54 protein-coding genes and 2 riboswitches (2 of these 56 running past the window's edge) are annotated in these 55,838 nt (G+C 71.1%); of the genes, 22 read left to right on the forward strand and 32 right to left on the reverse strand.

The annotated features are described in order from the left end of the window. Positions 1-165, reverse strand: partial view of an anti-sigma factor gene (locus O7605_RS28970; protein ID WP_269742140.1) — the beginning only. Its footprint begins 696 nt before the window's first position; the window shows 165 of its 861 coding nt (coding positions 1-165); its start codon is at positions 163-165; the stop codon falls past the left edge of the window. After that, positions 162-860: an RNA polymerase sigma factor gene (locus O7605_RS28975; protein WP_269742141.1), complete on the reverse strand. Its 699-nt coding sequence runs from the start codon at positions 858-860 to the stop codon at positions 162-164. Before O7605_RS28975 ends, O7605_RS28970 begins: the two co-directional genes overlap by 4 nt. 92 nt (positions 861-952) lie before the next feature. On the opposite strand from O7605_RS28975, the gene O7605_RS28980 reads away from it, so the two are divergent. From O7605_RS28980 to O7605_RS28995, 4 genes are all read left to right on the forward strand, one after another. Then, positions 953-5,323 carry an FtsK/SpoIIIE domain-containing protein gene (locus tag O7605_RS28980; RefSeq protein ID WP_269742142.1) on the forward strand — a complete coding sequence of 1,457 codons (4,371 nt, stop codon included), beginning with the start codon at positions 953-955 and terminating at the stop codon, positions 5,321-5,323. Then, positions 5,320-5,967: a hypothetical protein gene (locus O7605_RS28985; RefSeq protein ID WP_269742143.1), complete on the forward strand. Its 648-nt coding sequence runs from the start codon at positions 5,320-5,322 to the stop codon at positions 5,965-5,967. The genes O7605_RS28980 and O7605_RS28985 overlap by 4 nt, the downstream gene beginning before the upstream one ends. Further along, positions 5,943-7,232 (forward strand): hypothetical protein, encoded by a 1,290-nt coding sequence (locus tag O7605_RS28990; RefSeq protein ID WP_269742144.1) that lies wholly within the window; start codon positions 5,943-5,945, stop codon positions 7,230-7,232. Before O7605_RS28985 ends, O7605_RS28990 begins: the two co-directional genes overlap by 25 nt. A gap of 170 nt (positions 7,233-7,402) precedes the next feature. Continuing rightward, on the forward strand, positions 7,403-8,233 hold the full coding sequence (locus tag O7605_RS28995; RefSeq protein WP_269742145.1) for an SAM-dependent methyltransferase: 831 nt from the start codon (positions 7,403-7,405) through the stop codon (positions 8,231-8,233). Between the two features lie 48 nt (positions 8,234-8,281). Here O7605_RS28995 and O7605_RS29000 read toward each other — a convergent pair whose 3' ends face one another. The 3 genes from O7605_RS29000 to O7605_RS29010 all read right to left on the reverse strand — a co-directional run bounded on the left by O7605_RS29000 (position 8,282) and on the right by O7605_RS29010 (position 13,596). Continuing rightward, positions 8,282-11,914: a CHAT domain-containing tetratricopeptide repeat protein gene (locus O7605_RS29000; protein ID WP_269742146.1), complete on the reverse strand. Its 3,633-nt coding sequence runs from the start codon at positions 11,912-11,914 to the stop codon at positions 8,282-8,284. Between the two features lie 4 nt (positions 11,915-11,918). Then, positions 11,919-13,019, reverse strand: coding sequence for a hypothetical protein (locus O7605_RS29005; protein ID WP_269742147.1), 1,101 nt, complete (start codon positions 13,017-13,019; stop codon positions 11,919-11,921). Between the two features lie 136 nt (positions 13,020-13,155). After that, complete coding sequence (locus O7605_RS29010; RefSeq protein WP_269742148.1) at positions 13,156-13,596, reverse strand: nuclear transport factor 2 family protein; 441 nt, start codon at positions 13,594-13,596, stop codon at positions 13,156-13,158. A gap of 29 nt (positions 13,597-13,625) precedes the next feature. Between O7605_RS29010 and O7605_RS29015 the strand changes: the two genes are divergently transcribed. Next, positions 13,626-14,393, forward strand: a complete 768-nt coding sequence (locus tag O7605_RS29015) for a helix-turn-helix domain-containing protein (protein WP_269742149.1) — start codon at positions 13,626-13,628, stop codon at positions 14,391-14,393. Positions 14,394-14,440: 47 nt separating this feature from the next. Here O7605_RS29015 and O7605_RS29020 read toward each other — a convergent pair whose 3' ends face one another. Together O7605_RS29020 and O7605_RS29025 are read right to left on the reverse strand one after the other, a co-directional pair. After that, complete coding sequence (locus O7605_RS29020; protein ID WP_269742150.1) at positions 14,441-14,797, reverse strand: VOC family protein; 357 nt, start codon at positions 14,795-14,797, stop codon at positions 14,441-14,443. Positions 14,798-14,823: 26 nt separating this feature from the next. Continuing rightward, positions 14,824-15,744, reverse strand: a complete 921-nt coding sequence (locus O7605_RS29025) for an alpha/beta hydrolase (protein WP_269742151.1) — start codon at positions 15,742-15,744, stop codon at positions 14,824-14,826. Between the two features lie 52 nt (positions 15,745-15,796). On the opposite strand from O7605_RS29025, the gene O7605_RS29030 reads away from it, so the two are divergent. After that, on the forward strand, positions 15,797-16,219 hold the full coding sequence (locus O7605_RS29030) for a winged helix-turn-helix transcriptional regulator (protein WP_269742152.1): 423 nt from the start codon (positions 15,797-15,799) through the stop codon (positions 16,217-16,219). A gap of 56 nt (positions 16,220-16,275) precedes the next feature. On the opposite strand, the gene O7605_RS29035 is transcribed toward O7605_RS29030, so the two are convergent. The 4 genes from O7605_RS29035 to O7605_RS29050 all read right to left on the reverse strand — a co-directional run bounded on the left by O7605_RS29035 (position 16,276) and on the right by O7605_RS29050 (position 19,054). Further along, positions 16,276-16,674, reverse strand: a complete 399-nt coding sequence (locus O7605_RS29035; RefSeq protein ID WP_269742153.1) for a VOC family protein — start codon at positions 16,672-16,674, stop codon at positions 16,276-16,278. 181 nt (positions 16,675-16,855) lie between these two features. After that, positions 16,856-17,677, reverse strand: coding sequence for an alpha/beta fold hydrolase (locus tag O7605_RS29040; protein ID WP_269742154.1), 822 nt, complete (start codon positions 17,675-17,677; stop codon positions 16,856-16,858). A 20-nt stretch (positions 17,678-17,697) separates the two neighbouring features. Further along, positions 17,698-18,267: a DJ-1/PfpI family protein gene (locus O7605_RS29045; RefSeq protein WP_269742155.1), complete on the reverse strand. Its 570-nt coding sequence runs from the start codon at positions 18,265-18,267 to the stop codon at positions 17,698-17,700. 82 nt (positions 18,268-18,349) lie between these two features. Beyond that, complete coding sequence (locus O7605_RS29050; protein ID WP_269742156.1) at positions 18,350-19,054, reverse strand: GntR family transcriptional regulator; 705 nt, start codon at positions 19,052-19,054, stop codon at positions 18,350-18,352. A gap of 307 nt (positions 19,055-19,361) precedes the next feature. Between O7605_RS29050 and O7605_RS29055 the strand changes: the two genes are divergently transcribed. The 7 genes from O7605_RS29055 (at position 19,362) to O7605_RS29085 (ending at position 27,876) form a co-directional block, all read left to right on the forward strand. Further along, complete coding sequence (locus O7605_RS29055; protein ID WP_269742157.1) at positions 19,362-20,918, forward strand: sugar ABC transporter substrate-binding protein; 1,557 nt, start codon at positions 19,362-19,364, stop codon at positions 20,916-20,918. 14 nt (positions 20,919-20,932) lie between these two features. Next, entirely contained in the window at positions 20,933-21,865 is a 933-nt protein-coding gene (locus O7605_RS29060) for a carbohydrate ABC transporter permease (RefSeq protein ID WP_269742158.1), read from the forward strand. Beyond that, positions 21,865-22,776 (forward strand): carbohydrate ABC transporter permease, encoded by a 912-nt coding sequence (locus O7605_RS29065; protein ID WP_269742159.1) that lies wholly within the window; start codon positions 21,865-21,867, stop codon positions 22,774-22,776. The genes O7605_RS29060 and O7605_RS29065 overlap by 1 nt, the downstream gene beginning before the upstream one ends. Further along, positions 22,776-23,843: an ABC transporter ATP-binding protein gene (locus O7605_RS29070; protein ID WP_269742160.1), complete on the forward strand. Its 1,068-nt coding sequence runs from the start codon at positions 22,776-22,778 to the stop codon at positions 23,841-23,843. Before O7605_RS29065 ends, O7605_RS29070 begins: the two co-directional genes overlap by 1 nt. Then, on the forward strand, positions 23,843-24,919 hold the full coding sequence (locus O7605_RS29075) for an ABC transporter ATP-binding protein (RefSeq protein ID WP_269742161.1): 1,077 nt from the start codon (positions 23,843-23,845) through the stop codon (positions 24,917-24,919). The genes O7605_RS29070 and O7605_RS29075 overlap by 1 nt, the downstream gene beginning before the upstream one ends. Before the next feature lie 268 nt (positions 24,920-25,187). After that, entirely contained in the window at positions 25,188-26,666 is a 1,479-nt protein-coding gene (locus O7605_RS29080) for an NAD-dependent succinate-semialdehyde dehydrogenase (protein ID WP_269742162.1), read from the forward strand. Then, positions 26,659-27,876, forward strand: coding sequence for an iron-containing alcohol dehydrogenase (locus O7605_RS29085; protein ID WP_269742163.1), 1,218 nt, complete (start codon positions 26,659-26,661; stop codon positions 27,874-27,876). Before O7605_RS29080 ends, O7605_RS29085 begins: the two co-directional genes overlap by 8 nt. A 19-nt stretch (positions 27,877-27,895) precedes the next feature. Here the strand turns inward: O7605_RS29085 and O7605_RS29090 are convergent, their stop codons facing one another. From O7605_RS29090 to O7605_RS29100, 3 genes are read right to left on the reverse strand one after another with little or no spacing between them, the layout of a single operon-like run. After that, positions 27,896-28,714, reverse strand: coding sequence for an ABC transporter ATP-binding protein (locus O7605_RS29090; protein WP_269742164.1), 819 nt, complete (start codon positions 28,712-28,714; stop codon positions 27,896-27,898). Then, positions 28,711-29,574, reverse strand: a complete 864-nt coding sequence (locus tag O7605_RS29095) for an ABC transporter permease (RefSeq protein ID WP_269742165.1) — start codon at positions 29,572-29,574, stop codon at positions 28,711-28,713. The genes O7605_RS29090 and O7605_RS29095 overlap by 4 nt, the downstream gene beginning before the upstream one ends. Continuing rightward, positions 29,571-30,575, reverse strand: a complete 1,005-nt coding sequence (locus O7605_RS29100) for an ABC transporter substrate-binding protein (protein ID WP_269742166.1) — start codon at positions 30,573-30,575, stop codon at positions 29,571-29,573. Before O7605_RS29100 ends, O7605_RS29095 begins: the two co-directional genes overlap by 4 nt. Positions 30,576-30,725: 150 nt before the next feature. On the opposite strand from O7605_RS29100, the gene O7605_RS29105 reads away from it, so the two are divergent. Together O7605_RS29105 and O7605_RS29110 are read left to right on the forward strand one after the other, a co-directional pair. Further along, positions 30,726-31,430, forward strand: coding sequence for a GntR family transcriptional regulator (locus O7605_RS29105; protein WP_269742167.1), 705 nt, complete (start codon positions 30,726-30,728; stop codon positions 31,428-31,430). Positions 31,431-31,640: 210 nt separating this feature from the next. After that, positions 31,641-32,495, forward strand: coding sequence for a DUF6745 domain-containing protein (locus O7605_RS29110; protein ID WP_269742168.1), 855 nt, complete (start codon positions 31,641-31,643; stop codon positions 32,493-32,495). Between the two features lie 226 nt (positions 32,496-32,721). Here O7605_RS29110 and O7605_RS29115 read toward each other — a convergent pair whose 3' ends face one another. Next, positions 32,722-33,603, reverse strand: coding sequence for a sigma-70 family RNA polymerase sigma factor (locus O7605_RS29115; RefSeq protein WP_269742169.1), 882 nt, complete (start codon positions 33,601-33,603; stop codon positions 32,722-32,724). A 69-nt stretch (positions 33,604-33,672) separates the two neighbouring features. Between O7605_RS29115 and O7605_RS29120 the strand changes: the two genes are divergently transcribed. Continuing rightward, entirely contained in the window at positions 33,673-34,440 is a 768-nt protein-coding gene (locus O7605_RS29120) for an SDR family oxidoreductase (protein ID WP_269742170.1), read from the forward strand. 70 nt (positions 34,441-34,510) lie between these two features. Here O7605_RS29120 and O7605_RS29125 read toward each other — a convergent pair whose 3' ends face one another. The 11 genes from O7605_RS29125 to O7605_RS29175 form a co-directional block, all read right to left on the reverse strand. Then, the gene (locus tag O7605_RS29125; RefSeq protein WP_269742171.1) at positions 34,511-35,731 is read right to left on the reverse strand and encodes a CorA family divalent cation transporter; all 1,221 of its coding nucleotides are present in this window, start codon (positions 35,729-35,731) and stop codon (positions 34,511-34,513) included. Continuing rightward, positions 35,728-36,579, reverse strand: a complete 852-nt coding sequence (locus O7605_RS29130) for a glycosyltransferase family 2 protein (protein WP_269742172.1) — start codon at positions 36,577-36,579, stop codon at positions 35,728-35,730. Before O7605_RS29130 ends, O7605_RS29125 begins: the two co-directional genes overlap by 4 nt. A 404-nt stretch (positions 36,580-36,983) precedes the next feature. Next, a complete protein-coding gene (locus O7605_RS29135; protein ID WP_269742173.1) occupies positions 36,984-37,244 on the reverse strand; it encodes a superoxide dismutase in 261 nt (86 codons plus the stop codon). A gap of 5 nt (positions 37,245-37,249) precedes the next feature. Further along, positions 37,250-37,864: a superoxide dismutase gene (locus O7605_RS29140; RefSeq protein ID WP_269742174.1), complete on the reverse strand. Its 615-nt coding sequence runs from the start codon at positions 37,862-37,864 to the stop codon at positions 37,250-37,252. Between the two features lie 143 nt (positions 37,865-38,007). Continuing rightward, the gene (locus O7605_RS29145) at positions 38,008-38,904 is read right to left on the reverse strand and encodes an ECF transporter S component (protein ID WP_269742175.1); all 897 of its coding nucleotides are present in this window, start codon (positions 38,902-38,904) and stop codon (positions 38,008-38,010) included. Further along, positions 38,901-40,532 carry an ABC transporter ATP-binding protein gene (locus O7605_RS29150; protein ID WP_269742176.1) on the reverse strand — a complete coding sequence of 544 codons (1,632 nt, stop codon included), beginning with the start codon at positions 40,530-40,532 and terminating at the stop codon, positions 38,901-38,903. Before O7605_RS29150 ends, O7605_RS29145 begins: the two co-directional genes overlap by 4 nt. Then, positions 40,529-41,773 (reverse strand): CbiQ family ECF transporter T component, encoded by a 1,245-nt coding sequence (locus tag O7605_RS29155; protein ID WP_269742177.1) that lies wholly within the window; start codon positions 41,771-41,773, stop codon positions 40,529-40,531. Before O7605_RS29155 ends, O7605_RS29150 begins: the two co-directional genes overlap by 4 nt. Beyond that, positions 41,766-42,695 carry a hypothetical protein gene (locus O7605_RS29160; protein ID WP_269742178.1) on the reverse strand — a complete coding sequence of 310 codons (930 nt, stop codon included), beginning with the start codon at positions 42,693-42,695 and terminating at the stop codon, positions 41,766-41,768. The genes O7605_RS29155 and O7605_RS29160 overlap by 8 nt, the downstream gene beginning before the upstream one ends. Continuing rightward, on the reverse strand, positions 42,692-44,146 hold the full coding sequence (locus O7605_RS29165; protein ID WP_269742179.1) for a prenyltransferase/squalene oxidase repeat-containing protein: 1,455 nt from the start codon (positions 44,144-44,146) through the stop codon (positions 42,692-42,694). Before O7605_RS29165 ends, O7605_RS29160 begins: the two co-directional genes overlap by 4 nt. Before the next feature lie 124 nt (positions 44,147-44,270). Then, a riboswitch (cobalamin riboswitch) is annotated at positions 44,271-44,409 on the reverse strand. Between the two features lie 83 nt (positions 44,410-44,492). Continuing rightward, positions 44,493-44,981: a hypothetical protein gene (locus O7605_RS29170; RefSeq protein WP_269742180.1), complete on the reverse strand. Its 489-nt coding sequence runs from the start codon at positions 44,979-44,981 to the stop codon at positions 44,493-44,495. Positions 44,982-45,018: 37 nt separating this feature from the next. Next, positions 45,019-46,077: a prenyltransferase/squalene oxidase repeat-containing protein gene (locus O7605_RS29175; protein WP_269742181.1), complete on the reverse strand. Its 1,059-nt coding sequence runs from the start codon at positions 46,075-46,077 to the stop codon at positions 45,019-45,021. A 438-nt stretch (positions 46,078-46,515) separates the two neighbouring features. Next, positions 46,516-46,732: riboswitch (cobalamin riboswitch) on the forward strand. Between the two features lie 189 nt (positions 46,733-46,921). Here O7605_RS29175 and O7605_RS29180 point away from each other — a divergent pair. Beyond that, positions 46,922-47,368, forward strand: coding sequence for an acyl-CoA thioesterase (locus O7605_RS29180; protein WP_269742775.1), 447 nt, complete (start codon positions 46,922-46,924; stop codon positions 47,366-47,368). 1 nt (position 47,369) lies between these two features. Then, a complete protein-coding gene (locus O7605_RS29185) occupies positions 47,370-47,990 on the forward strand; it encodes a LysE family translocator (RefSeq protein ID WP_269742182.1) in 621 nt (206 codons plus the stop codon). Positions 47,991-48,006: 16 nt separating this feature from the next. Here O7605_RS29185 and O7605_RS29190 read toward each other — a convergent pair whose 3' ends face one another. After that, on the reverse strand, positions 48,007-49,629 hold the full coding sequence (locus O7605_RS29190; protein ID WP_269742183.1) for a bifunctional NAD(P)/FAD-dependent oxidoreductase/class I SAM-dependent methyltransferase: 1,623 nt from the start codon (positions 49,627-49,629) through the stop codon (positions 48,007-48,009). 75 nt (positions 49,630-49,704) lie between these two features. Here O7605_RS29190 and O7605_RS29195 point away from each other — a divergent pair, with 75 nt between their 5' ends. Beyond that, positions 49,705-50,262, forward strand: coding sequence for a helix-turn-helix domain-containing protein (locus O7605_RS29195; protein ID WP_269742184.1), 558 nt, complete (start codon positions 49,705-49,707; stop codon positions 50,260-50,262). A 32-nt stretch (positions 50,263-50,294) separates the two neighbouring features. Here the strand turns inward: O7605_RS29195 and O7605_RS29200 are convergent, their stop codons facing one another. Together O7605_RS29200 and O7605_RS29205 are read right to left on the reverse strand one after the other, a co-directional pair. After that, positions 50,295-50,489, reverse strand: coding sequence for a DNA-binding protein (locus O7605_RS29200; protein ID WP_269742185.1), 195 nt, complete (start codon positions 50,487-50,489; stop codon positions 50,295-50,297). Between the two features lie 140 nt (positions 50,490-50,629). Continuing rightward, a complete protein-coding gene (locus tag O7605_RS29205; protein WP_269742186.1) occupies positions 50,630-51,238 on the reverse strand; it encodes a histidine phosphatase family protein in 609 nt (202 codons plus the stop codon). Between the two features lie 190 nt (positions 51,239-51,428). Between O7605_RS29205 and O7605_RS29210 the strand changes: the two genes are divergently transcribed. After that, positions 51,429-52,376, forward strand: a complete 948-nt coding sequence (locus O7605_RS29210) for a hypothetical protein (RefSeq protein ID WP_269742187.1) — start codon at positions 51,429-51,431, stop codon at positions 52,374-52,376. Between the two features lie 52 nt (positions 52,377-52,428). Here O7605_RS29210 and O7605_RS29215 read toward each other — a convergent pair whose 3' ends face one another. After that, positions 52,429-52,716 (reverse strand): DUF2277 domain-containing protein, encoded by a 288-nt coding sequence (locus tag O7605_RS29215; protein ID WP_269742188.1) that lies wholly within the window; start codon positions 52,714-52,716, stop codon positions 52,429-52,431. Positions 52,717-52,862: 146 nt separating this feature from the next. Between O7605_RS29215 and O7605_RS29220 the strand changes: the two genes are divergently transcribed. Next, the gene (locus tag O7605_RS29220; protein ID WP_269742189.1) at positions 52,863-53,270 is read left to right on the forward strand and encodes a hypothetical protein; all 408 of its coding nucleotides are present in this window, start codon (positions 52,863-52,865) and stop codon (positions 53,268-53,270) included. A 63-nt stretch (positions 53,271-53,333) separates the two neighbouring features. Here the strand turns inward: O7605_RS29220 and O7605_RS29225 are convergent, their stop codons facing one another. Beyond that, positions 53,334-54,395 (reverse strand): alpha/beta fold hydrolase, encoded by a 1,062-nt coding sequence (locus O7605_RS29225; RefSeq protein ID WP_269742190.1) that lies wholly within the window; start codon positions 54,393-54,395, stop codon positions 53,334-53,336. Here O7605_RS29225 and O7605_RS29230 point away from each other — a divergent pair. Further along, positions 54,351-55,298: a helix-turn-helix transcriptional regulator gene (locus tag O7605_RS29230; RefSeq protein WP_269742191.1), complete on the forward strand. Its 948-nt coding sequence runs from the start codon at positions 54,351-54,353 to the stop codon at positions 55,296-55,298. The two genes, O7605_RS29225 and O7605_RS29230, sit on opposite strands and share 45 nt — an antisense overlap. A gap of 244 nt (positions 55,299-55,542) precedes the next feature. Here the strand turns inward: O7605_RS29230 and O7605_RS29235 are convergent, their stop codons facing one another. Further along, a protein-coding gene (locus O7605_RS29235) for a class I SAM-dependent methyltransferase (RefSeq protein WP_269742192.1) crosses the window boundary here: on the reverse strand, positions 55,543-55,838 show its end. It continues 364 nt past the right edge of the window; 296 of the gene's 660 nt are visible here — the last part of the coding sequence; its start codon lies off the right edge, out of view — the gene reads right to left on this strand; its stop codon occupies positions 55,543-55,545.

The following is a 55,838-nucleotide window of genomic DNA, read 5'->3' on the forward strand; positions in this document are numbered from 1 at the left end:
GGCGCGCAACTCGGTGACCACGGCGGCCAGCAGGGCCGGGTCGGGGCTCTGCGCCGCCACCTTCTTCCGTCCGGGGGTGCGCCTCGCGTGCCGATCGAGGTGCCCGGCCAGCAGGTCCACGAACTGCTCGTCTGCGCCCCCGTCGGTCTCTGCTGCGGTGCTCACCCGTCGCTCCTCCCCTCGCTGCCGGCGGTACCGATTGTCGTTCGTCCTGCGGTGCCGCTCTGGTTCGCGCCGTCGCCCAGCGGCGGGGGATCCCGCACGTGGGCGAGCAGTTCGGCCAGCCGCCGGTGCGCCCGGTGCGAGCGCGACTTGACCGTGCCCAGTGGTAGGTCCAGCCGTTGGGCGATCTGCGCGTGGGTCAGGTCGTCGAAGAACGACAGCCGGATGATCTCCCGCTCGTGCTCGGCGAGCTGACGCAACGCCTCCTGCACCGTCCAGGACAACCATGCCACGTCCAGGTCGGGTGCCTCCACCACCGCGTCCTGCTCGGCCTCGTGGCCACCCCGGGTGGGACGCAGCTCACGGCGGATCAGGTCGAGCGCCGTGTACCGCGCGATGGTCAACAGCCACGGACCGAGATCCCGCTCCGGGTCGTACGTCGACGCGGACCTCCACGCCCGGATGAACGTCTCCTGGAGCGCTTCCTGCGCGAGGTGGTCGGCGCGGGTGACCGTCATGGCGACCGCCCACACCGAACGCGAATAACGGTCGTAGACCTCGCCGAGCGCATCGGCATCCCCCGCCCGGAACCGCACGAGTACGGCGGGCGGCAGCTCGCGCCGCCCGTCCCCCGGTTCCGGTGGTTCCGCCGACGAGCCGGACACGGCTGTCGCACCCGGCGCAGATCTCTCGGCCACCGATCCACGATACGCAACCGATCGCGCCACGTGAATCTGCCGAATCTCGCGCCGACGGGAACCGTCGGCGGGTCCGGCGGCGAACGATGGTCATGAGGCTCAGCGTCCGCATCGAAGAGCAGCCGGCCCACGACCCGGCCGGCCCAGGGTCGCGCACCCGGGACGTCCGCCTGGTCACGGCCGCCCCGGACGTCACCGTCGGCGACCTGCTCGACCACCTGGCCGGACCGCTCACCGCCCGGGTCGCCGCCGGTGAGCTGACCATCGAGGTGGACGGCACGGAGGTTCCCGGTGCCACCCGGCTCGCGGACCTGCCGCTGTGGGCCGGTTCGGAGCTGAGCGTGCGGCCGACCGCACCGGGTACGCCGGCCGACCCGTCGGGCGGCGGGCCGATTGGGCGGCCCGTCGTCGAGCTGAGCCGGGTGGCCGGGCCCGACAGTGGCCAGAGCATCGCACTCGACCACGGCACGTTCGCGATCGGACGCCGCCGACCGGCCGGGCTGGATTTCGGCACCGTGACCCGAGCGTTGGTGCACATCGAGACGACCGACCAGGTGCGGGTCACCGCCGTCGACGACGGGTGCCCCGTACGGGTCGACGGACGCGACCTCACCGACGAGTCCGACGCCGATCTGCACGACGGCAGCTACCTCCGGCTCGGCGACACCGCCTTCCGGGTGGCGCCCCCGGCCGAGGTGCCCTCGCCCCCACCGTGGCCCGCACCGTGGACCGGCGAGGCCCCGGGGGGTCGCGAGCCGCTGATTCGTACGCCCCGAGTGGCCACCACCGCGCCGGCCGAGCAGGTACCGGTGCCGGCCGCGCCGGCACCGGTCGCCACCCCCGCGCCGCTGTCCTGGCTGCTGCTCATCGCGCCGCTGCCCATCGGCGTGGTGATGGCCTTCGTGTTCAGTCCGTTCTTCCTGGTCATGGTCGCCATGACGCCGTTGATGGCGCTGGCCCGCTGGGTCGAGTCCCGGCATCGCGCCAAGAAGGACACGATCCGGTTGGCCCGGGAGTCGGAAGCGGCCGTCCAGCGGTTCGGCACCGACCTGGACGCCACCCGCACCGCCGTGGCGGCAGCGGCCCGCGCGGCCTACCCGGGGCTGGCCGGCCTGGTGCGCCGGGCGGTGTCGGGTCGAGGGCTGTGGGAGGTGCGCCCGGGCGACGCGGACGAGCTGCGGGTGGTCATCGGCGTGGGTGCCCGACCCTGGTTTCCGGAGCTGGGCCGCCGCGGCACCGAGGAACTGACCGGCCGACCGGAGCTGGGCGAGGCGCTCGCCGAACGGTCCCGGTTGCCGGACGTACCGATCCACGTCAACCTGCGTGACCGCACCGGACTGGGCGTCGTGGGCACCGCCGCGCACCGCGCCGCCGCCGCGGTCGTGCTGGATCTGGTCACCCGGCACGGACCGGCCGACCTGGCGGTGGCTCTGGTCGTGCAGCCGGACCGGCTGGCCCGCTGGGACTGGCTGAAGTGGCTGCCGCACCTCAGCGGTGACGACGGGACGCTGCGGGTCGCCGCCGACCCGGCCACCACCGAACAACTACTCACCCGGCTGGCCGCCGACACCGCACCGCCGTCGCGCACCGCACTCATCGCGGGTGGGGCCGGCACGGAGCGGACCGGTGCCACGCACACCGTCGTCGTGGTCGACGGCGACGACCTGGTGACCGGGCGCGTCGCGTCGATGCTGGGCCGGCTCGCCCGCGGCAGCGGCCGGACACTTGTGGTGAGCGGACACACCGAACGCCTGCCCTCGGTGTGCCAGTGCTTCCTCGAACTGGCGCCGGACGGCACCGCCGACCTGACCGACGCGGTCACCGGCGAGCGGACGCCGGGCCTGCTCGCGGTGCGGGCCGCCGACCAGGTCTGCGCTCCGGCGTCCCGGGCGCTGGCCCGCTGGACCGACCCGGAGCAGGCGGTCGCGGCGGCCATGCTGCCGTCCCACGCCCGCCTGGTGGACCTGCTGCGGACCGTGATGTCGGGCCCCGACGGGCTGGGACAGCCGGTCGAGGAACTCGACCCGCTGTCGGTGGGTGAGTGGTGGCGACGCGGCACCTGCGGGATGCAGGCCACCATCGGGCTCACCGAACATGGCCCGCTGACCGTGGACCTGCACCGCGACGGACCGCACGGTCTGGTGGTGGGCACCACGGGCGCGGGCAAGAGCGAGTTCCTGCGTACGGTGGTGGCCTCGCTGGCGTGCGCGCACTCGCCGGACGCGCTCACCTTCCTGCTCGTCGACTTCAAGGGCGGCGGCGCCTTCGACGCCTGCGCCGCGCTGCCGCACACCGTCGGGCTGGTCACCGATCTCGACGAACACCTCGCCGCGCGGGCGCTGCGCTGCCTACGGGCCGAGCTGCGGCACCGGGAGCGACGCCTGCGCGAAGCCGGCGTCAGCGACATCGATGACCTGGTGGCTCCAGACCCGCCGCTGCCGCGGCTGCTCATCGTGATCGACGAGTTCGCCACGCTCGCGGTGGAACTGCCCGGCTTCCTCGGCGCGCTGGTCGACGTGGCGCAGCGGGGTCGCAGTCTCGGCATCCACCTGCTGCTCGCGACCCAGCGACCGCAGGGCGTGGTGGACGGCAAGATCCGGGCCAACACGAACCTGCGGGTGGCGTTGCGCGTCCAGGACGAGGCGGACTCCCGTGACGTGCTGGGCACCCGGCAGGCGGCCGACATCGACCGGCACCGGCCGGGCCGCGCCTACGTCCGGCTCGGCGCCGGCGAGGTGGTCGGGGTGCAGACCGCGTTGGTGTCCGCAGCGACTCGACGAGGACCACGCGCACGCATCGAGTTCGCCCCGTTCGCACTGCTGACCGAGCAGGTGACGGACGTGCGGGAGGACCAGCCCGACGGGGTGCCGACAGATCTCGAAAAGTTGGTGAGCGTGCTGACGCAGGCCGCCGAGCTGGGTGGTTACCCCCGGCCGCGGGTGCCCTGCCCGCCACCGCTGCCGCAGCAGGTGGACGCCTGGTGCCTGGCCGCCGACGTCGTCGCCACCGCGGATGGTCCGCTTCCGGTTCCGCTCGGCCTGGTGGACCTGCCCGACGAACAACGCTCCGACGTGTGGTGCTGGGCGCCCGAGGCGGGTGGGACGTTGGTGCTCGGTGCCGACGCGACCGCCACCGGCGCGGTGCTCGCCACCGCCTGCCTCTCCCTCGCCCGCCACCGCGCCCCCGACCGGCAGCGGATCTTCGTGCTGGAGGGACTCGGCACCGGCCTGGGGGCGCTGGCCGGCCTGCCGCACGTGAGCGCGGCGGTAGGCGTCGACGACAGCGAGCGCCTCGCCCGGGTACTCGACCAGATGGATGCCGAGATCGCCCGCCGGCGGGTGAGCCGGGCGGCCTCACCCGACGTCCTGCTCGTGGTGGCCGGCTGGGACGCGCTTGTCGAAGGGGCCGAACGGACCGGCGTCGGTGAGGTCGGCGCACGACTGGAGCGGCTGCTGCGCGACGGCGCACCCGTCGGGATCCGGCTGCTCATCTCGGCGTCGCACGACCGCGGCGTACCCGGTCGGGTGCTCGCCCAACTGCCCACGAAGCTGTGTCTACGCCTGGCCGACGCCAACTCGTACACGGGGCTGGGTCTGCGTGCCCGGGATGTGCCCGAGCTGACCGGCCTGCGGGCCATCGACCTGCAGACCCGGCGCGAGGTCCAGATCGGGCGGCACTGCGACGTCCGGCCGGGGGCGCTCGCCGACGCGGTGGCCCGGGTCGTCGCCGACTATCCGGACGCGGTTCCCGCGCCCACCGTCACGGTGCTGCCCGAACTGGTGCCCGCCGGTGAGGTGCTGTCCTCGTCCGCGGCGGGCGGAGCGGTCTGGCGGCTCGGCATCGGCCGGCACTACCGCGACCTCAGCGTCGCCACGCTCGCGCTCGGCCCGGGCATGCACGCGGTGGTGGCTGGTCCCGCCGGCAGCGGTCGCACAGGTACGCTCCGGCTGCTCGCCACCGCCGCCCGCGCCAGCGCACCCGACGCCCGCGTACTCGTGGTGGCCGCCGACCCGGACGCCTGGACCGGCACCCAGGGCACCGAGGTGAGCGGCTCCTTCAGCGGGTTGACCAGCCAGCCGAGCACGGGACGGGCACTTCTGCTGGTCGACGGGATCGAGTCGCTGCCCGACGCCGGGCCGGCCCTGGACCGGCTGCTGCCGGGCCTACCGGCCGGCGTCCACGTTGTCGTCGCCGGCCGGCCCGATGCCTTCCGCGGCATGCAACCCTGGCAGCGGGCGGTCACCATGTCGCGGACCGGACTGCTGCTACGCCCGGCGCCGGACGACGGCGAGGTGCTCCGGGTGCGGCTGCCGCGCGAGGCCCCGCCCCGGCCGCTGCCGGGACGCGGCTATCTGGTGGAGGCCGGCGGGCTCGCCCAGGTCCAGGTCGCCTTCGTGGCCCCGCCGTCACCGGGCGCACGGCTGGCCGTGCCGGTCGGGGTGTTCGCCGGGGAGGCACGATGAGCAGTCGATCGGCGTACGGGGTGGGGGTGTGCCTGACCGCGCACGGTGTCGTGGTCGCGGTGGTCCGCGACGATCCGGTGCGGCTGGCCGCGGTCGCCGAGGTCGCCGGCAGCCCGACGAGGGCGAGGCCGCTGTCGCGGCGGCTGACCCGGGCACGGCGGCAACTCGGCCTGCCCCGCTGGTGCCCGACGGCCATCGTGGACGTACCCGGTCAGCCCGGCGATCCGGGTGGAGCCGGCGGTCGGCACGCTCCGGACGGACCGACGACGTCGCGGCCGGAGTTCGCCGCGCTGCTCGCCCGCGCGGGATTCCTACCGACCGCGGTGCGGGCACCGGCGCAGCTCGCCCGCCTGCGGAGCGACGTCGGTCTGCGGGTCGGGATAACCGTCGACCGACGACTCGTCGGAGCGATCGCGCAGGAGGCGCCCGGGTGGGCGACGGCCGCGGCCCTCAGCACCTTCGCCGAGCTGGACAGTCCCGGACGCGGGGACCGGCCGACAGACCGTGACGACGCAGGCAGTGATGCCGGACAATGGGACAGCAGCACAGCGGAGACCGGGTGGGCGGTGCAGCGCGTGAGCGCGTCCGGTGAGCGCGAGCAGCAGACGGAGGAGACGCCATGCGTATCCCGACGAAAGGTGTGAAGGTCACCGTCGCCACCGGCGAGCGGCGGCCCCTGTCACCGGTGGCCCGATGGCTCATCATCGCGCTGGCCTGGGTCCTCACCTCCGCTACCGTGCTGGTGGGCTCGAGGTACGCGGTGAGCGCCTGGGTCGGCGAGCCCGGGACCGTCCCGGCGACCGCACTCGACGCCCGTTCGTTCGGCGACGCCTCGGCAGCTCCCACGGACCGGACGGTCGCCGGCTCCGCGCGCCTGGTCCCGGTACGGCCCCGGGTGCTGCTCGACTCGCGCGAGGTCGGCTCGCTGCCCGCCGGCGTGGACGTTACGGTGCCGATGCCCGAGACGGCCGCCGACACCCGTGTGGTGCTTGTCGAGGTCTCGATCCTGAACGCCAAGGGCCCGGGCGAGGTCACCGTCGGCCAGGGCACCGACCGGACGGTCGTGTTGCGGGCACCGAAGGCCGGCGCACAACTGTCCGCCACCGTGGTCACGCACCTCGCCCCCGACGGCGACCTGCGGGCCAGCACCTCCGGCGGCGGCGATCTGCTGGTACGTCTGGTCGGTGTGTTCGAACCGGCACAACGCTCCGACGCCGGACGCATCGTGGCGGTGCCCCCCACCCGGGTGGTGACCCTGGTGCCGCGGACCGACGGGAAGAAGGCCAGAATCCCGCTCGCCAAGATTCGACCACTCGCCGACGCGGGCCCGATCTCGGCGGTGATCCTGCAGGTCTCCGCCGACGTCGGGTCGAACGGCGGGTACGTCGCCGCGGGGACACGCGCCGGCGACCTGAACCAGGCCGTCTACTGGTCGGCCACCAGCGGCAGCGACCGCACCCGCAGCGGGCTCATGGTCGTTCCGGTGCGTGACGGGTCCGTTCACCTGCGGTACGAAGCGGGTACGGAGCTGCGGGCCGACCTGGTCGGCTACGTCACCGGCGCGGGCGCACCCGAGTCCACCGAGGGCCTGGTGGTGCCCGTTGCGCCACAGGCGCCCGAGCCGGTACGCGTCGGTGCACGGTCCGACGTCGAGGTCACCCTGGGCACCACGGATTCGCTCGCGGACGTTCCGGTGGACCGCATCGCCGCGGCGCTGGTGACCGTGACCGCCACGGGCGAGGCCACCGGCGGTGTCGAGGTGGGCGGCAAACAGATCCTGACCGCCTCGAAGGGCGTGGCACGCTCGGCGTTGACCCTCGTCGAGGCACCACAGGCGACGGTACGGGTCGGCAGCGCCGTGGCCGCCACGATCGCCGTCACGCCACACGCCCTGGTGCTGACCGGCTGACAGTGGGTGCCGGGCTCCGCCGTTCGGCATGCTGCCTGGTCGCGGGGCCGGTCTGGTGGGAGCGATACCAGCGGGGCGACGATCCACACCGTCCGATCGCTACACTTCCCACCAAGGTCCGACGCCGCCCACGGAAACCGGTGCGTCGATCAGATTCGGATGGAGATGCCATGGTGACCCGCGACGAGGCCGCACCCCCCGGAATCGACCTCACCGTTCCCAGCGTGGCCCGGGTCTACGACTACTTTCTGGGCGGTAAGGACAACTTCGAGGTCGACCGGAAGGTCGCCGAGCACGCCTTGCGGATCACTCCCGACGGACCCGCCGCCGGCCAGGCGAACCGGGCCTTCCTGCGCCGGGTGATCCGCTTCCTCGCCACCGAGGCCGGCATCGACCAGTTCCTCGACATCGGGTCGGGGCTGCCCACCCAGGGTAACGTGCACGAGGTCGCCGCCGAGCACAACCCGAGCGCCCGGGTGGTCTACGTGGACAACGACCCGATCGTGCTGACGCACGGGCGGGCGCTGCTCGCCGCGGAAGGCCGGGCCACGGTGATCCAGGCCGACATCCGTCGACCGCAGGAGATCCTCGGCCATCCGGACGTCGGTCGGTTCCTCGACCTCGACCGGCCGATCGGGCTGCTGCTCTTCGCGATCCTGCACCATCTCGGCGACGACGAGCAGCCGCGGGCGGTGTCGGCCGAGCTGATCGACGCGCTGCCGTCGGGCAGCTACGTGGCGATCTCACACTTCCGTGATCCGGGTGAGCGGGATCCGGAAGGCTCCCGTAAGGCCCGCGAGGTCGAGCGGGTCTTCAACGAGTCGCTGGGTACCGGTCGCTGGCGTACCGACGAGGAGATCCTCTCCTTCGCCGACGGGCTGACGCTGCTGGAGCCGGGGCTGGTGCCGCTGGCCGAGTGGCGTCCGGATCCGGACACGCCCGCGCCGAAGCAGACCGACACCTACCACACCTTCGTCGGGCTACTTGCCCGCAAACCGTAGACGGCCGCCGGTCGTCATCGTCGCCCGCGCCGGACGGTCGGTAGAAACCTAACTTCCGACCGGCGCGGCGCCGTAGACGGTGAACGAGACCCAGTCGGCCAGTCCGGCGAACGGACGGACCGTCCGGTACGCCGGCGCGCCCGTGGACACGTGTCGGGACGTCGCCCCCGCCGGTAGTGGCTGACCCTCCGCGAGCCTGCTCAGATGGCGCTGCCAGGTCACGAACGCCTCCATCTCGCCCGCCGTCCGGTGCGCCACCGCGATGGTGCGGCACCCCAGCACGGCCTGGTCGCCCCCCGCCGCCACCAGGTGGACGCCCCGCTCCACCAGGTCGGCCGCACTCGCCTCGCGCAACTGCCGCTGCGCCTGGCCGAGGACCGGGCCGACCTGCGCCAGGCCGAGCTGATCCGCCGGGTCCAGCCCGTCGTAGAACCAACCCATCAGCAGCGCCGTCGCCAGGTCGGGGACCGGCCGGATCGCCGTCACCAGGCCGCTGGCGCCAGCCGCCAGCAGGGTCCGGCCCAGCCCGACGAGTTCGTCTCCGTCGCGCACCTCATGCCGACCGCTGTCGCAGGCGCTCAGTACAACAAGCACGCCGCTCCAGTTCCACTGCGCCAGTCGGGCCAGGCTCACCAGATCGGCGCCCGAGTCCGGCTCGGCGGCGCGCGGATCCAGCGGTTCGCCGCGTCGGATGTCGCCGTCGAGATGCCGTCCTCGCACGACCTCATCCAGGTTCCGCGGCGCACCGGGTGTCGGCGCGGCGGCCAGCACCAGTCCGCTGCGCTCGGGACGCCGCCGATCGAAGACCGCGTGGCAGGCCAGATGCACCAACCGGGGGCGTTCGGGCCCGGCGAGGGCGTCGGCGAGCCAGGCCGAGGTGACCGCCGCGCCGGTCCGCTCCGTGCCGCCGAGCCGGGCAGCCACGTAGGCGCACTCGGCACGCGCGTACGGCAGGTCACCGAGGGTATCGCCGCACACGAGGACGCGGCCCGCCGGCGCGGAGCGCCGGTCGGGTTCGCCGCCGGGCGGGTTGGTGCGTGCCGGGACTGACCGGTGTGCCCGCAGCAGCGAGGCGCTCGGCAGCAGGTACGTCCTGGGCCGGACCCTGATCTCCGCGATGTCGGACGGGGCGGCTGCACCGGCATCGTCGGCGGTCCTGGCCGGTGGCAGCACGTGCAGGGGAACCAGGTGCAGGGTGCCGTGCGGCACCACGTAGACGGGCCGGCTGGGCGGCACGTCGGCGATGGGCGCGGTGAGCGCGGCGTGCACCGGATGCTCGACCAGCTCGCGAAGCCGGTCGTCGTCGGCCGAGGCGAGCAGGTCCGCCCAGCCGTCGACGTCGGTGGCGGCCACCGCGCCGGGGCCGTGCGGCCCCAGCAGACGTCGCGCGGTGAGATCGGTGCCGCTCAACGTGAACGCCCACACGCCGAACGGGCCGGTCAGGTACTCCACCAGGACGGCGTCTCCCGCGTCGGCCAGTAACGGGGCCACTTCGTCGGCAGTGATCGGCTCGGCCATCCGGTGGGCGCGCATCGTCGGGTGGGTCGCGGCCATCTGCTGCCACAGGTCATGCAGCTCACCGCGTACCCTCGACTGCTCCTCGGAGGCCGACATCCGACGCACCAACAGCCGCCGACGCTCCTCGGTGTCGACGGACCTGTCGACGTCCATGCCCGAGGCGCGCAGCCGCCGCAGCTCGGCCCAGAGCACGGCCTCCCGGGCCACCAGCGGGTCAGCCGGGTCGACGGCGGTCTCCCGGTCCCGCATCGCCTCCAGTAGCGCCCGCGACTTCGCCCGTTCCAGCAGCGCGAACGCCTCCTCGACCCGGCCCAGCTCCACCGCCAGGTCCGCGGCCTCGACAAAAGGCGGCGTGAAGATCGCACCGTAGCCCGCCGCCCCGCTCAGGTCGGCGATGCCCTGGCGCAGCTCGTCGTAACCGTCGCAGGCGTCGCGGAGCACTCGCAGCGTCTGTTCGGTGCGCTCACCGGCGGCCAGCGCGGCGAGACCCAGCGCCGCGTCCGCCGGGTAGCGCACGGCCGCGGCTGTCGCCGCGCCGCGCAACGCGACAAGTCGGGCCCGGAAGGGCGCGGCCTGCTCCGCCCGACCCGAGCGCGACCAGTCGAGCACCAGCGTGCCGAGTCGAAGCGCCAGCCGGTCCAGGCCGGCGAAGGGCAGCTCCGCACCGTGCCGGTCGTGTGCGCGCTGCACCGTCTCGATCGAGGCCAGCAGGTAGCGGTCGGCGAGCGCCGTCGCGCCGTGGTCGCGGGCCACCCCCGCCATGATGGAGTCCAGGATGCCCAGGTCGCCGGTGGTCTCGACGGGGAACTGCCCGTTCAGGAAGGTGAAGAGCGCCCGAGCCTGCGCTGCCAGCTCCAACAGGTTCAACCCGGTACGGGTCGGGTCGCGGGAGAGCAGCGTACACAGGTTGATCAGAGCGGTGAACTCGGCGCGGGCGTCGCCGATCTCGTGTGCCGTCCGGCGGGCCTGCTCCAGCAGCGCCAGTGCCTCGTCGTGGCGACCGACCGTGGTGTAGAGCAGGCCGAGGGACGACCAGACCGCCGGCAGCGCGTGTGCGGCGCCGAGCTGGTTCCACAGGTCCTCGGCCGTGCGCAGGGAGCGCTCCGCCTCGCCGTAGCGGTGCTCCATCAGATGCCGCTGACCTTCCTCACTCGCGCGCTTGGCGAAATACGCCGGCGCACCGATCGTGAGGTCCTGGCGTATCCGTGGGTCGCCCAGCTTCGCGACCATCTCCCGGAAGGCCGGGTGGGCCAGGGCCAGCGGGTCATCGCCCATCCGCTCCCGGGTCGCCGCCTCGATGCGCTCGACCCGGGCCCGGAAGCCGGTCGTGTAGTGCGCGGCGTCCACCTCGGAGTGCAGGTCGTGGATGAGGTCGTGGGCGGCGGTGAACGCCTCACCGGCGGAGCCGCGGTTCGCCTCCCGGCGTATCGTCGCCAGGTTGATCATCGCCTTGTAGGCGTCGTACCGGGCCGGCGAGTCGGCCAGCAACCGAACGCCCTCAGCCGCTGCCTCGATCGCCTCGTCGTGCCGGCCCTGCCGGAAGAACTCCCGGGCCATGTTGTCCAACAGGATCCCCCGTCGGGGCCCGGCCACGCCAGGCTGGGCCAGCGCCCGCCGGTAGAGCCCCTCGGCACCGGTCTTGCCCTGCCGGTGCAACACCTCCGCGTGCCCGGAGAGGACGGAGACCAGGCCGGTCTTGTCGGTGACCAGCTCCGCGAGCTGGGTCGCCATGCCGAAGAGCTTGACCGCCTGCTCCAGACGATCGTCGGCGATCTCCACGGTGGCCAGACCCGTGATCGCCGCGACCCGCAGATCCACCGCCCGCTCCCCGTTGCTCTCCGGCATCGCGGCGGCCACCTCGAAGGCCATCACGTAGGCCCGCCGGGCGTCGTCGAGCCGACCGGCGACCCGCGCGCACTGGCCGAGCAGCCGGAAGACCAGGAAGCTGGCGGAACTGGGCGAAAGGGCCTGGGCATGCCCGACCAGTCCCCGCAACACCCGGTCCGCCTCCGCCAGCTGGCCGGTGCTGACGAGTTCGTGCGCCCAGTTGGCGGCGCCCAGCAACATCTCCTCGGTGACCTCGTCGCCTTCGCCCGGCCCGGTCGACCGGCCCGTGTCGACCGGGGCATCGGAGCCGGATCGGCGTCGACGGAAGATCGGCATGGCCTCAACGCCCCAATCGTCGCAGCAGGATCTCCGGGTCGTCTTCGAACTCCGTCGCGCCGTCGCCGCCGGGCCCGTCGTCGTCGCGGTGTTCCCCACCGCGCACCGTGCCGGCCGGGGCGGAGGCACGCTCCACCAGCGCGACGTACTGGCGTTGGTACTCCTCGAACAGGGCCTCCTGCTGCGGGCGGATCAACTCGTCGGTGCAGAGCGCCCCGGCGGTCTGCCGCCACAGCACCTGGGCCGCCCCCAGGTCACCGTCCGCGAGGTGCTGGCGGGTCCGCCGCCAGAGCTGGAAGAAGGCCAGCTGGCGGTAGTCGTCGCGGTGCCGGGTCGCCTCGACCCGGACCAGGATGAAGTCGTGCTCCGTGTAGGGCACGGTCGTGCCGTCCGCGGCCACCCGGCAGAGCCGACCACCGGCCACCCCGAGCGACGCCAACTCCGCCTGGGTCGCCTCCCCTGCCGGCCGGCGGATGATCACGAAGTGGGTGGGCGCCAGCTCCGTCGGACCACGGGCCGTGCCGGCCGGACCGGTCGGAGCGGACCACGACTGGTGTACGCCCACGCGCAACTCCAGTGCCGCCGAGTCCACGAAGGACTCGATACCGTCGATGAGCGCCTTGGCGACCCTGGCGGAACCCAGTAGCCCGGCGAAGCCGATTGCGCTGCTCACGTTCTCGATCAGGTTCAGCGACCGCTGCAACGTGTCCGATGTCTTGGCGCGAAACAGCGCCAGCAACAGACTCACGTCGTCGCCCTCGTAGGGCACCGGTCCGGCCACCCGCAGGTTCGAGATCTCCACCGCGTCGCGCTCGCCGGTGACCTGCAGCCGGCGACTCAGCTCGCTCGCACCGATCAGGTACGGCACCGCGACCTGGTTGCCATCGCGCAGGAACTCGGTCACCACGGCACCGAAGGGCAGGAACTCCCGCCACAACTCGCGCTCGTTGGCCAGCCACAACTGGCTGACCCTGATCACCAGGTAGACCTCGTCGGCCACGAACGGCGCGGCGTCGGTGGGCCCGTCCAGTGTGGGCACCGGTCGAGCGATGATGCCCTCCGACTGCCGCGCGAACACCCGGCGCACAAGATCACCCAACGCCATACCCGGCTCCCCACTCCAGCCCGACTCCGTCACGTTAGCGCGTGATCACAAAGCGCGACGTGCCGCGCGACCGCGCAGCTCGTCGTCGGACAGCCCGGGGGCACGTACACATTCCTCGCAGGTGACTCCCCCACGGTCAACGCTGAGCGCGATCCCACCACACCAGGTTGGCGGCGACCTGGGCGACCGGCTCGATGATCTCCCAGCCCTCGGCGATCAGTCCACCGGCGACGCGCCAGATGTCGACGACCGCGATCTCAGGGCCCGTGTCCGGCAGCCAGCGCCGCGAGTACACGACGACGTGATCACCGTCGGCCAGTATCTGATGAATCTCCACCCGCATGCCGGCGAGCGGCACCAGCGCGGCGCGGACGGCGGCGAGCCACTCCCTCTTGGTCGAGCTGATCGGACCCGGCCGGTGGTGTACGAAGTCGTCACTCAGCGACTGGGCGAGCGCATCGACGTCACCCGTCTCGATCAACCCGGCCAGCGCACGTTGGACGATGTTCTTGTTTTCCATGGTCACGGACGCAGTGTTTCCGCGCCCGCGGGCATTGTCGATGACATCGGATTTCATGGCGTCCGGCTCGGGGATGAGTACTCTTCATGATCGTGCACACGGTCGGGGAACTCCTGCGGCAGTGGCGGCGACGCCGAGGGCTCAGCCAACTGGATCTCGCGATCGCCACCGACGTATCGGCTCGTCACGTCAGCCTGGTCGAGACCGGCAGATCCAGGCCGAGCGCCGACATGATCCTCCGGCTCGCCGCTCAGCTCCACGTGCCGCTACGTGATCGCAACCGGCTCCTGCTGGCCGGCGGCTTCGCACCCCGGTACACCGAGCGTCCACTCGACGACGATGCACTGTCGGCCGTCCACGACGCGATCAGCCGGGTGCTTCGCGCACACGAGCCGTATCCAGCGGTGGTGTTCGACCGCCGGTGGAACATCGTGATGACCAATCGCGCCGTCGACCCGTTCTTCGCACAGGTGGCTCCCGACCTGCTGCGGCCACCGGTCAACCTGGTGCGGCTGGGGCTGAACCCCCGAGGGCTCGGGCGCCTGGTCGTCAACCTGGCCGACGTGCGCGCGGTGTTCCGCACTCGGATCGCACGCCAGCTCGCCACCGCCCCCGACCCCGAACTCACCGCGCTCTACGACGAACTCCTGGTGCCCGGACCCGACGAGACGTCAGACAAACGGATCGACGGCGATGTCGTGATCCCGATGATCCTCAACGTCGGCGGACGAGAACTGCGACTGTTCTCGACCATCACGACCTTCGGTACGCCGATGGACATCACGATCGACGAAGTCGCGATCGAGTCCTACTATCCCGCGGACGCGGAGAGCGCCGCGTACTTCACGCGGTAGCGCAAGCCGCACGCGCGGCACGCCAGCCGTGGGTCCGTGCGCCGCCGTCAGCCGTAGTACTCGACCAGGCAGAACTCGTGGCCCTCCGGATCGGCCATGACGACGACGACACCCTGTTCGTAGTCGTGCCGCTCACCGGTGGACCGGCCACCGAGCTTGATGACCTCCGTCACGGCCTCGTCGACATCGTCAACGGAGATGTCGAGGTGGATCCGCACCTTGCCGACTCGACGCTCTGGCACCGGTTGGAACACCAGCCGTGGCTGCGGGTCACCTCGCTCGCCCAGGTAGACCCAGCCCTCCTGCGACGAGCCGGGCTCGCGACCGAGCAGCGCGCTCCAGAAACCGGCGACCCGCTCGGGGTCGAGGCAGTCGATCGTCACACCGGACCAGACGTTCGCCATGCGCCGATCCTGACAGAGCACGTCCATCACGTCACGCCGCCGAGGTGGTGGCGCAGGAAGGTCGCGGCGGCGTCGGCGGCCTGACTGACGTACGGCTCCACGTCGTAGAGGTCGATGTGCTGCTCGGCGTCGAGCCAGCGAATCTCCTTCGGTCCGGTCGCCTCGGCGTGGAGCGCCGCGGCGAGTTCTGGTGCGCAGTAGGCGTCGGTCCGGCCATGCACGACCAGCAGCGGGGTGGCGGCGAGCAACGGCGCCGCGCCAAGCGCGTCGAAGGTCATCAGCGCGTGTAGCGAGCCGTAGGTGACCCGGTTCTCCCAGTGCGCCGCCGCCGACCGCTCGGTGCCGTAGTAGGCGAACGGCTCGTCGCCGCCCATCGCCGCGGGTGCGCCGTCGGCGGCCACCGCCGGCAACTCGTCGTCGTAGCGCTCCACGAATGAGACCAGCGCCTGGCGGTATCCGTCGGGGTCGCCCGCACTGAAGCGCACGGGGCTGTTGTAACCGCCGGCGATGCCCACGACCGCGCGGATCCTCGGGTCGGTGGCGGCCGCGCGGACCGCGTAGCCGCCGCCGAGACAGATCCCGACGGCGGCCACCCGAGCGGCGTCCACGGCCGGGTGCGCGGCGAGCAGGCTCACCGCTGCGCGCAGGTCGGCGAGCTTGCCCTGGCTGTCCTCGTGGGCACGGCGACCGCCGCTCTCGCCGAAGCCTCGGTGGTCGAAGGCGAGTGTGGTCAGACCGTGTTCGTGCAGCCGAGCGGCGTACGTGCCGACGACCTGCTCTTTCACGCCGGTGAACGGCCCGGTGAGCACGACAGCGGGCGCGCCGTCGGCGGCCACGGCGAGGTTGCCGACCAGCGTGAGACCGTCGGCGGTGAATGTGACACGCTCGGAGTTCATGCCGCCACCGGGGTAGGTGTGGGTGCGGTGCTCGGACGTGCGGTCGGACATGGCGGCGGGGTTCCCTTCGGCGTCTACTGTTGGCTCGACGCTAGGTCGGACGGTGCTCGCCGAACAGAAGGCACTTTCCGGTGCCCTTCGACGCGCGGTCCAACACCCGGGGGTGCTCATGTCGCTGGTGATTCCGGACGTGCTCGACGAGGGCTGCACGACGCGGCAGGCGATCGAGCGGCTCGCCTCCAAATGGCGGATTTTGATCATCTACGCGCTGCTCGCCGGTCCCCAACGGCACGCCGAGCTGCGTCGCCGCGTCGCGGGGATCACCCAGAAGGTCCTGACCGAGACACTGCGCGAGATGGGGCACGACGGGCTGGTGCAGCGACGGGTGCTCAGGGAGGCACCGCCGCAGCACGTCGAGTACGCCTTGACCGACCTCGGCAAGACCCTTCAGGAGCCGCTCGCCGCCATCTGTGCCTGGGCGACGGAGAACAGTCCCGTCCGATCAGCTGCCGTGCCGCCGACCTAGGCGATGACATCGGTCGGGAAGGTCAGGATGACGCGATCGGGCCGACCCGCTGACCTCTACCCTGGCGGTGGCCCGGTCCAGGCGAACAGGTCGACGACGTTGCCGTCCGGATCGCGCACCTGTGCGTAACGCTGCCCCCACGGTGCGTCCCAGGGCGCGTTGACCGAGGAGTAGCCGGCGGCGACCAGGTCAGCGTGGCATCGGTCCACCTCGGCGGCATCGGAGCAGAGGAAGGCCCAGCCACCGGAGGGCGGTGCCGGCTGGTAACCCGGATCGAAGGACCGCAACGAGGCGTGCGTGTCCCACATGAGGCGGATACCGCCCGCGACCGTCGTCTCGACGTGCGGCTCCTGCTCGGCACCGGCCGGGAACTCAAGGCCCAGCCGCCGATAGAAGGCGAGGGACGCTGCCATGTCGGCCACCGCGAGGCCGATCGCGTTGAACGTGGGCGCCATGACCCAGACCTTACGTCCGGGATCCTCGTGGCGCGCAGCGATCAGGATGCTCGGCGACCGGGCTACCCGGACAGCAGACCTGGGACGAGCTTTCCGGACTCCGACGATGGCGGCATCAGGTCGGCGGAAGTCCGAGCCACCATCAGCGGCAGGGCACGGGCCACGGACCTGCCGCCGCGATTCAGTGACGGCGGTCCCGGCGCAGGAAGCACGACAGCAGATTCCTGAACTCGTGCGGATGCTCGACTGCCGGCACGTGCCCGCACCGGCCGAGCACGTGCAGACGGACATCGGCCAGGTGATCCAGGAGGGGAAGGGCTGCCGTCTCGAGCGGGGTGATCCGGTCCTCGGCGCCGTGCACGAGCAGCACCGGCGCGCGGACCGCTGCCAACGCCTGCGCCGAGAGGGTGAGCTCGTCGACCCATCGCGCCCTGGGTGGCGGGAACAACGACGCGTACGCGGCCGCCCCGGCTCGCATCGCCGCTGCCCGGGCATCGACGGCCGAGTCGGTCACCAGCGCCTGGTCGTGGACGAGGCGACTCAGCATGTCCCGTGCCCCGAGGGCGTCGGCGGGGGCGGCCCAGATCGCATCGAGCCCGGCCGACAGCGGTGCCCCGGGGGCGCCCATCGTCGAGACGGCCACGACCCGGGTGACCCGCTGGGGCCGCGCGGCCGCCAACGCCAACGCCACGGCACCGCCCATGGAGTGACCCACCACGGCGTAGCGGTCGATACCGAGGGCATCCATCAGGTCCGCAGCCTGCTCCGACCACAGTCGGAGCAGGCTGCGGGAACCCGTCGGGACCGGCGTACGACCGAACCCCGCCTGGTCCGGAGCCACCAGGTGCCAGGACGTGCCGAGCGCCTCGGCCGTCGGTGCCCAGGCTCCGGTCCCGGTCGTGCCGGGTCCGGAGCCGTGCAGCATCAGTACCGCGGGCCCGGTGCCGCTCTCCAGGACGTGGACGGGCGAGCCGTCCACCGTGACGGTGCGAAGCGTCGTCACCGGGGGGGGGCCAGGTGTGGTCACGCCGACGCGGAGCCGACGGACTTCGAGAACAGCTCCATCATGGCCCTGCCGAACTGCGGCATGTCCGGCCAGCCCCGGCAGGAGACGAGGTTGCCGTCCACCACGTCGGGGGCGTCGATGACCGTCGCGCCCGCGTTCTCCATGTCCCCGGTGATGGGTGGGAAGCACGCCGTCTTCCGGCCCTTCAGCAGCCCGTACACCGCTGGCACCTGCGCGCCGTGGCACACCAGGGCGATGGGGAGGTTGCGTGCGAAGAAGTGCTCGGTGATGCGCCGGACGTCGGCGTCGACCCGGATCCACTCGGGAGCGCGTCCCCCGGGGATGATCAGGGCGTCGTAGCGCTCGACGTCGACCTCGGCCCAGGGCACGTCGACCGGCAGCTTCCGGCCGTTCTTCTCCACGTAGGCGTCGGAGTTGGGGTCGAACTCGTGGATGACCAGTTGCACGTCACGCCTCGTCCGTGACGAGACGTCAACGTCCCAGCCGCCCTCCTGCACGCGGTAGTAGGGATACATGGTGTCGAGTTCCTCGGCGGCGTCGCCGGTCAGGAGCAGCGCTCTGGGCACCTGCTTCTCCTCGCGTCCGGGGGCGGGTAGGTAGATCCAATCCGATCCGATTCGGTTAGCATTCCCCGGCCCAGCCCGCCCGTCAAGCCTCCAGCGCCACCGCGTCGGCGTCCTTGGCCTCGTCGAACAACCGCCGGAACCGCTCGCCGGAGCGCAGGATGTGCCGGCGCATCGCGTACGCGGCGGCGTCGGGGTCACGCGCGGCGATCGCGGCCACGATCTGCTCGTGCTCGGCCATGGCCAGGTGGGTGACCTGGGTGTCGTGGTGCAGCCGGAAGAGGTGCACATGGCTGTGCAGACGCGCCAGCGCCTCCCGGATGACCTGGTTCTCGGCGCTCAGGGCGACGAGATCGTGGAAGGCGGCGTCGCGCAGACCGAAGGCGCCGTAGGCCGCAGGCCCGCTGCCCCCCTCCAACTCCGCCATCTCTCCCAGCATCGCCCGCAGACCGGCCACCTGGGCCAGGGACGCGCGTTCGGCCGACCTGCGCGCCGCCGCCGGCTCGAGGAGCAGGCGGACCTCCAGCATGTCCTCGAAGCGGCGACGGGTGATCTGCGGAGGTATGCGGTAGCCGGCGTGGGGCACCCGCACGACCAGGCCCTCGGCCTCCATGCGGTTCAGGGCGTCCCGGATCGGCGTCTGCGAGACCCCCAGCTCGCGCGCCAGAACGTCGATCGTGACGCGGGAGCCGGGCTCGATCCGGAGCGACATCAGCTGGCCGAGCAGCGTGTCGTACACCTCGTCGGCGAGCCGGCCGCCAGATCTTCCCGACGACGTTGCGCCCGTCACGACTCGACGGCCCCGCCCGATCGTTCCTTCGTCGTCCATCGTGACGTGCGGCCCTTCTTTGCGTCTTCCGGAACCTGTTGACATCAGTCACAACTCTGCGACATGCTGACGCCCCAGCCGGATCGTATAGGAAAAATGGCGAACCACCGCCATCCACCACCGTCGCGGAGCCACCCGCGATCGCTCTACTCCGATCACCTGGAGCGCCCATGAGCGTGCTCGACGTCCTGCTCGGTCCGCCTCCGGGCCGCAGCTGGACCGGAGGGCCGCTCGACGGCACGAAGATCCAGTACATCACGACGTACTCGTGACGCCGGTCCGCCGGTCGGTCCCGCGACAGCCCGCCGAACCGCCGGAAAGAACCCAGCAACTGCTCGGCGAAGCACAGGGCGACGGTCCCGAAGCTCTCATCCGGAAAGCAGGCGAGAAGATGCGCTTTCAACAGCGAATAGGACGACCATCCGTTCCCGGTCGAAGGGTGCAGCTGGCGACGGCGGCCATGCTGCTGGTGGCCACGACCATGGTGGCCTGCGGCGATGGCCAGGACGACGACGGCCAGGCGAGCGCCCCCAAGGCACCGGCGACCATCCCGGAGCTCACCAACGACCCGCTGACCCTCAGCTTCATCTGGTTCGACTGGCCGCCCGCCCAGGCACTTGAGGACTTCGCGAACGCGGAGTACAAGAAGGAGCGGCCGAACGCGACGATCAAGGTCAACACCGTGCCGAACGCGAACTGGCACGACGCGATGTTCACCCAGTTCGCCGCCCGCAAGACCGACTTCGACATCGCGATCCTGGACTCGCAGCACATCGGCGAGGCCGTGACGAACGGCAACATCCTCGACATCACCGACTTCGTCAAGAGCAACATCGACGTCGCGGCCTACAACCCGTACCTCCTGGCCGCGTACGGCCAGTTCCCCCAGGCGGAGACCGGCAAGCGCGACGAGAACGCCAGCCTGTACGGGCTGCCGCTGCTCGGCGACACCTGGACGATGATCTATCGCAAGGACCTGATCGGCGACCAGCCACCGCAGACCTGGGATGAAATGATCTCAGTCGCCGAGAAGTGCCAGGCGGACAACCCCGGCGTCAGCGGGCTGGCATTCCACCAGGCCAACGGCTCCGACGCCGCGGCCGTCACCTACAACACGGTCAACGGCGTCTACGGCGGCAACCTCTGGGACCCCAAGACGCGCAAGATCGAGGGCGTCCTCAACGACGCCGCGGGCCAGGAGGCGATGGACGTCCTGGTCAACAGGATGAAGCCGCTGACCGCCACGGGATCCGGCAACTGGTTCATCGACGAGGTGAACGCGGCGGTCGCCCAGGGCAAGGCGTGCATCGCGTTCAACTGGATCGCGGCGAGCGGCGGCCTGCTCGACCCGAAGCAGTCGACGCTCGGCTCCACCCGCGAGCAGATTCTCGACAAGCTGGGTTTCGCCACCCTGCCGAGCCAGAAGACCAACCTGGTCCCGCTCGGCGGCATGGGGATGCACGTGTCGGCCTACTCGGCCGAGGCGAACCAGGTTGAGGCCCTGAACTTCATGAAGTGGTTCCAGCGGGCGGACATCCAGAAGAAGTGGGCCGCGGCCGGTGGTGTGCCGTCCCGTACGGACGCCCTGGAGTCGCCCGAGTTCCTCAATGCCGGTCCGTTCAACCAGGTGTACGCCGACTCGGTGCCGCGGATGCGGGACATGTGGAACGTGCCGGAGTACGCCCGCCTCGTCGACATCGAGAACACCAACGTGAACGCGGCTCTCAACGGCGCGAAGGCACCGAAGGATGCGCTCGACGACATCGCCAAGGAGCAGCAGGCCGTGCTCGACTCCAGCAACCGCAGGGGCGGCGGCGGACTGTGAGTGACGCCGTACCTGTGACGACCGACCACCCCGGGCAGGTGGCGTCCGCGACGCCACCTGCACCGGGTCGGTCCCGCCGGCTGAGCGACCGCTGGCTCGCCGTGGCCTTCATCTCCCCGGCGCTGCTGCTGTTGCTCGCGATGTCGGTGTTTCCGCTGCTGTGGGCGTTGTACCTGTCCTTCACCGACTACTCGGCCACCCGTGGCGGGCCCGCCCGTTCCGTCGGGTTCGGAAACTACACCGCCATCCTGACATCGGCGCAGGTCCACCAGCGGGCCCTGACGACGTTGATCTACGTGGTCGGCGCGGTCACCCTGCAGACCGTGCTCGGTTTCGGCATCGCCTACCTGATCTCGCGGCGCACGCACGGGCGAGGAGTGCTGACCACCCTGTTCCTGGTGCCGATGATGCTGTCGCCGGTGGTGGTCGGGCTGTTCTGGCGATTCATGCTCGACGCGCAGTTCGGCGTGATCAACAGCATGCTCGGCTCGCTCGGCCTGGGACAGGTGGAGTGGCTCACCCGGCAGCGCACGGCGTTGATCTCCCTGATCGTGGTCGACACCTGGCAGTGGACGCCGTTCATCATGCTCATCGCCCTCGCCGGCCTCACCGCCGTGCCCAAGTACCTGTACGAGGCCGCCTCGATCGACCGGGCGTCCGAGTGGTTCCGGTTCCGCACCATCACACTTCCGCTGGTGTGGCCGCTGCTGCTCATCGCCGTGCTGTTCCGGGCCATCGAGGCCTTCCGCCTGTTCGACCTCGTCTACATCCTCACCAACGGCGGCCCGGGGGTCTCCACCGAGACGTTGTCGTTCCACGTCTACAAGGTCGCGTTCCTGGGCTTCAACACCGGAACCGCGTCGGCGTACGGGATCCTCATGGTCCTCGTCGTCATCGTCCTCACGCAGCTCTACCTGCGCTACCTGAACAAGCTCAAGGAGGGCTGATGGCCGTCTCCGTCGACGAGGCCGTGTCCACAGGTCCCGCCCGGGACCGCCCGCGTCCCGCGCGCCGCCTCGGCGGCCGGGGCCGCGCTGCGGTGGAGGTCGCGCTGCTGACCGTGCTGGCCGTGGTGATGCTCTTCCCCGTGCTGTGGATGATCGAGACGTCCATCAAGGAGAACCGGGACGTCTACGCCGTCCCGGCCGAGTTCTTCGGCTTCACGGTCACCATGGACCACTTCAAGGACGTGTTCGTCGGCCCCGACGGGGGTCGCTCGGCGCTGTCCGTCGCGTTCCTCAACTCCGCCGTGGTCGCCGGAGTCTCCACGGTGCTGGCCACCGTGCTGGGAGTCCCGGCAGCCTGGGCCTACTCCCGTCTCGCCGTGCGGGCCAGGAAGGACCAGCTGTTCTTCATCCTGTCCACCCGCTTCATGCCGCCCGTCGTGGTGGTGATCCCGATCTTCCTGATGTACCGCCAGGTCGGACTCATCGACAGCAAGCTCGGCCTGATCCTCATCTACACCGCGTTCAACGTCCCGTTCACGATCTGGATGATGAAGGGGTTCGTCGACGAGGTGCCCGCGGAGTACGAGGACGCCGCCATGCTCGACGGCTACACCCGCCTGCAGGCGTTCTGGCGATTCACCCTTCCCCTGCTCGTACCCGGCATCGCCGCGACGGCGGTCTTCGCGCTCATCTTCTCGTGGAACGAGTTCGTGTTCGCCATCTTCCTCACCTCCAGCGACAGCGTGCGGACGGCCCCACCCGCCATCGCCGGCCTCATCGGTGGCACCACCACGGACTGGGGTCTGGTGGCCGCCGCGTCCGTGGTGTTCGCCCTGCCGGTGCTCGTCTTCGCCTACCTGGTACGCAAACACCTCGTCGCCGGTGTGACGCTCGGGGCGGTGCGACGCTGATGGCGGGCATCGAGGTGACCGCCCTGCACAAGCGCTACCCGGACGGGACGGTCGCGGTCGATCACGTCGACCTGTCCATCGACGACGGCGAGCTGTTCGTGATGCTCGGCCCGTCGGGTTGCGGAAAGACGACCACACTGCGGGCCGTCGCCGGGCTGGAACGGCAGACGACGGGCGACATCCGCATCGGGGACACGCTGGTCAACGACCTGCCGCCCGCCGAGCGCGACATCGCCATGGTGTTCCAGTTCTACGCTCTCTACCCGCATCTGAGAACCCGCGACAACCTGGCGTTCCCACTGCGGGCCGAGGGGCTGCCCAAGGCGGAGGTGCGCGAGCGGGTCGCCGAGGCCGCCCGCCTGATGCGGCTCGATTCGCTGCTCGACCGGCGACCACGCCAGCTGTCCGGCGGAGAGCAGCAACGCGTCGCGCTGGCTCGCGCCCTGGTGCGACGACCACGCGCCTTCCTCATGGACGAACCGCTCACCAATCTGGACGCGGAGCTGCGGGCGGACATGCGCACGGAGATCAAGCACCTGCAGGGGGAAATGGGGACGACGATGGTCTACGTCACCCACGACCAGGTCGAGGCGATGTCGCTCGGGCACCGGATCGCGATCCTCAACAAGGGCCGCGTCGAGCAGATCGGGACGCCGCTGGAGGTCTACAACCGTCCGGCGAGTCTCTTCTGCGCCGCGTTCATCGGCTCCCCGCCGATGAACCTGATCGAGGTGGAGGTGGCCGACGGGAAGCTGCGCAGTCAGGGCGGGCTGGTCCTCAGCCCGCCGCCCGGCCTGCCGCGCGACCGTCGCCTGGTCGCCGGCGTCCGGCCGGAGGCGTTGGAGGTCACCGAACCGGGGGCGCAACGTTCCGTCCCGGCCCGCGTGGTCTCGGCGGAGTGGCTGGGCGACGAGATCATCTACGTGATCGACCACAGCGGCCAACGGGACGTACGGGTGCGGATGCCACCGACGGTCCGGTTCGACGCTGACGCCCCGGTCGGGCTGCGGCACACCGGCGGAACCCCGACGGTCTACGACGTGCACACGGAAGAACTGGTGGCCTGATGGGAACCGTGGCAGCGCACGGGCTGTGCAAGTCCTTCGGCAAGGTCCAGGCCCTGGACGGGGTGACGCTGGACGTGCCGGACGGCTCGTTCTTCGTCGTGCTCGGTCCCTCCGGGGCAGGCAAGACGACGACCCTACGGGCGATCGCCGGCCTTGAGAAACTCGACGCCGGGTCGGTGCAGCTGGACGGCAGGGACGCGACCGGTGACGCTCCGGCCGACCGCGACCTGGCCATGGTCTTCCAGAACTACGCCCTCTACCCGCGACACACGGCGTACGAGAACATCGCCTCGCCGCTGCGGGCCCGTCGCTGTTCCGCGAGCGAGATCGCCGCCGCCGTCGAGCGGATGTCGAGGTTGCTGCACATCGACCGGCTGCTGCAACGTCGTCCCGCCCAGTTGTCGGGCGGTGAGATGCAGCGGGTCGCCCTCGCCCGGGCGCTGGTCCGTAGCCCGCGCGCGTTTCTCATGGACGAGCCGCTGACAAACCTCGATCTGAAGCTCCGCGTCGAGATGCGTACCGAGCTCACCCGCATCCACCGCAGCCTCGGAGCGACCTTCGTCTACGTGACGAACGACCAGGTGGAGGCGCTGTCCATGGCTGACCAGGTCGCGGTTCTCAAGGAGGGGAAGGTGCAACAGGTCGGCACGCCGACCGAGGTGTACGAGCGTCCCGCCAACCAGTGGGTCGCCGGCTTCGTCGGGAGCCCGCCGATCAGCCTGCTCGCCTGCCACGCCGAGGGCGATCGTCTGGTCGGTGCGCAGGGCTGGACGTTGCCGCGGCCCCGCTGGAGCACCGCCGAGGACGGTCGTCCGCTGCTGCTCGGCGTACGCGCCGAGGACCTGTCCGTCGAGCAGCGTGGGAACGCGTCGTTGTCCGGGGAGCTCTACGGCCTCGAGCCGCTCGGTGACCGAACGGTGGTCGACGTCCAGGTGGGGACGGAGATCCTCAAGGTCAAGGCACGACCCACCGTCACCGGAACACCGGGCGAACGGGTGCAGGTCACGGTCGACCTGGACCGTGCGCACCTGTTCGACGCGGACACCGGGCGGTCGCTGTCCGAGGCCGGGCGGTAACCGCGCCGGACGGCGACGGCACCATGCGCCCGTACCCGGCGATCGGACCTCGACGGACCGTCACCACCGCGCGAGGCCTGACGGCGCGCAGCCGGCCACGGAAGGCGACCGGTGACGCGCGGCGTCGCCCGGCAGACCAGACCACCGCCACATCCGACCCACTCGGCGACCTCGTCCCCGGCGCGGGCGGGTGACCCGTCCGACTACCCGTACCGCGCGGTCGTCGAGGCAGCCGGACATCACCAGGAAGATCAGAGGAGGCGGCGCGATGAGTGACCCGATGGACGTCCTGGCTCCCGAACATCGGCGGCTCCGGATCGGTGACGCCTGGCGCGACGCCGCGAGTGGAGCCACCTTCGCCGTCGAGGACCCGGCCACCGGCACGACCATCGCCGAGGTGGCGGACGCAGACGTCGGGGACGGGCTCGCGGCTCTGGACGCGGCGAGCGCGGCGATGGGGCGGTGGGCGGCGACCCCACCACGGAGACGGTCGGAGTTGCTGACGGCGACACACCGGGCACTGACCGAGCGAACCGAGGAGATCGCCCGGCTGATCACGCTCGAGATGGGCAAGCCGCTCGTCGAGGCTCGGGCGGAGGTGGCGTACGGCGCCGAGTTCTTCCGCTGGTTCGCCGAGGAGGCGGTACGCGTCGAAGGGCGCTACAGCATCGCTCCCGGGGGCGGGTACCGCATCCTCACCGTGCCGAAGCCGGTCGGCCCGTGCGTCTTCGTGACGCCCTGGAACTTCCCGCTGGCCATGGGCGCCCGCAAGATCGCCCCCGCGTTGGCCGCGGGCTGCACGACGATCACCAAACCAGCAGGCCAGACGCCACTCACCATGCTGCTCCTGGCCCGCATCATGGAGGAGGTAGGCATCCCTCCGGGCGTCGTCAACGTGGTAACCACCAGGCGTTCCGGTGCCGTGGTCTCCGCGCTGCTGGCCGACAGCCGCACCCGCAAGCTGTCGTTCACCGGGTCGACAGAGGTCGGGCGGGTGCTGCTCCGACAGGCTGCGGACAACGTGCTGCGCACCTCCATGGAACTGGGCGGCAACGCGGCCCTGATCGTGTGTGCCGACGCCGACCTGGATGTCGCGGTCGACGGCGCCATGGTGGCCAAGATGCGCAACATCGGGGAGTCCTGCATCGCGGCCAACCGGATCTACGTCGAGGAACCGGTGCGCGAGGAGTTCACCGCGCGTTTCGCCGAGCGGATGGGCGCGCTCTCGGTGGGTCACGGTCTCGACGACGGCGTGGACGTCGGCGCACTGATCGACGAGGCGTCGGTCGCGACCATCGACGGGCTGGTCGCCGACGCTGTCGATCGCGGCGCCCGGGTCCTGGTGGGGGGCAAGCGTCCAGCCGGGCCTGGTCACTTCTACCCGCCCACCGTCCTGGTCGACGTGCCCGAGGACGCGCGGATGCTCAGCGCGGAGATCTTCGGCCCGGTCGCGCCGATCATCTCGTTCACCTCCGACGACGAGGTGCTGGCGAAGGCCAACGACACCGAGCACGGCCTGGTCGGATACGTCTTCACCCGCGACCTTGAGCGGGCGCTCCGGTTCACCGAGGGGCTGGACACAGGGATGATCGGCGTCAACCGTGGTCTGATATCGGACCCGTCGGCTCCGTTCGGCGGCGTGAAGCAGTCCGGGATCGGCAAGGAGGGGTCACACGAGGGCATCCTCGAGTACCTCGACGTCACCTACGCGGCGATCGACGTTCCGGAGAGGCACCGACATGCTTGAGACCGTCCGCGGACCGCGCCAGCTGATCGTCGGTGAAGGGGTCGCACAGAACATCCCACGAGTGGTGGCCGAGAGCGGCTCCCGCGTCCTCGTCGTGACCGACCGGGTGCTGCTGGGGCAGCCGGGCGTGGCCGAGATCGTCGCCGCCGTGCGGAAGAGGGTCGAGGCCGTCGAGGTGTTCTCCGACGCGACTCCGGACGTGCCACTGGCCGATGTCGCCCTGGCCGTCGCGGTCGCCGCCGAGGTGGACGCCGACGTGATCCTCGCCGTCGGCGGTGGCACGGTGATCGATCTCGCCAAGGTCGTCGGCGTCATCCGACGCCACGGTGGGACGCCGCGCGACTTCTATGGCGAGTCGAAGGTGCCGGGGCGGACGATTCCCCTCGTCGCGGTCCCGACGACGTCGGGCACCGGCTCCGAACTCACCCCCGTCTCGGTGCTGACCGACCCGGACCGAGAGCTGAAGGTGGGCATCTCCAGCGTCCACATCGTGCCCGACTTCGCCATCGTCGACCCGGAACTCACGTACACCTGCCCGGCGACCGTCACCGCCCACTCCGGCATCGACGCGCTCTGTCACGCCGTGGAGAGCTACACCGCGCGGCCCCGGCCGCACGGACCACGTGACCCGGTGGAGCAGGTGTTTCTCGGCCGCAACCCGATCACCGACCACTACGCCCTCCTGGCCGCGGAGCGGATCGCCCGTAGCCTGCCTCGGGCTGTCCGGAACGGCGGCGACACGCAAGCGCGCGCCGACATGTCCTACGGGTCCATGCTCGCCGGGCTGGCCTTCTCCCACGCCGGCAACGCGGCCCCGCACGCCCTCCAGTACCCCATCGGCGCAGCCACGCACACGCCACACGGCCTGGGCGTCGGGCTGCTCCTGCCCTACGCGCTGGACGCGGCCAGGGACGCCATCGTCGACCGGTTGGCCATCCTCGCCGGAGTGTGCGGGCTCGACGTGACCGACGCCTCGGACGCCGAGGCGGCGGACGCGTTCCTCGCCTGGCTCGACGGGCTCCTCGCCGACATCGGCATCCCGCCCACCTTGGCGGACATCGGCGTGGCCCGCGCCGACCTCCCCCGCTTCGCGGAGATGGCCAGTGGCGTCACCCGCCTGATCCAGAACCACCCGGGCCCGACCGACACCGCCAGTCTGACCGCGATCCTCGAAGCGGCCTGGACCGGGGATCGGACCCGACGGCCCTGACCGGCGGCGTGGCGTTTGTCTACCTCGGGGCGACCGAGGCGAGGGCAACGTCCGGCAACTGGGCGTGGATGGCGTCGAGCAGGCGACGCTTGATGGTGTTGAACTCCGGTGCCGTCACGTCGCGGGGGCGGGCGAGAGTCACCCGCTCCTCGTGGACGATATGGCCGGGAACACCGTGATTCGGCCCACCGCTCATGACGATCACCCGGTCAGCGAGGAACAGCGCTTCCTCGACGCTGTGGGTAACGAACAGCACTGTCGGTCGGACCTGCTGCCAGATCTCGGTGAGGGAGTGTTGGAGGCGTTCGCGGGTCAGCGAGTCCAATGCGCCGAACGGCTCGTCCATCAGCAGCACCGCCGGATCGTTGGCGAGCACCCGAGCTATGGCCACGCGTTGCTGCATGCCTCCGGACAACTCGCTGGGATATCGGTCCGCGAAGCTGTCCAGTTGAACCATGGTGAGGTAGCGGGCGGTCCGGCCGGCGATCTCGGCGCTCGGCAGGCCGCGCTGTCTCGGGCCGTACGCGATGTTCGCCGCGACGGTCAGCCAGGGGAACAGGCCGTAGTCCTGGAAGACCACACCCCGGTCGGGTCCCGGACCGTCGACCGGGCCGTTGCGGGCGTCGAGTTGCCCGCTGGTGATGCCCTCGAAGCCGGCGACCAGACGCAGCAGAGTGCTCTTGCCGCACCCGCTGGCGCCGACGAGGCAGACGAACTCGCCTTCGGCGACATCGAGGTTGATTCCACGCAACGCCTCGACGGCGGTGCCACGATGGCCGGTGTAGGTCTTCCCGACGTCCTTGATGCGTAGCGCGAGTGGAGTCACGGTGTCGGTCATCGGTGGCCTCCCAGGAGCGGACGGCCGCGCAGCAGCAGGCGCAGCGTGAGAGTCATGGAACGGTCCGAAAGGTAGCCGGCCAGCCCGATCGTCAGCATCCCGACGATGATGAGTTCGGTACGGCTCACCTGCCACGCCTGGGTGATGAGGGCACCGAGGCCGGTCTGCACACCCACGGTCTCGCCCACGACGAGGACGACCCAGCAGAAGCCGAGCCCGATGCGCATGCCGGCGAACACGTTCGGGGCGGCCGCCGGGAGGACGACCTTCCACAGGGCACGGTGTCGGCCGGTGCCCAACATCGCCGCCGCTTCGAGCAGCCGCGGTGGTACGGCCTTCACTCCGGCGATGGTGTTCAGCAGCACCGGGAAGAAACCGGCGATGACAATCAGGACGATTGCCGACTTCGAGCCGATTCCGACGATGACGACCATGAGTGGCGCCCACGCGGTGACCGGTATCGGGCGGAGCAGGGAGATCATCAGGTCGAGCATCCGCGACACCAACGCGGACCGGCCCATCAGCACCCCGAGCGGCACGGCGACCAGGCATGCGATGCCAAACCCGATGCCGACCCGCTCGGCCGAGGCGAGGATGTGCAGGCCGAGGGTCGAGCCGAACGCCGAGCCACCTTGGAGCAGGTCGAGCGCGCTCCTGCCGACGTCGCCCGGCGCGGGCAGATTGGCCACCCATCCCTGTCTCACCGCGACCTGCCACAGCGTCAGCGCCAGCACCGGTACCGGGACCGCCAGGGCAGCCCGTCCGAGCCGGTCGACGTGACGCCGCACCGGGGCAGTTGCGGCCGTGGTGCGAACTGTGGTGCGAGCAGCGGTCGGCGGCGAGTTCAGCACCTCGGTCATGGCCTCGCCTTCCCGACGAACGACGTATCGACAAAGGTGGTGTAGTCGGGCTCCTGTTGCAGGGAACCGACGGAGCGCATCTGCTCGCCGAGCACCTTGATCTGGGCGAGATAGGAGTCGTCCATGAGCCAGCGCAGGGTGATGTTCTCGACCGCGATGCTGAGCGACTCCTCCCGGAACCCGTACTGGTCGACGACCGCCCGGATCCAGTCGCTCTTGGCAGCAGCCATGTGCTCCGTGGCCTTGGCGTGTACGGCGACCATCGCCGTCACGAGGGCGGGAGACTTCTCGATCACCTCGGCATTGGTGACGAAAGCAATGTTGATCTTTCCCATGTCGGTGTCGTACGGGTGGGTCACCAGGACCGCGTCCCCCTTGGCCAGCGCATCGGACGGCCCGACCTCGGCACCGGAGAAGGCATCGATGTCACCTCGGCTCAACGCCGCCGCCATGTCGGCGAATTGGACGTTCACCAGGCTCACGTCGGCCACCGCCAGGCCGGCGTCGCGCAGCGTCAACCGCAGCAGAATGTCCTGTGCCGATCCCGGCACATAGCCGATCCGCTTGCCACGCAGATCCGCCACCCCAGTGATGCCGGCGTCCTTGCCCGCCACGATCGCCGAGCCACCGTCGGCTGCGGCGGCCACCACGACGACCCGTTCTCCGGCCGCCGCGCCCTGCAGTGCCGAGGTGATGCCGGTGACGCCGAACTCGAGGTCACCGCTGACGACCGCGTTCTTGATCTCAGTCGAGTTGGCGAAGGGAACGACCTCAAGTGTCACCCCCTCGGGCAGATAACGTTCATAGAACAGTGCGTGGGACAGGTGCGGTTGCCGTAGCACGCCCACCCGAACCTCATGCCGTGGCCCGTCATAGGCCACCCGATCCGCGGGGTCGGCAGCTCCGCCGGTGTCGCCGGCGACGCCGCCACAGCCGGCCAGAACCAGTACGCCTGCCAGCGCGGCTGTCAGCACCCGTGGCGTGGTCGTCCGTCGCTTCACGAGACCTCCCAGTGGCTTGGATTTCCTATAGGACGCTTGCCGTGTTTCTCGGCTGTCACTACGTGGTCAGGTGCCGGTAAAATTGCTGCTGGCAACCGCACCCACAGACGTAGTCGGTCTCGCCACACGGGCGAGCGCTATGATCTGGCCATGGTTCCTATAGGTCACGCCGCTCCCCAGGAGCCGTTCGTCCTCGCGACACTCGAACGCACCGGCCGGGCCGGGGCGACCGCGGACCGAGTGAGTGCAGTGCTGACCGAGGCGATCCTGTGCGGTGGCTTCAGACCCGGCGCACACCTCAACGCCGACACCCTCGCCCGTCAACTCGGGCTCAGCCACATCCCGGTCCGGGAGGCGCTGCGCTCACTGCACGCCGAAGGCTGGGTGGAGATGCGCCCACACTCCGGCGCCTTCGTCCGCAGTCGGACGCCGCAGGAACTGGCCGACCTGTTCGAGATGCGACTTCTGCTGGAGTCGCAGGCCGCCGCCCTCGCCGCAGAGCGCCGCTCCGCGACACAACTCGACGAACTCGCCCGCATCCTCGACGCTCAGGCAGCTGCGACCAACGCGCCCGAACTCGCCAGCATCAACGAACAGTTCCACCACACCGTGGCCGCATGCTCACACAACGGCATCCTCACCGACGCGATCCGCCGGCTCGGTCGCCGGGCGAGGTTCTACTTCCTCACCGTCGCACCGAAGCGGCGCGCGGACTCGCTGCGGGAACACCGGCAGCTGACCGATGCGATCCGACGTCGGGATGTCGACGCCGCCGCGACAATCGCCCGCGACCACATCGCCCACACTCGTGCGGACGTGCACGACGCCCTACGTGTCACCGACGCCATCGGCTGAACCGGGACCAGGCACACCACCAGACCGTGCAGCGCAGCGGCGAGTCATCACCATCCGACTCCACCCGCCCCGCGTCAGTCCACTTCGGAACAGCCTGCGTCGACGGTCTCACACGCCTCCCCGGTCAGCCAGACCGGTTGCGCGAAGCGACCTGATCGGCGATCATCTAGCGATGATCTCCAACCGGAAGGGCGGACACGCCCTGGCGCGTTGACCGCGCCCACGCGGCACGACGAGGCCGCGACCCTCTCCCCGACCTCCCGCGAGCTGTGGCGGCAGGCCGAAGTGATCCGGCAGGAGTGGCTGGGGTACGCCCTCTCCACCGAACCCGCCGACCGAGCCACCACCGAACAGCGCCTGACGGCGATCTACGCCCGGGCCGGTCGCCGCGAGCCCCGGTTCGCCTGGGTGGACTCCCCCGCCGCGGCCGTGCCGCTGATCCAGCGACTGCCCACTCTCGACCAACTCCTCCAGTGGGTCCGCGACCCCGTCCCGGCCGGCCCACCGACCCCGGCCAGCGACGTCGCGACCGTGGCGTCCCGGCTGAGGGCAGCGCTCAGCGACGGCGTCCGGCACACCGACCCCGAACTGTCGCCCGTCCGCCGTGGCAGAGCGCGCGAACCCTGGCCGGACCTGCCACCGCAGGATGCCCTCGACCGGCAGGTGCCACTCGGCGTCGTGCTGCACCGGGGCGTCCGCAACGCCCTGCACCGCAGCCTGGTACCCGGCTTCACGCAACCGGTCCGCGCGGGGCTGCCCGGTGGCGACCGAGAGACCCCGGTCTGCTGGTACGGCCAGCAGGACGCGTTCTGGGTCGGCTACTACGACACGCTGCACCGGCTCGGACTGGCCGCCTACCCCGCCGAGACGAGCGACCAGCTGCGGACCTGGACCGAGCTGGCGCGATCCGGCGGCTGGTGGTGGCCCGGCTCGACCGTCTGCGTCGTGGTGGAGCGGCCGGCAGTGATCCACACCGAACCCGTGCCCGGCTCGTGGTACGACGAGGTCCGGCTCCGGCCGGACGGTGTCCGGTACCGCGACGGCTGGCGACCACCGCCGTGCTGACCTGACCGACGGCTGAACACCGACAACGAGGACGGGGCAGGCTTGGCGGGCGGCCGTCGCGGCAGCCAACGGCGCCGCAACGCGGGAGGGCCGGGAACCACGGGCCGGTCGCCGCTCGCCAAGCCGCTCACGTCCGCCATTGCCGGCATGGCCGGGGCACGTCGGCCATCCGCGTGCAGACCGCCAGCCGTGCGGTCCGGGCACGCTTCGCTGCGGCAGTGCCGAGTCATCCGGCCAGGGCGATGGTGAACGTGCGGAGACGATCGCGGTCGGCGGTGATCTGAACGGTGGTGATGGCCGGGCCCAGGAAGCCGAACTGGATCACCAGCGACAGCCGGCCGAGTGGGGCCATGACCAGAGCCGGGCTTCCATCGACCAGGGCCAGGGCGGTGTGGCGTGCCCGGGGCGTCGCCGCCACGGCGCTCTTCGCCACGGCCAGGGCGCCGTGGAGAGTCAGGGGCTTCCCGGTCCCGGTGACCGTCGCGTCCGCGCGAAGTTCGATCTCGGGATCCAGAAGGGTCAGCAGCGCCGCGAAGTCCCCCACCCGCGTCGCCGTGAGGTACGCCTCGACCGCCGCACGCCGACGGTCCCGATCCGCGGTCCGCACCTGTCCGCCGCGCACCTTGGCCCGAGCTCGGCTGGCGAGTTGTCTGACGGCGGTGACGCTGCGCTGCATCGTGTGCGCGATATCGCTGAAGGCCACATCGAACATGTCGTGCAGGACGAACGCGATCCGCTCCGCAGGGGTGAGGCGGTCGAGCACCACCAGCATCGCCAGACCGACCGACTCGGCCCACTCGACCTCTTCCTGCGGGATCCGGTTCTCGTCGACCGCTGTCAGCCAGTCGACGGTGTGACCCTCCAGCGGCTGCTTACGCCGGGTTTGCCGGGCCCGCAGCAGGTTGAGGCATACGCGGCTGAGCACGGTCGTCAGCCAGGCCGCCAGGTTCTGCACCTCGGACACGTCGGTGCGGTCGAAGCGCAGCCACACTTCCTGGACCGCGTCGTCCGCCTCGGCGCTGGAGCCGAGCATCCGACAGGCCTGCGCCCGTAGCCGGGGCCGCTCCGCCTCGAAAAGGTCGAGCAGCGGGGAGTCCTGGACCGTCATGTCACGTCTCCTGGCCGGTTCGGGTCGTAGCCGTGTCGCAGTCCAAACCTACAAGAGGGAGATCGACAGATGTCCTCCACAACTCTGGTCACCGGCGGTACCGGTCTGCTGGGTTCGCAGGTCGTACCGCTGCTTCGGGACGCCGGACAGACGGTCCGAACCCTCAGCCGTCACCACCGGCAGCCGGTCGAGGGCGTGCAGCACGCGGCCGTCGATCTGTTGGCCACGAGCGATATCGACCACGCTCTCGACCGGGTACGCATCGTGCTCCACCTCGCCGGAGGACCCAAGGGCGACGACGTCAGCACCGGTAACCTGGTCCGGGCCGCCCGGCGTTCGGGCACCGTGGAACACCTGATACTCATCTCGGTCATCGGCGCGGACGCCGTCCCGATCGGGTACTTCGCCCGCAAGGCGCGGGCGGAGCGGATCGTGGCTACCTCCGGCATCCCGCACACGATCCTGCGCGCCGCGCAGTTTCACGACCTGGCGTTGCGGACAGTCCGAGCCATGGCGAAGTTGCCGGTCCTGCTCGCGCCCACCGGAGTCCGCTGGCAGCCGGTCGCCTCCGCCGAAGTGGCATCGCGGCTCGCTGAGTTGACTCTGGGGAGCCCAGCTGGCCGGGTGACCGACCTGGCCGGACCACACACGTACACCCTGGAGGAACTCGAACGCAGCTATCTCGCCGCCGTCGGCAAGCGCCGTGTCCGCCTTGCGATCCATGTCCCCGGCAAGCTGGGAAGGGCCTACCGATCCGGCGCCAACCTCGCGGTCGAAGCATCGGCCGGCACCGAAACCTGGGAACAGTTCCTCGCCGCCCGGACCACCCCGAGGTAGCTGCTCGCGTCGGTTCAGGTGGCGGCCCGTTGCGGGCCGCCATCTGAACCGGCGGCCGGTGCCGCGCCGCTCAGCTCCGGGGACGGCGGGACCGGGCCCGCACCACCAGGATCAGGCAGACGCTGATCAGCCCGGCGAGGACCGAACCGAGCAGCATGAACCAGAGACCCTCCCGCGCGTCGGCGCCCGGCAGGCCCTTCACGTTCGCCCCGTAGAACGCGGCGATCAGGCCGGGCGCCACGAAAACGGCCGCCAGGATTCCCACGATGGCCTGGAAGGCGCCGTCCCGGTCGGCCCGCTCCTGGGCCAACCGGAACTGCTGGCCCGAGGTGGCGTTGGCGACGAGGTCGAACGACTGCCGGACCGCCCGGCGCTGCGCCTGCGACTGGGACAGGAACCGCTCACACTTCTCCCGGACCAGGTCGCGGACGTCGGCGGGGATGCCAGGCTGGATCTCGATCCGGCGGACCAGGGTACGCATGGCGTCCCGGTTGAGCGCGGTGCCGTGGCCGAGCAGGGCGAGGTGACGTTGCAGACGGTGGAAGTCCGGCCCGACGAACAGGCCACCGTCGCCGGCCGCCTGCGTCAGGAAGTAGTTTTCCCAGGTCTCCAACTCCAGGTCGACCATGTCGACGGACCACTCGATGTGCCGCACCACCGCGCGCAGGACGCGGGCCATCCGCTCCGCGCCGCCGCCGTCCGACGGCCGACCCTCGAACCGCCGGTCGGGCAGCCCCCACGTCCGGTACTTCGAGCCCTCGCCACCGGTCCGTCCGGTCCAGACGACGACGCACCAGCGGGGCGCCCAGATGATCCGGGCGTGCCGGTGATGAGCCACCGGATCGGCAGCGGCGTCGTCCTGCCGCCAGTTCACCGACGGCACCAGCACGTCGAACCAGGCGGCGCCCTCGCCGGCCAGGGCCGGCGGGACGGGCGGGATCCACTCGGCATGCCAGGGCATCGGGTCGTCGCACAACCCGTCGGCGAGCGTGGCCAGTTCGTCCACCGCCCCGGCCGGGAGCAGGTCGGCGAGGAGCAGCCGCATCCCGGCGCTGGCCCCGGCACCGGACTCTCCGACCTCCAGGTCCCAGCCGTCCGCGCCGGCGGCGACCATCGCGGCCAGGTCGACGCCGTCACTGATCCAGCCGGCCCCGAGCACCTCGTGCCGGAAGTTGTCCGCCTGAGGGATCGTACGGTTGCGTCGGTCGATCTCAGCCCGGGCGCCGGTGACCAGCCTCAGTTCCTGATCGTTCCGGGTGATCCGCAGTTCGCAACTGGCAACGGGGCTCATCCGGCGGTGACCTGACCGGCGATCTCGGCCTGCCATTCCGGCGTCGTGAACGTGCTGATCTCCTCGGGCGAGGGCAAGGGCGTCTCCAGCTTCCGCAACTCGTCGGGATCGTCGCCGCGCAGCGTCCGCAGCGCGACCAGCCGGGCATGACTCCACCGGCGGTACCTCTCCCGGTTGGCCTCGAACCGGGCGGTCCGCACGGTCTGGTCCCGGTGCTGCCGGTAGAGATGGACCGGGTGCGGCACGTACCACCCCGGCGCGAACGTCGAGATGGCCAGCAGGACGTCCTGGTCCTCCATCTGGGTACCAGCCGGCCAACCACCGGCGGCAAGCAACCAGGTGCGGTCGAACATCACCGCGCCCGGATGGAAGAACAGGTTCTTGTGGTGCCGCCAGATCTCCTCCAGGCGCCCGGGTGGCACCGGACCCGGCTGGTACGGCCGGCGGGTGAAGCGGGTCAGCCGCTTGCCGTCCGGGAAGACGTCGACGCTCTCACCGAAGACGAACCTCACCTCCGGGCGGGTCCGCAACGGCTCGGAGAGCAGCGCGAGCGTGTCCGGGAAGAACTCGTCGTCGGCGTCGAGCGGTGCCACCCAGTGCCCGGTGGAGCGCAGCAGGGCCCGGTTGCGCGCCGCGCTGACGCCGAGTCGGTCCCCGTTGGCGGCAATCCGGATCCGGCCATCGTCGACCGCCGCCGGGAAGTCCACCTCGACCGGCCGCTCGGGGGTGCCGTCGATCTGGATCAGCCACTCCCAGTCCGGGCCGCCGTCCTGTCGGAGCAGGGACTCGTGGGCCTGGGCGAGCATGTCAACATGCGCCGGCAGAACAGGCGTGACGACGCTGATCATCCCTTGATCCTAGTGCGACGTCCACGACGGATCCGGCCCACGCACTGCCGCTGATCTTGTGCAAGGTAGCGCGGTTGGACGCTCCGGACCGTGTCGTCGCCCGGGCGCGGGAACCTCAGATCCTCGGGCCGGATCCGACCGCCAGCGCCGGCGTCTCACGCTGGCCGTGAGCAGCCTCGATGGAACGTCCTCGACGGTCGCCGCGAGCAGTGCCCTGCCGAGACCACACCGCCGCGCGTCGGGGCGGACGGTCACTTCCCGGACCTCTCGCCGGCCGACGACCTCGTCGGTACGCTCACCGAGCAGATCAGCGATGGTGGCGCAGCTGCCGGCGGTCGTCGCGTCCGGGCCGGGGCGGACCACTGAGCAGATCGGGCCGCCCCGCCCGGACAGACAACCGGCCGTCAGGTCTCGGTCGGCTCGGCGCTGGCCGCGACCAGCAACGACAGTTCCCGGACGAGATCGTCCATGCACTGCCCGCTGTGCGTCCGCAGTAGCCCGAGGCTGAGATCGGCCAGCAGGTAGAACCCGAGGGTCTTCGCCTGCTCGGAGCCGAACGCGGCGAGCAGTTCCTCCGCGCCGGCGATGTCGCCACGGTGCTTGGCGGCGATGACCCCGGCGGCACGTTGCACCAACTCCGCCGCCGCCGGGGTGGGAACGGTCATGCCGGTCAGATCTTCGGCGTGGCGGCGCGGGCGGCGTCGAACCGGGCGATCACGTCCGACCAGTTGACCAGATTCCACAACCGGTCCACGTAGTCCGGCCGCACGTTCTTGTACTGCAGGTAGTAGGCGTGCTCCCAGGCGTCGAACACCAGCAGTGGCGTGGCCCCCTGTCCCACGTTGCCGTGGTGGTCGTACACCTGCTCCACGATCAACCGCTCACCGAGCGGCTCCCACGCCAGCACACCCCAACCAGAGCCCTGCACGCTCTTGGTCGCCGCCGACAACTGCCCGGCGAACGCCTCGAACGAACCGAAGTGCTCGTCGATCGCCGCCGCCAACTCACCGTCGGGACGATCACCACCGTCCGGGGAGAGGTTGCCCCAGAAGATCGTGTGCAGCACGTGCCCCGACAGGTTGAACGCGAAGGTCTTCTCCAGACCGACAAGGGTGCCGAAGTCACCCTTGGCCCGGGCCTCGGCGAGCTGCTCCAGCCCGTCGTTGGCGCCCTTGACGTACGCGGCGTGGTGCTTGCTGTGGTGCAACTCCAGGATCTGGCCGGACATCGCCGGCTCCAACGCTCCGTAGTCGTAGGGCATGTCAGGCAGGGTGTAGACCGCCATCAGGACTCCTCCCGGGAACTTGCTGCAAATTTATGGCTACTGCCACTATTTTGCAACAGACTCCTACACCATGGTGCCGGGTGTTGATTGGTCACAACGTGGACCGGTCGGACGGGGCCGCCCGCTGACAAGGCTGCGCCGGTCTACCGGCCGTCGTGCGGCGGGGTCTCGGTCCGCTCCGACCGCGCCGGTCCCGCGTCCCGGAACTTCTCAGCCGGCGGCGCGCTCAACCCAGGTTCTGGTCCGGTCACGAAGGCCACCGGTGCGTCGAAGGCGGCGCGGCGGGCGGCGCGGCGCAGTGCGGCCAGGACCGCTGGTCCGATCAGGACGATGGCTGTCGCGGTGGTGATGGCGCGGCCGGTGTCCCACCCGAAGGTGGAGGTGACGGCGGTGAACACCGCGAACCGCTGCAGGTTCTCCAGCACCGGTGCCCCGGCGACGTAGGAGAGTTGGGTGTCCGCACCGACGCTGAACGGCCAGAACCACAGGTTCATCAGCAGCCCGTAGCCGTATGCGGCGATCGTGCCATAGCCGGCCAGCACGGCTATCTCGGCCCGGCCCCGCAGCCGGGCCGGCAGCAGGCCGGCACCGAGACCGATCCAGGCGGCGGCCAGCATCTGGAACGGTAGCCATGGACCGACACCGGCGGTGAGCAGGGCGGAGGCGAACAACGAAATGGCGCCGAGCAGAAACCCGAAGCCGGGCCCGAACACCCGGCCGGCGAGGACGAGCAGGAAGAACACCGTTTCGATGCCAGCGGTACCGGCGCCGAGCGGCCGTAGGGCGGCGTTGACGGCGGCGAGCACACCGAGCATCGCCAGGGCCTTGCTGTCGACGCCGCCGGAACTGAGTTCGGCCAGGACAAGGGCCACAAGAACCGGGAGTACGACGATGAAGACCAGCGGCGCCTCGGTGGTGCGGGCCATGCTCTCGGGTTGGGCGGGCACGAAGAACGGCCAGCTGAAGGTCGCCAGTGCGGTGACGGAGGCCAGGGCCAGCACGACGGCGGTGCGCGGGGCGACCCGCAGTGCGGGCCTCATCCCCGGGTCCCGGTGGCGGCCAGCGCGGCGGTGACCTGATCCACGGTCAGCCAGGCCTGCGGGGCCAGCACCTTGGCGACCTGCGGGGCGAACGCGGGTGAGGCGAGCATGACCTCGGCGGTGGTGCCGTCGGCCACGATCTCCCCCTGTGCCATCACCACGACCCGGTCGGCGAGGGCGGCGACGAGTTCGACATCGTGGGTGGCGACGACGACCGCCCGGCCTTCGGCGGTCAACCGCCGGACAACGGCGGTGAACTGCCGTTTGGCGAGGTAGTCGAGACCGCGGGTGGGCTCGTCGAGCAGCACGACCGGCGGTGCGGTGGTGAGCTGGACGGCGAGGGCGAGTGCCAGCCGCTGCCCTTCCGACAGGTCACGGGGGTGCTGGTCACCGGGTAGCGCGGGGGTGAGCTGGTCCAGCAGTGCCCGGCAGGTGCCGGCAGGTGCGTCGGATTCGCGGTCGGCCTGGGCGCACTCGGCGTCCACCGTCTCCAGGTAGAGCAGGTCCCCCGGAGTCTGCGGGACCAGGCCGACCTGTCGTCGGGCCCGGCCGGCGGGAAGGGTCCTCGGGTCGACGGCGCCGTCGGGGCCGGTGACGACGGCCGTCCCGCCCTGTCGGGGGCCGCTGCCCTGCAACGCCCAGAGCAGGCTGGACTTACCCGAGCCGTTGCGGCCCATCAGCGCGACCACCTGGCCGGGATGCAGGTCGAGGTCGACGCCCGCCACGGCGACGGTGCCCGGATAGCGCACCACGATCTTGCGGGCCGCCAGCGCCGGGGTGCCGTCACGGGCCGGCGCCGCCGGCGGTGGAGCGGCGTCGGCGAGCCGCTGCCGGAGATCCGACGCGCGGCGGCGGGCGTCGCGTACGGACAGCGGCAGCGGTCTCCAACCGGCGGCCCGGCCCAGGTCGACAAGGGGCGGGGCGAGGTCGATGTCAGCCAGGACGGCGGCCGGTTCGCCGTCGACGACGGTGCCGTCGCCGGGCAGGTAGAGCAGCCGGTCCGCGTACTGCACGACGCGTTCGAGGCGGTGTTCGGCCACCACGACGGTGACGCCGAGGTCGTGGACCAGACGGGTGACGGCGGCCAGGACATCTTCCGCCGCGGTGGGGTCCAGGGCGGAGGTCGGTTCGTCGAGGACGAGCACCTGCGGGTGGCAGGTGAGCACCGCGCCGATGGCGACCCGCTGCTGCTGCCCGCCGGAGAGCGTCCGCAGCGGACGGTCCCGCAGCTCGGCGATGCCGAGCAGATCGAGGGTCTCCTCGACGCGCTTGCGCATCACCGCGGCGGGCAGGGCGAGTTGTTCCATGCCGTAGGCCAGCTCCTCCTCGACCGTGTCGGTGACGAAGCCGGCGAGAGGGTCCTGGCCGACGACTCCGACGACGTCGGCGAGATCGCGGGGAGGGTGACTGCGGGTGTCACGGCCCTGCACGGTGACGGTGCCGTACAAGGTGCCGCCGGTGAAGTGCGGCACCAGCCCGTTGACGGCCCGCAACAGGGTCGACTTGCCGGCGCCGGTACGACCGGCGACCAGGCACAGCTCTCCCTCGGGGATGTGCAGATCCACCTCGCGCAGCAACGGTTCGCGGGCCTCGGCGTAGTGAACGGTGACCCGGTCGAAGTCGATCATCGGTGCGCCTCCGGTAGGGTGTCGCGGCTCGGCGCGCTGTGGGTCATGTCCTCCTCAGAGAGGGCCACCGGTCGTGACGTGCGGTGGGCCGCCAGCGTCGGGGGCGGTGCCAGCCAGGCCGGGGCCACGGCGACCACGACGGCCAGGAGCATCAGCGGGGTCAGTTCGGGCCAGGTGAGCGGGCTGACCGGCGGGTAGAGCCGGGCCGGGTCCACCGACCCGGCCGCCATCATCACGGCGGCCGCGGCCACCCCGCAGCCGGCGACGACGAGTTCCGTGATCCGCCAGCGGTCCGGACGGTAGCGGCTACGGCGGACCCGACGGCCGGCCAACAGCATCCCGACGACGGCCGTGGCCAGGCCGGCGAGCAGCATCGGCAGGCCGAGGTAGCCGGGCACGGTGGCGTCGAGCAGCCCGTACGTGCCGACGCAGACCCCCACCAGTCCGGCGAGCACCAGTCCACCGGTGAGGGCGCGCTGGCCGGCCGGTGTCGCAGCGGTGCGGCCGTAGCCGCGCGAGTCCATCGCCGCGGCCAGGGCCAGGGATCGGTCCAGGGCGTCGGCCAGCACCGGCAGGGCGATCCCCCGCAGGGCACGCAGGCCCTTCCCGGTGGCACCACGCAGCCGCCGGGCCCGGCGTACCCGCAGTACGCTCTCGACAAGTTGCGGGGCGACCGACAGCGCGACCACCACGGCGGTACTGACCGCGTACAGGGCGCCGGGGACCGCTTTGAGCAGGCGCTTCGGGTTGGCCAGAGCGTTGGCGGCGCCGAGGCAGATGAGCATCGTCGCCAGACGCAGCCCGTCGTAGAAGCCGCCGAGGAGTTGTTCGGCGGCGACCGGCCCGAACAGTCGGATGCCGGCCGCCCAGGCTGGCAGCGGGATCTCTGGCAGGTGAAGAAGGACATGCTCGCCCTGTCCGCCGCCGAAGACGAGGCGGAACACCACCCGCATGGCCACGATCACCGCGCCGAGCACCAGGTACAGCCGGAACGCGAACGCCCAGGGAGCATCGGTGCGGCGACGGACGACCACCAGTGCGGCGGCGGCGACGAGCAGCGCCAGGGGCAGCGGATTGGTGGTGTGGTTGGCCGCGGTCGCCAGACCGAGCGCCCACAGCCACCATGCCCCCGGATGCAACGCCCGAGGTAGTCGCCCGGCCCCCGTCGTGGCCGGCCGACGAGTCCGCAGTGCCTCCGCCAACTGGGGGGAAGCCGTGCCGGCGGTGACCTGATCAGTCATCCGGTCCGACGCTTCGCCGCCTGCGGGCCGCGACGAGCCCACCGCCGGCGAGCGCGACCAGCAGAAGCAGCCCGGCCAGGGTGCCCACCGGAAGTCCGTCGGTGTCGCGGCTGGCGGTGACCTCGGTCGGTGAGAACGAGTTCGTCGACTCGTCGGACGGGGTGGCAGTGGTGGCGGCCCCGGGCGAGGTCAGGCCGGTGTCCGTGGGTGCCGTCGCCGTTGATGACAGCGGCGGGCTGCCGGCCGTGGTCGGGTCCACTGCGGTGGGTGCCGGCGGTGAGCCGACCATGCCGGTTGGTGTGGTTCCGGGCGGCGCGACAGGTCCACCGCCGACCGGCGGTGGGACGGTCGGTGGCGACGAGGAACGGGGTGGCGGTGCCGGTGCGGTGGTGCGCGGCGGCGCCGGTGGCGTGGTGCGCGGCGGGGGTGCCGGCCGGGTGGGCGCCACCGCCGGGCGGGGCGCGTTGTCGGCGTTGCGGTTGAGCGAGAACGACCAGCCTTCGAAGCTGCCCGCCGGTGGCTTGCGGTTGAGCACCCCCTTGTCGCTGTACGTCCAACTGCCCCCGTTGGGTGCGTGCCAGTACGACCAGTAGGCGCTGGCCGGCGGCGTGTCGACACACTTCTCCGCGCTGGTCGAGGGTTTGCCCTCGATCCGGCAGATGAACCCCTCGCCCCAGCGCAGCGTGCCGGTGATCTGGAAACCGGCGTTCTTCAACGCAGCCAGTCCGGTGGCCTGGTCGCCTCGCGCACACCGGACAACCGTCCCGCCGCCGAGTTCCTTGAAGTCCACCACGACGGTGACTCCGCCCGCATCCGGGCAGTAGCCGGCGCTGCCCGCGGCCGCAGCCGATCCCGGCCCGATCAGGACGCTCACCGCGGTCAGTGCGAGGACCGACGCGAACCGGGCCGCCCGGATGATCATGTGGTCCGCCGGCGGCCGAGGACCAGCAGTACCGCTCCCCCACCCAGCAGCAGCAGCGCGGTGAGCACGTACCCGCCGATCGCCACGCCGGTGGTCGGCAGGCGACCCGCCCCGCCCCCGGCGGGACTGGTGACGGAGCCGGTGGGAGTCGTCGCCGTGGCAGTGGGCGCGGTCGGCGTGCCGCTCGGCGTCGGACTGCCGGTGGGCGAGGCGGTGGCGGTCGGCGTGGGCGAGCCGGTCGGCGAAGGCGTGGCGGTCGCCGTAGGCGACGCCGTCGGCGTGGGTGACGCGGTTGCCGTCGGTGTCGGCTCGCCGGACGGCGGAAGATCGAGACCGATCCGGCCCAGCGGAATCTGCGCCAGCCCGAGCAACGCCTGGGCGGTGGCGCGACGCCACTGGTCCCGGAAGCTCTCGGCGATCCCGTCGCGGACCGCCTCGGCCAGGGCGTCGCTGGCGTATGCGATGGCGCCGGCATCGGCCGCCGCGGCGCCACCGTTGGCGGTGGTGAGCTGCAGCGCCGCCAGGGCCTCGGCGGCACGTGCCGCCTCGTCATCGCGCCCGGCGGCGGCGAGCGCCTGCCCGGCCAGGCCGGTGCTGTTGGAGTTCGCGCCGCTGGTCGGCCCCGACCCGCCGAACGATCCGTCGACGCGTTGCTGCGCCACCAGCCAGTCCGCGCCGCGCTGCGCGGCCTCGTCCGCACCGGCGACGTCGGCTGCGAGCAACGCCTGGACGGCCATGGCCGTCGAGTCGACGTCGAGCGTGGCGTTGCCTTGATCGTCGCAGGACGGCGACGGAACGCCGTCGGCGTCGGGATAGAGCCGGAAACCGCCGGCCGCGCACTGCTGCCTGATGAGGAAGTCGACGGTCTCCTGCGGCGTGCCGCCGCTGCGGGCCAGACCCAGGACCGCGAAGGACTGGTCGAAGGTGTTGCTCGGGTCCGGGCCGGTGGCCTCGGTGGTCCGGCTGGTGATCCGGCCGTGCTGGTGACCGGTGCCCGCCCCGGAGAGCAGCGCCACGGTCTCGGCGCGCAGGTCCCAGCCGCCGAAGTCGGTGGGGTCGGCGCCCGCGGACGAGGCGACGTAGAGCAGCTTCGCCGTCGCACCCCCGTCGGTGAAGCCCTCGATGCCCCAGTCGTCGTAGCTGTTGTAGGACCGCACGTGCGCGGCGATCTGCGCCGTTGCCGCCTGCCGCGTCGGGCCGGCCGCCCCGGTGGCGGCGAGGGCGATCACGCCGTCGATGCTCAGCCCCCAGTCCTGCGGGCTGAACGGGCCGGGCAGCACGCCGTCGGTGTACTCCCCGGCGAGCCAGGTCGCGGCGTCACGCGCGGCGACGGTGTGAGCCGGCGCGGGCGCGGCGGTCACGACGAGAGGGGTGGCCGTGACGACGGCGAACGCGATGGCGGTGGCGGCGCCGAAACCGGCGCCGACGCGCCGGAGCGGGGACGTGGGCATGAGGGGTGCCTTTCGCAGAGCGGTCGGCGAAGCTCCGGAAGGCACCGGTGGCGATATCCGCTTGCGTGGCCGCGATGAGATGCCGCACCTAGGTTGCCCGGACTCCACCCTGTAGACCTCGACAGTGGAAGCCGCTCGTCCGGTGCGGGGCATTCCGGCTCGCGAGACAGCTCTCGCTCACGGTTGCGGGTCAGCGTCGGCTTCTACCGACTTCCCCCCACACAGGACGTATTCAGTTGAGTACCCGACGCGCCGGGTGCCGCCACCGTACCGCCCGGTCACCTTTCGGCGCCAGCGTGGCGGACGACACCCGACGCGTCGACAGCTCAGGCAGCCTACCCGCAGGTCAGGGCGCGGTGATACTGGGCGCCGCGCCGGAGCCGAACGACCAGCCCTCCACCGTCCCCGGCGCCGGGTTGTAGCTGGTCGCTCCCAGCGTGCTGTAGGTCCAGGCGGCGCCGCTGCCGGAGGCGTGCCAGTACGACCAGTACGCGCTGGCCGGCGGGGTGTTGATGCACGGCTCCGTCGCGGCGGTCGGCTTTCCGTTGATCCGGCAGACGAACGCCAACCCCCACCGCTTCGTACCGGTCACCGTGAAGCCGGCACCCTGCAGGGCGGCCAGCCCGGTGGCCGGGTCACCGAGCGCGCACGCCACCTGGACGCCGCCGCCGAGCGAACCATAGTCGACCACCACCGTGACCCCGGTCGTCCCGGTGCACGCGGCGGCCTGCGCGGCTCGGGGAGACGGTTCGACAGCGATCAACCCGACGGCGACGACAGCCACCACCACGATGCTCGCCAGCCACCGACGGACGGGATCGTAGACCTGGGACATGAGCACTCCTTCTGATGGGACGGAACCTGCCGGCCGGTCAACGGCAGCGCAGGGTGGGTGCACCGGTGGTCGCGGCGACGGTGGAGAGCCGGGCGTATCCGGTGCCGGCCAGGCCGAGAACAGCCTGGGTGGTGGCACGGGGGGCGGTACCGGGATCGAAGACACCGCCGTCGAAGTCGACCGCGCCCCGGTCGGTGACCGGGGCGGCACACCCGACCTGAAGACCGGCCAGGAACACGCGGGCCCGGACCCAGGCCAGCGGCCGGCCGCCGTCGCGCAACGCCTGGGCCGCCAACCCGGTGCTGTTGGCGTTCGCGACCCCACCGGAGTTGGTGAACCCGCCGTCGGCGCGTTGCACCGAGACCAGCCAGCGCAATCCCGCGGCGGCGTCAGCCGGGCGTCCGGCGGCCCGCAACGCCTGCACCGCGACGGCGGTGGCGTCCACGTCGGAGACACAGACGGGCTGCTCCGGCAGCAGCGGATAGCCTCCGTCCGGGCACCGGGTGCCGGCCAGCCAGCCGGCGGCGACCGCCGGCACGCCCTGCGCGGTCCGGTCCAGCGCGAAGATCGCGAAGGACTGGCTGAACGCGTTGCTGTAGTCACCCCACGCCGACCGGTCGGTGAACCGGCCATCGGGGTCCTGGAGCGACCGCAGCCGGGCGATGAGATCCACACCGCCGACGTCGGTGGGGTCAGCGCCGCGGACCGCGACGGCGAGAGCGAGTTTGGCGGTCGCGCCGGCGTACGCCTCAGTGGTGCCGTCGCCGATGTACCCGTCGCGGACGTCCGGCCGGGTCACCCAGGCCAACGCCTGAGCGCCGAAGTCGTCGGCGACACCGGCGGCGGCGAACGCGAAAACCGCGTCCAGGGTCAACCCCTGGTCGGGGTACGCGACCCCGTCGAAGACGGCCTCGAAACGTTCTCCGTCGACCAACTGTCGGGCCAACCAACCGGCGGCGGCATCCGTCCGGACGGCACCCGCGTGTGCGGGTGCGGCGATCGTGGGTGCGGCGATCGTGGGTGTGGTGAGAGTGAGGGCGGCGAGTATCCCGCAGAGCAGGGCGAGCAGGCGGTGCCGGCCCAGGCGAACGACCATCGGTTGGCGCCTTTCCGGCCCGGCGGTCGTCGAGACCCGGCCCGCTCGGTGATGCCACGGCGGACCGGCCTCCGACCCGTGGGCCACGACGGGTGGGGAGCAGAGACTCGCGGGTACGTCAGGTATTCGGGCTCGCCACCAGGGATGATGCTCCCCGGCGGCCTACCGTTGCGGGCCAGCGCCGGACTTCGACCGGACTTCCCCCACACGCACGCGCGTTGTTCAGTTGTCGCGCCAGTCTCGTCGGCCACACGACCACTGTCAATCAGCAACCGGATGCGCACCTTGGGTAACCACAACGCGGCAGGCGGCGGCCGGGTCTCGCTCTCGCTCCGCCAGACCCCGCTTCCGTTGCACCGGCCACGGAACAGGTGGACCGTCGAGGGAGACAGCTCACAGCGAGCACCAGGCGAGCCCGCTGACCGGCCGGGTCGGGATAGGGTGACCGACGGCGCTGGTTCGCCCGACCGTTACCGGTGGGGCGTCGCAAGAGGGAACCCGGTGAGAATCCGGGACTGCCCCGCAGCGGTGAGTGGGAACGACCGCCGTCACCACGCACTGGGCCACCCGGCCTGGGAAGCGACGGCCAGTAGGAGAACGGACGAGTCCGGCACCGCCCACGAGTCCGAAGACCTGCCCGCGCTGCGTACACAAGGTGTGTGCGCCTGCCGTCGACCTCGCGGGTGGGTCGGGCGGGGTGACGCGCCGCGTCGGCGTGTTCCTCGACGTGCGCGCCCCCCGGTCGGTGGCCTCCTTTCCGAGGACGGACGCCCCCGTGCAGGACACGACCACCACACTCGCCGGCCGACCACCGTCGGCCTCCCATCTGACCCTGTCGCAGATCATGGACCAGCACCACACCAACCTCATGGGTACGGTCCACGGCGGCCGGATCCTCAACCTCATCGACTCCGTCGCCGGAGTGGTCGCCGCCCGGCACTCCGACGGACCGGCCGTAACCGCCGCCATCGACGAGACCGCCTTCCTCCGCGCGGTCCGCGTCGGCGACGTCGTGCACGTCGACGCCCGCATCACCTGGGCCGGACGCAGCTCCATGGAGGTCACCGTCAAGGTCACGGCCGACCGATGGGACCGGGCCGTACCACCGACCGACGTGGCCACCGCCCACCTGGTCATGGTCGCCGTCGACGACGACGGCCAGCCCCGGCCGGTGCCACCGCTGCTCCCCCAGACCGACGGCGACCGGCGGCGCTACCGCGAGGCAGAGATCCGTCGCGAGCACCGGCTGGCACTGCGGCGCGCCCTGCTCGACGGCACCGAGGAGTACTGAGATGCTCGGACTGTCCACAACGGCCCTCGCGGGCTACCTCGCCGCGATCGCCCTACTCATGGTCACTCCCGGGCCGGACATGATGTTCGTCCTCGCCAACGCCACCCGATACGGCACCCGGGCGGGTATCGTCGCCGCGATCGGCGTCGCCGCCGGGGAGGCGATCCACATCGCGGCCGTCGTCTGCGGACTGGCCGCGCTCGTCGCGGCCTCGCCGGTGCTGTTCACCACGATCCGCTGGGCAGGCGCGGTGTACCTGGTCGCCCTCGGGATTCGCGCCCTGCTCGGTGCCGGCGCGCCCGCCGACGAGACGAAGCGGGTTGGCACCAGCGGACAGGCGTTCCTGCGAGGGCTGCTGACCAACCTGCTCAACCCGAAGATGATCCTGTTCAGCGTGGCGTTCCTGCCCCAGTTCGTGAATCCGGCCGCCGGTGACCCCACCGCCCAACTGGTCCTGCTCGGCGCTGTCTTCATGGCCGTGCAGCTCGCCGTCGACATCGCCATCGGCGCGGGCGCCGGACGCCTGGCCCGAAGGATGACTGACAGCCGCTGGTCACGGCGCGTCAACCGGATCTGCGCCGTCGCGTTCGTCGTGCTCGGACTACGACTGGCCGCCGGCTGACCCCTGCGGCGTGGCCTCACCGCTCCTTGCGATGGTCGAGCCGGACGGCGCGCAGCACGACGTCGTTGACGTGGTGGGTGCTGATCGCTCCCGGCGGACGCGGCCGGCTCTCGTTCACGTCGACTCGCCAGTCGCCCGAGGCCGTGAGCGCGGCGGCGATCTCGTCGATGCCGACGTACGCCTGCGGGTCGTACATGCGGGTCTGCTCGCCGGGGTCCGCCGGCTGCTGGAGCGGCGTCAGCTCGTGGCCGACGACGAGCAGCGTCCCACCGACGGACACGGCGTCGAGCAGGTTGCGCAGTCCGCGCTGCTCGGGGGTGCGCTGGAACGAACCGTACTGCAGGGAGACCAGGTCGTAGGTCTCGTCCGCGAAGGCGGCCCGGTCGTTGGCGTCGCGGTGCAGCGTACGCACGTCGAGCCCGCGACGCTCCGCTTCGGCCCGGATGCGGTCCAGTGCTCTGCCGGAGACGTCGGAGGCGGTCACCTGCCAGCCTCGTTCGGCCAGCCAGATCGCGTCGGCTCCTTCACCGGCGCCGACGTCGAGCGCCCGGCCGGGGGGCAGGTCCGTCGCCTCCGCCACGAGCGTGCCGTTCGGGTTGGCGCTCCACATGCGTTCCTGATCCCCGTACCGGCTGTCCCACTCGATCTCGACGCCGGAGGGGCGCAGGCCCGCCGTGGTGTCCTCGGCGGCGAGGCTGAAGGCGATCTGGGCACCGACCCAACTGCCGTTCGCGGCGGCCGGCAGGACCTGGGCGCTCGGGTCCGTCAGGTTCCCGGCGGCGTACACGCCCGGCACGCTGGTACGTCCGGTGGCGTCGACCGCGACGAGGTCACCGAGTCCGCTGGGGTGAGCCGTGATGTCGATGCCCAGCCCGGCGAGCATCTCGACCCGGGGGTGGAACCGGGCACCGGCGAGGACCGCGTCGGCGGGCAGGCTGCGGCCGTCGGCAAGCTCGACGACGAGTGAACCGTCCGGGTCGGCGTCGGCCACCCGGCGCACCGCGCCCTCGACCACCGCAACCCCGGAGGCGACGAGGGTCCGCACCACGGCCGGGTCGATCCCCGTCGCGTCATGCAGCACCACGGTCAACTGGTCGGTCAGGTGCCGCATCAGCTGGGTCGGGTGCAGTCCCATCGGCGTCGTGACGATCTGCACGACCCGCAGGTCGCGGACCTCCCAGCCATGGCAGAACGGACAGTTGATCACCTCGCGGCCCCAACGCTCGGCGAGGCCCTCGATGTCGGGAAGCTCGTCGGCGATGCCGGTCGCGGCCAGTATCCGGCGGGCGACGAGACCGTGGCCGCCCGAGAGGGCGAGGTGGAACCCGTCGTCCTCCTTGCGCACGGCCAGGACACGGCCGGTGAGGACGTTGCCACCATAGCTACGGACCTCTTCGCGCCCGATGGCCCGCATCGCCTCGGGCGGGGTGCCCTCGCGTCCGAGGTAGCCGTGCATGTGCGCGGCCGGCGCGTTCCGCGGGGTGCCGTCGTCGACGACGATGACCGAGCGTCGCTGACGAGCGAGTTGCAGCGCGGCCGCCAGACCGGCCGCCGAGCCGCCGATGACGGCAACGTCGCACCGGCGGACGACGCGCTGGTGGGGTGGGTGGTCGGAGGCTTCGTGGGCGTGGTTCGTCATGCGTCAAGCGTAGGAACGCCTGGCGATTGGTGAAAGGTGGTTTGCGGAATTCGCAAGGCGTGTCATGCTGGGGACATGACCGACCGCAGTGACGTGGAGCATCTGGCGCGCACAAGGCTGCGAAGCATCCGCACCACGCTCGGCTACTCCCTGGACGAACTCGCCGAACGCACCAATCTCAGCCCGTCGACGATCAGCCGGGTCGAAACGGGCAAACGTACACTCAGCCTCGACGTGCTCGTCCCCTTGGCCAACGCGCTACAGGTCAGCCTCGACGTCCTGTTCGAGGCGACCAGCGACGAGGACGTGGTGATCCGTCCCGTGCAGCACCGTTCGGGCTCGCGCACCACCTGGCCGCTGAGCCGCGTCGACGGGCGCACCATGGCGATGAAGGTCCGGTTGGAGCCCGAGGCGACGATGCCGGCCCAGCGGGTCCATCCGGGGTACGACTGGTTCCTGGTCCTCGACGGCAGGGTGCTGCTGTGGCTCGGCGAGCGGCGGATCGAGGTCGGCAAGGGCGAAGCAGCCGAGTTCTCCACGATGACACCCCACTCGATGACAGCGCTCGACGAGCCCGCCGAGCTGATCATGATCTTCGACCGCGAGGGCCAGCGCGCGCATCTGCACCAGTAAGCGCGCAACCCGCCAGGGTGGGGTGCCTCGCGTCAGCTCAACCCGAGATTGTGCTGTTCGAGGGCGGTCTCAATGATGTCCAGTGCCTTCGGCCCCACGCCGTGCAACCTGGCAAGCTCCGCACGCGGCGCACCGTCGAGCTGGCGTAGGGCGGTGTAGCCGGCGGCGTTCAGCGCCCGCGTCGCGGGTGCGCCGATCTTCGGCAGGGTGTCAAGGGACGATTCCACCGCTCGATGCTAGACCGCCGCTCCCCCGCAGGATCGACCCGTCGCGGCCACGGTTTCGGTGTCTGGCTGACACCGGCCGTACGCGTCCAGGCGGCGGCTCTGACGACAAGGCCCAGGCCGGAATGCGGTCGAATCCGCCCTCAGGCCAGGTGGTGGGTGTCGTTCAGTTGCACGATCCAGCGGTTGTGGAAGTAGTCGTCCTCGCGCAGGTGGGTGATGCCGCCAGCAGAGAAGCGGATGCCCACCAGACCCGCCGCGCCGAGGGGCATGCCGATCCAGGCCGCGAGCAGGAACGTGGCCGTTCCCCCGTGGGTCACCACAACCTGATGCTCCACCTTCGACCGTAGGATCCCCTCCAGCGCGGCGTAGGCCCGTACGGCCAGCTCCCACTTCGTCTCCGCGCCGGATATGCCCTCGTCATGACGCATCCGCTCACCGGTGGCGGGCGGCGGCACGAACCGTCCGTCCAGCCACGCCTGCGGGCGTCCTCCGGCTTCACCGTACGATTTCTCACGGAGGTCGGCGTCCAGCACCACGCTCGATCCGAGCCGTTCACCGATCGTCTCCGCTGTCCGCCGGGCACGGAGCAGGTCCGACGAGAACACCTCGACGCCGGCAGCAGAGGACAACCGGTCGGCGAGCACCTGCGCGATCAGGTCAGCGTGCGCGCGGCCCCGGGCAGTCAGGTCAGAGTCGAACCACCCACCGACCAGTCCATCGACGTGGTGCGTCGCCTCTGGGTGCGTCACGACGTACAGGTTCCTCACTCTGCCTCCTGCTCCGCATCAGGGGATTCCTGCCCGCCAGTGCGACGTCCGGCGCCATCCAGGCCCTCCAGCATCCCACCCCACTCCGGTAGCCGCCGCCCGGTCACCCGCGACCGCGCCGGCGGATGAACCGCCAACTGTGCCCTTGCACCGCTGTCGTCAGATGGGTGGTGTGGCTGACGACATCGAACATCGGCTGGCTTCGGCTGCCGAAGCGCTCCGTGAGTACGAGATGACCACCCGGCGTAGTGCGGAACTGCGCCGGCGCACGGAGGAGATGACCGCGCAGCTCGCCGCGTTGCGCGCACGGCACGCCCGCGAGCGGGAGGACGTCGAGCGGTTGGAGGGTCTGTCCCTGACCCGGGTGCTGGTCTCGTTGCGCGGTGCCCGTGGCGACACGCTGGCGCGTGAACGTGCGGAGGCCGAGGCCGCACGCTATCGGGTGGCCGAGGCCGAGGGCCGGCTTGAGGCGATACGGCGGGAGCACAGCGCGGCGGAGGCGCGGCTGCGTCAGCTCGCCGGGGCGCCGAGCACCTATGCCGCCGTACTCGACGACAAGGAGCGATACCTGGCCGGCTCCGGGGACCCGCGCCGTGCGCCACTGTTGGAGCTGGCTGCCGAGCGGGGCCGGCTCACCAGTGAGACGCACGAGGTGACCGAGGCCATGCAGGCCGCGCACACCGCTTCGCGCGCCCTGTCCCAGGTACGGGACAAGCTCGGTAATGCGTCCGGTTGGTCAGCCTATGACACGTTTCTCGGCGGCGGTGCGATCAGCAGCGCGATCAAACACACTCGGCTGGACGAGGCGGCCCAGGCCGCAGCCTATGCCGATCGTTGTCTCGCCGTGCTGCGCACCGAACTCGCCGATGTCCCAGGGGTGGCGCTCACCGCCCCGCAGCTGGCAGTCGACGGCCTGACCCGGTTCGTCGACGTCTGGTTCGACAACATCTTCACCGACCTCGCGGTACGAGATCGGATCAAGCAGGCCGAGCAGAACGTCGCCCGGTCCATGCGACTGGTGCGCGACGTGCAAGCCCGGCTGGAGCAACGGGCAACCCAGGTAGCCGCAAAACTCGCCACGATCGACACCGAACGCCGCAATCTTCTCACCCGACAGTAGGCGGCACGGCGCACCCGACGGTTTCCTGACCGGCAGCTACCTTCGGCGCCGATCAGCGCGAGGCGGTCGATTGAGACCCGTACCGTTCGGCCGCGCGCGCCTTCGCCTTGGCCGCCTCCACGTCCCGGTCGCGGGGAGGCGCCTTCGTGACGAGGCTGTCCAGTAGTGTCCGGGTGGCCGCCGTGACGGCGCGGACCGCCTCACCGAACGCCTCCTCGTTGGCCGCCGAGGGCCGAGTCGCGCCGCTGACCTTGCGCACGTACTGGAGGGCGGCGGCTTCGATCTCATCGTCGGTCACCGGCGGTTCGAAGTTGTGAAGCACGCGGATGTTTCTGCACATGTCCCTACCATGCCACGCAGCTCCACCTGGCTGGCCTCGTCGCTCGGCCCGCCGATGACCACTGTCGGCCGCGGTCTGGTGTCGGACCGGACACGACGTGGGGTACGCGAAGGAGGTTACCCATCGCGGTTCGTTAGCGTGTCGCCGTGGACGAGACAGCACGGCTGATCAGTAGGAGTTGCACGACTGGATGGGCCGATTGGATCCATGGTGAGCTGTGGTTGCTGCCACGTCATCTGGTCCGACGTCGGCTGACCCTCCGCGAGACACGCGCCAACAAGGACGGCCGTACGGTCCCCGTCCCGCTGCCCGAGGTGCCGGCGTCGTCCTTGGCTCTGCGGGACATCACGTCCGCGCACCGGACCAACAAGGTGATCCCGCTCGATGAGGTAGCTGAGGCCCGGCTGCACCGCGGGATCCTGACGGATCGGCTGGCGCTGAAGATGGATGACGGCAGCCGCCACAAGTTGCTGTGGCTGAAGGTTGATCCGGCACACGAGATCCTCGGCCCCGCACTGGGGCACCTTCTTGGCGCCCGCTTCACCCGGGATTGAGCCGAAGCGCGGGCCCCTGAACCGCCCCGGATCTTGTATTGACTCCACAGAACCCGGGGCGGTTCAGATCTCCTGCTGCGCTAGACGACACCGCTGGTCCAGCCACTTGAGGATAATCTGGTTAGTTTCTTCCGGCTTTTCCTGCTGGATCCAGTGACCGCAGTCCAGACTGACCACATCCACGTTCGGCACGAATTGTGGCAATCTTTCAGATCTCGCGACCGTGTCGCGGTCGCCGTAGATCGTGAGGGCGGGCTGCCGGATGACGGGGTCCACGTCCGCCAGCAACCGCCAGTTGCGGTCCAGGTTGCGGTACCAGTTGATGCCGCCCGTGAACCCTGTTGATTCGAAGGCGGAGACGAAGACGGCCAGTTCGCTGTCGCTCATGATGGGCTCACCGGGCGGGGTTTCCATTCTGGCAAGGTTGATCAACGCGTTGCCCGGTCCCGGCTCCGCGGGGGGCACATCCTTGCGGTACAGGTTCCGCAGGAACTGGTACGTGTTCTCCTCGAACACGGCGTCCGCGACGCCCGGCTGCCGGTTGAAGTGGACGAAGTAGAAGTCGCTACCGAGCGCATCCTCCATGAGCTCGATCCAGGGTCGGTCGCCGCGCTCGAGGTACGGCAGGCTCAGGTTGATCACCTTGTTGACCCGGCCCGGATGCAACAGGGTCAGGCCCCAGACGACGGCCGCGCCCCAGTCGTGACCGACGAAGGTGGCATCGTCGTATCCGTAGTGATCGAGCAGTGCGACGAGGTCGCCCGACAGGTGTGCGATGTCGTAGTCGGTGACTTCGGTCGGGCGGGACGAGTTGCCGTAACCCCGCTGGTTCGGAACGATGACGTGGTGGCCCGCCGCCGCGAGGGCGGGCATCTGATGGCGCCAGGAGAAGGCGTGCTCCGGCCAGCCGTGACACAGCACGACGGGGTTCCCCGCGTTCTGCCGGCCGGCTTCGAACACCTCCAGCTCCACACCGTTGACCGAAACGCGGGTGGGCTCGGGAAAGTCGGTAGTCATGCCGGCATCCTGCACAGCGAAACCGGTCACCTCCTGACCGGTTTCCCTGAGAGAGTTGTCCGAGTGCGGGCCGACCGGTTGATGGCCATCCTCCTTCTGCTGCAACATCGCGAGCAGGTGACCGCAGCGGAGGTCGCCCGAGAGTTGGAGATCTCCGAACGCACCGCCCGTCGCGACCTCGACGCCCTGGGCATGGCCGGGGTGCCGGTGTACTCCGTTCAGGGCCGGGGCGGCGGCTGGCGCCTCGTGGGCGGCGCCCGCACCGACCTGTCCGGATTGACCGCGAGTGAGGCCCGTGCCCTGTTCCTGGTCGCCGGCCCGGCCTCGGCGGCGACGCCGGCCGTGAAAGCGGCGCTACGCAAGCTCGTCCACGCCCTACCGGAACCCTTCCGGGTACAGGCCGAGACGGCAGCGTCGTCGCTCGTGCTGGACCCGCGACGATGGGGAGCGAGCCGGATCGAGCCCCGACCACCCCGCTTCCTCGATGCGCTCCAGGACGCGGTGATCCGCGGCGTCCAGGTCCGGCTCGGCTACGTCGACCGCGAAGGCGCCGCAACCGAGCGAACCGTCCACCCGCTGGGCATCGTCGCCAAAGGCCAGTCGTGGTACCTCGTCGCCAACACCGAGGCCGGTCGGCGGAGCTTCCGGATCGACCGCGTGTCATCCGCCGACCCGACCGGCGACCCCGTGCACCGGCCGGAGGACTTCGACCTCGCCGAGAGTTGGCGCGTGATCGCCGACGACGTCGATCGCAAACGAACACCACTCGATGCCCGGGCGGTGTGCGCGCCCCAGGCGATAGGCATACTCCGGATCGGATTCGGCGGTCGGCTCGAAGTCGGAGGCGCCACGACCGACGGCCGCATCGAGGTCGTGATCCGTGGCAACGACGAACACACACTCGCTGGCGAGCTTGCCGGGCTGGTCGAATGGATCGACGTCACCGGCCCGCCGGCTGTGCGCGACCATCTGGCCTCGATCGGCAACATGCTCGTCGAGCGATACGCCTGAGACCGGCAGCACCAGCGGCGTGACGACCCCCATCGTCCGGCACACGATCTGATTGCGGCGCTGTTCCACCCGGCCGACTATCGGCGCACGCGTGGCTCGGAGCTGGTGGACACCTACCTGTCCCTGGCCGCGCCGGACAGTGGTAGAGCTGCAACGCGCGCCCATCGCCGTGATCGAGTGCACGGTTCCCGGCTGATCCGTCCCTCAGCCGTTGGTCGAGCCCGACTCGCGGCGGATCCCCGCACTACGCGTTCGTGGAGCCGGTCTTGCGGACCAGCATGTACCCGTGCGGCGGCTCTACCTCTTCGGGCGGGGTGCTGCCCTGGAAGACCAGGGCAAACCCGGCCGCGGAGAACCGGTCCGCCATCTCGCCGGCCGAGAGCCAGTACCGATCGAAGTCGACGCCGAGACTGCCGACGCGGCTACCGGGACCGTTGCGATGCCCGGTCCCGTCGCCGTGCTTGAACGCCGCCACCAGGTAGCCGCCCGGCCGCACGACCCGGGCCAACTCGGCGAACGCCCGTACCCGGGCGTCCGGCG

This window comes from Verrucosispora sp. WMMA2121 (assembly GCF_027460185.1).
Taxonomy (GTDB): domain Bacteria; phylum Actinomycetota; class Actinomycetes; order Mycobacteriales; family Micromonosporaceae; genus Micromonospora; species Micromonospora palythoicola.

What these genes read in the sequence shown, in the direction of transcription:
- O7605_RS28980 (WP_269742142.1), top strand. Translation starts at nt 953, where the DNA reads ATGAGGCTCAGCGTCCGCATCGAAGAGCAGCCGGCCCACGACCCGGCC.
- O7605_RS28985 (WP_269742143.1), top strand. Translation starts at nt 5,320, where the DNA reads ATGAGCAGTCGATCGGCGTACGGGGTGGGGGTGTGCCTGACCGCGCAC.
- O7605_RS28990 (WP_269742144.1), top strand. Translation starts at nt 5,943, where the DNA reads ATGCGTATCCCGACGAAAGGTGTGAAGGTCACCGTCGCCACCGGCGAG.
- O7605_RS28995 (WP_269742145.1), top strand. Translation starts at nt 7,403, where the DNA reads ATGGTGACCCGCGACGAGGCCGCACCCCCCGGAATCGACCTCACCGTT.
- O7605_RS29000 (WP_269742146.1), bottom strand. Translation starts at nt 11,914, where the DNA reads ATGCCGATCTTCCGTCGACGCCGATCCGGCTCCGATGCCCCGGTCGAC.
- O7605_RS29005 (WP_269742147.1), bottom strand. Translation starts at nt 13,019, where the DNA reads ATGGCGTTGGGTGATCTTGTGCGCCGGGTGTTCGCGCGGCAGTCGGAG.
- O7605_RS29010 (WP_269742148.1), bottom strand. Translation starts at nt 13,596, where the DNA reads ATGAAATCCGATGTCATCGACAATGCCCGCGGGCGCGGAAACACTGCG.
- O7605_RS29015 (WP_269742149.1), top strand. Translation starts at nt 13,626, where the DNA reads ATGATCGTGCACACGGTCGGGGAACTCCTGCGGCAGTGGCGGCGACGC.
- O7605_RS29020 (WP_269742150.1), bottom strand. Translation starts at nt 14,797, where the DNA reads ATGGCGAACGTCTGGTCCGGTGTGACGATCGACTGCCTCGACCCCGAG.
- O7605_RS29025 (WP_269742151.1), bottom strand. Translation starts at nt 15,744, where the DNA reads ATGTCCGACCGCACGTCCGAGCACCGCACCCACACCTACCCCGGTGGC.
- O7605_RS29035 (WP_269742153.1), bottom strand. Translation starts at nt 16,674, where the DNA reads ATGGCGCCCACGTTCAACGCGATCGGCCTCGCGGTGGCCGACATGGCA.
- O7605_RS29065 (WP_269742159.1), top strand. Translation starts at nt 21,865, where the DNA reads ATGGCCGTCTCCGTCGACGAGGCCGTGTCCACAGGTCCCGCCCGGGAC.
- O7605_RS29070 (WP_269742160.1), top strand. Translation starts at nt 22,776, where the DNA reads ATGGCGGGCATCGAGGTGACCGCCCTGCACAAGCGCTACCCGGACGGG.
- O7605_RS29075 (WP_269742161.1), top strand. Translation starts at nt 23,843, where the DNA reads ATGGGAACCGTGGCAGCGCACGGGCTGTGCAAGTCCTTCGGCAAGGTC.
- O7605_RS29080 (WP_269742162.1), top strand. Translation starts at nt 25,188, where the DNA reads ATGAGTGACCCGATGGACGTCCTGGCTCCCGAACATCGGCGGCTCCGG.
- O7605_RS29085 (WP_269742163.1), top strand. Translation starts at nt 26,659, where the DNA reads ATGCTTGAGACCGTCCGCGGACCGCGCCAGCTGATCGTCGGTGAAGGG.
- O7605_RS29090 (WP_269742164.1), bottom strand. Translation starts at nt 28,714, where the DNA reads ATGACCGACACCGTGACTCCACTCGCGCTACGCATCAAGGACGTCGGG.
- O7605_RS29095 (WP_269742165.1), bottom strand. Translation starts at nt 29,574, where the DNA reads ATGACCGAGGTGCTGAACTCGCCGCCGACCGCTGCTCGCACCACAGTT.
- O7605_RS29105 (WP_269742167.1), top strand. Translation starts at nt 30,726, where the DNA reads ATGGTTCCTATAGGTCACGCCGCTCCCCAGGAGCCGTTCGTCCTCGCG.
- O7605_RS29115 (WP_269742169.1), bottom strand. Translation starts at nt 33,603, where the DNA reads ATGACGGTCCAGGACTCCCCGCTGCTCGACCTTTTCGAGGCGGAGCGG.
- O7605_RS29120 (WP_269742170.1), top strand. Translation starts at nt 33,673, where the DNA reads ATGTCCTCCACAACTCTGGTCACCGGCGGTACCGGTCTGCTGGGTTCG.
- O7605_RS29125 (WP_269742171.1), bottom strand. Translation starts at nt 35,731, where the DNA reads ATGAGCCCCGTTGCCAGTTGCGAACTGCGGATCACCCGGAACGATCAG.
- O7605_RS29130 (WP_269742172.1), bottom strand. Translation starts at nt 36,579, where the DNA reads ATGATCAGCGTCGTCACGCCTGTTCTGCCGGCGCATGTTGACATGCTC.
- O7605_RS29135 (WP_269742173.1), bottom strand. Translation starts at nt 37,244, where the DNA reads ATGACCGTTCCCACCCCGGCGGCGGCGGAGTTGGTGCAACGTGCCGCC.
- O7605_RS29140 (WP_269742174.1), bottom strand. Translation starts at nt 37,864, where the DNA reads ATGGCGGTCTACACCCTGCCTGACATGCCCTACGACTACGGAGCGTTG.
- O7605_RS29145 (WP_269742175.1), bottom strand. Translation starts at nt 38,904, where the DNA reads ATGAGGCCCGCACTGCGGGTCGCCCCGCGCACCGCCGTCGTGCTGGCC.
- O7605_RS29150 (WP_269742176.1), bottom strand. Translation starts at nt 40,532, where the DNA reads ATGATCGACTTCGACCGGGTCACCGTTCACTACGCCGAGGCCCGCGAA.
- O7605_RS29155 (WP_269742177.1), bottom strand. Translation starts at nt 41,773, where the DNA reads ATGACTGATCAGGTCACCGCCGGCACGGCTTCCCCCCAGTTGGCGGAG.
- O7605_RS29160 (WP_269742178.1), bottom strand. Translation starts at nt 42,695, where the DNA reads ATGATCATCCGGGCGGCCCGGTTCGCGTCGGTCCTCGCACTGACCGCG.
- O7605_RS29165 (WP_269742179.1), bottom strand. Translation starts at nt 44,146, where the DNA reads ATGCCCACGTCCCCGCTCCGGCGCGTCGGCGCCGGTTTCGGCGCCGCC.
- O7605_RS29170 (WP_269742180.1), bottom strand. Translation starts at nt 44,981, where the DNA reads ATGTCCCAGGTCTACGATCCCGTCCGTCGGTGGCTGGCGAGCATCGTG.
- O7605_RS29175 (WP_269742181.1), bottom strand. Translation starts at nt 46,077, where the DNA reads ATGGTCGTTCGCCTGGGCCGGCACCGCCTGCTCGCCCTGCTCTGCGGG.
- O7605_RS29180 (WP_269742775.1), top strand. Translation starts at nt 46,922, where the DNA reads ATGGACCAGCACCACACCAACCTCATGGGTACGGTCCACGGCGGCCGG.
- O7605_RS29185 (WP_269742182.1), top strand. Translation starts at nt 47,370, where the DNA reads ATGCTCGGACTGTCCACAACGGCCCTCGCGGGCTACCTCGCCGCGATC.
- O7605_RS29190 (WP_269742183.1), bottom strand. Translation starts at nt 49,629, where the DNA reads ATGACGAACCACGCCCACGAAGCCTCCGACCACCCACCCCACCAGCGC.
- O7605_RS29195 (WP_269742184.1), top strand. Translation starts at nt 49,705, where the DNA reads ATGACCGACCGCAGTGACGTGGAGCATCTGGCGCGCACAAGGCTGCGA.
- O7605_RS29215 (WP_269742188.1), bottom strand. Translation starts at nt 52,716, where the DNA reads ATGTGCAGAAACATCCGCGTGCTTCACAACTTCGAACCGCCGGTGACC.
- O7605_RS29225 (WP_269742190.1), bottom strand. Translation starts at nt 54,395, where the DNA reads ATGTTGCAGCAGAAGGAGGATGGCCATCAACCGGTCGGCCCGCACTCG.